The sequence below is a fragment of the Pimelobacter simplex genome (assembly GCF_900114845.1).
GTDB classification, from domain to species: Bacteria; Actinomycetota; Actinomycetes; order Propionibacteriales; family Nocardioidaceae; genus Nocardioides; species Nocardioides simplex.
The window spans coordinates 1113770-1170224 of record NZ_FOUK01000001.1 but is presented as its reverse complement, the minus strand read 5'-3'; the positions used below and the strand labels follow the sequence as shown (position 1 = coordinate 1170224).

Genomic DNA, 56455 nt, shown 5'->3' with positions numbered 1-56455 from the left:
GCCGGGTGGTGAGCGCGGCGACGTCGGGGCGGCCCGGATCGGCGGCCGCCTGCACCCCCTCGGCGACGGTGTCGACGCCGCGCAGCGCCGCCACCAGGTCGGCCTCGGCGGCGTCGCGGTCGCGGACCCAGGTGTCGATGCGCGCGACGAGACCGTCGGCCCGTGTGGTCAGCCGGGCCGCGCGGCGCTCGAACTCCGGCACCCGGCTCTCGTCGGTCGCCGCGGCGATCTCGGTGCTCAGCGTGTCGATGTCGGCATTGACCTCGGCGCGCTCGGCGGTGAGGGTCGTGCGCCTCTCGAAGAGGGCGGCGAGCCGCTCCTCGAACAGGTCGGCCGCGGTGACCGCCCGGTCGAGCGCGGCCTCGGCGCCGTCGAGGCGGACGGCGAACCGGGTCGCCGCGTGGTCGTGGGCGTCGGCGGTGTCGCCCTCCCACTCGGGCGCGGAGATCGAGCTCGCCCACCCCTGGACGTTCTTGACCGCGACCGCGACGGCGCGCAGGTCGGTGCCGAGCCGCTGGGCGCCGACCGGCGTGGAGACCATGATCGGGCAGGCCGGGACGTGCGCCGGGACGTGGATGATCGTCATCGCACCCTCACCCGCCCGTGACCGCGGCGTCGTGCTGGGCCCACGGCAGCAGCGAGCGGAGCCGCTCGGCCTGCTCCTGGTCGGCGACGACGACCAACCCGCGGAAGTAGACGATCTCGGCCGCATAGCCCGACGCCTGCTCGGCCGCCGCCTTGAGCTCGTCGGCCCACGGCTCGCGGAAGCCCTCGACGGCAGCGACGACGTCGGTGTCGAGCTCGGCGGTGGAGGTCGTGGCCAGGCGCCGCCAGGCACCGTCGAGCTCGTCGCCGGCGACGTCCCAGCGCTGCCGGGCCTGCTGGACGACGGCGAACGGGACGTCGAGCCGGGCGGTCACGACGCACCCCCGGCCACGAGCGCGACCAGGCCGTCGCGCACCTCGCGCCGGACGTCGTCGGGCAGGCGCACGGCGGGCGCAGCCAGGCTGAGCGTGGTCGCGGCGGCCCCGGAGCGGCCGGTCAGCTCGAGGTGGCCGTCGGTGGCGTCGAGCCGGGCCGCCCCGCCCCGGGAGCCGGGCCGCAGCCGCCAGCCGCGCTCGCCCAGCCGGAGCGCGGTCGCGGCGAGCAGCTCGGGGCCGGCTCCTGGCAGCGCCTTGTCGAGCACGAGCGCCTCGCCGTCGTCACGGACCGCCCAGCGCACGCTCGGCGGGGTGACCGTCACCCCGGGGACGCCGGTCGCGGCCAGGACCGGCGCGAGCGCAGCCCAGGCCTGCGCCAGCCGTGTCGCGCGGGCCCGCGCCTCGTCGGGTGGGGTGGGTGGGCGGTCGTCCGGAGGCTCCTCGGGGAGCAGGACGACGGTCAGGTCGGGGTGGCGGCGGCGGACGACCGACCAGAAGGGGTCGTCGGCGACGACGTCGTCGTCGGCGCGGTGCAGGTCCATGGAGCACCGCTGCCCGGGGCCCTCCGCGGCGAAACCGGAAGGCCCCGTTCTGTTCGCGAATCCGCGATTCCCGCGGGTCCGCGACCAGCCGCGTCAGCCAGGTCAGCCCACCCAGAAGCCCCGCGAGCCGAACCAGTCCCCATAGGTGCCGGGGCCGTCCGGACCGCCGGAGCGGCCGCGTCCGCCCCGGCGCGAGCCGAGGTACGAGCCCACCACGGCGGCACCGAGGTCGTCGGCCTCGGGAGCGATCACGGCACCGTCGACCCGGCGCGCCATCGACTCGATGAACCGGGCCAGACCGGGGTCCTCCCCCAACCGGAAGAAGGTCGTCTGCGCCCCGAGCCGGCGCGCGTTGTCGAGCTCGCGGACGGCGAGCGCGATGGTCGTCGGGTGCGGCGGGTAGGAGAAGAAGACGTCGCCGCTCGACTCGAGGTGCGAGGTCGGCTCGCCGTCGGTGACGATGAGGAGCACCGGCTGGGCGTTCGGGTGCTTGCGGAAGTGCCGGTTGGCCAGCAGCAGCGCGTGGTGCAGGTTGGTGCCCTTGGCCCACCGTGCGTCGAGCGCGGTCAGCTCCTCGATCCGCATCGTCTGGGCGTGCCGGCCGAAGCCGATCAGCTCGAGGTCGTCGCCGCGGAAGCGGGTGCCGATCAGCGTGTGCAGCGCGAGGGCGGTCTGCTTCATCGGCACCCAGCGGCCGTCCATCGCCATCGAGAAGCTGGTGTCGACGCAGAGCGCGACCGCGGCCTGCGTGCGCGCCTCGGTCTCGGCGACCTCGACGTCGTCGATCGCGAGCAGCCGTCCGCCGGGGTCGCCGGCCCGGCGCAGGACGCCGTTGAGCATGGTCCGCGGCAGGTCCCAGGGCTCGGTGTCGCCGAACTCCCACGAGCGGGTGGCGCCGGAGAGATCGCCGGCGGCGCCGGCCTGGCGCAGGTCGCGCTGGCCCTGGCGCCCCGACATCCGCTGCGCGACGTCGCGCAGCAGCGCCTTGCCGAGCTGGCGCATGGCCTTGGGCGTGAGCCGCAGCTCGCCGTCGTAGCCGCGCTCCATGGCGCCGGAGCGGCGCAGCGCCTGCTCGAGCTCCTGCAGCTTGCGGGCGTCGACCGCGGCCTCGTTGCCGAGCTGACGGGCGAGCTTGTCGAGGTCGACGTCGTCGAGCCGGGCGCCGCCGTACGACTGGGCGAGCTGGTCGGCCAGTGCGTCGAGGTCGGCGAGGTCCTGGAGGACGCCGGTGCCGTCGCCCAGGCCGAGGCCCTCACCGCCGCCGAACTGCTCGGAGCCGCCCCAGTCCTCGCCGGGACGCAGGGACATGAGGTTCTGGTCGAGCCGGTCGAGCTGCTGCATCAGCGCCGGGGAGCCGAAGGCCTGGGCCGAGAGCTGCATCAGCTCGGCGCGCTGCTCGGCGGTCATCGAGTTGAGCATCCGCTGGGCCGCCGCGGAGCGCTGGGCGAGCGCGTCGAGCAGCTCGTCGATGTCCTGGGGGTTCTCGGGGAAGTGCTGGCCGTGCTTGGCCATGAAGTCGGAGAAGTCCTCGGGGGTGTCCTCTCCCCGTGCGTGCTTCTCGAGGAGGTCGTTGAGGTCGCCGAGCATCTCGTCGATCGCCTGCCGGTCGGCGTCGGTGGCGTTCTCGAGCGCCTCCTTCATGCCGGCGAAGCGCTGGTCGAGGAGCTCGCGGCCGAGCAGGTCCTTGATCTGCTCGTAGGCCTCACGGGCCTCGCGCGACTGCCAGTCGTAGTCGGCGAGCTCGGTGACCGCGGCGGCCGGGGAGGCCGGCAGGTTCTCCATGCGCATCTCGCGGAAGGCGCGGTCGCCGTCGTCCATCATCGCGTCGCGGGCCAGCTGCTTGCGCTCCTCGAGGACCGCCTGCTCGAGGAGCTCGCGGACCTCGTCGAGCGTGCCGTCGAGGTGGTGCTGCTGGAGCAGCTCGCGGCGCCGCTCCGCGACCCGGCGCGCGAGGTCGTCGAGCCCGGTCTGGTCCTGCCCGCCACGGCGCAGGAACTCCTGCATCGCGCGCTCGGGGCTGTAGCCGGCCATCACGTCCTCGCCGATCGCGTCGAGCGCCTCGGCGAGGTCGATCGGCGGGGCGAGCGGATCGCCGCCGTCGTAGCGGCGGTAGCGGCTCATGTCGCGCTCCTTCGTACGTCGGCGCCGGCGCGCAGCGCCCGCGGGATCTCGGCCACCTCGTCGACGATCGCGTGCAGCCGGGTGAGCCGGTCGGGATCGCCGGCGCTGTCGACCTCGACGGCGTAGTGGATGCCGGTCGAGCTCCACGCCTCGTCGAAGCCGCCGTCGGCGGTCACCGCCACCCCCGCGAGCGGCACGCCGAGCCGCTCGGCCTCGCGGTAGGTGTCGTTGAGCACGCACAGCGCGACGGAGAGGTGGAGCACCTGGGCCCCGTTGGCGGCCGGCGCGGCGAGGACGCCGTCGTCGGTCCACGCGTGCGGCAGCACGACGCCCTCGCCGCGGCGGAGGGTGCCGGCCGCGGCGCGCACGCCGAACGGGGAGAGGTCAGCCATAGACCGTCTCGGATCCGTCGGAGTCCTTGCCGATCTTGCGGGCCAGGAAGAGCCCCTCGAGCGCGAGCTCGATGGCCGCGGCGCGCTCGCCGTCGGTCGTCCCGCCGCCGGTGCCGTTGACCCGCTCGCAGACCTGGTCGTAGAGGTCGGACTCGCCCAGCACGGGCAGGCCGGTGAGGACGTCGCGAGCGGTCACCGCACCGCCGGTCGTGACGGTGGCGCCCTCCTCGATCGCGCCGACGAGCAGCGCGAAGTCGAGCCCGCGGAAGCGCTCGCGGACGGTCTCGGCGGTCGCCGTGCGGAGCAGGTGCGTGAGGATCTCGTTCTCGCGCCCCTCCTCGCCCGACTCGAACTCGATCTTGCCGCCGAGGACGTCGACCGCGGTCTCGAGGTCGACGACCCGGGCCACCGCGCGGTCCTCGCCGTGGATGGTCGCGCGGCGCAGGGCCGCGGCGGCGACGGTCTCGGCACCCGCGATCGCGAAGCGCGCCGAGACGCCGGAGCGCTGGTCGACCGCGCTGGACTCGCGCAGGTTGCGGGTGAAGCGCGCCAGGATCTCGACCAGGAAGTCGGGGACGTCGACCTGCTCGGTGAGCAGGTCCGCCTCCTGGCGGATGACGGCGATCTCGGCCGAGAGCGCGTTGGGGTAGTGGGTGCGGATCTCGGCGCCGAAGCGGTCCTTGAGCGGGGTGATGATCCGGCCGCGGTTGGTGTAGTCCTCGGGGTTGGCCGAGGCGACGACGAAGACGTCGAGCGGCAGCCGCAGCACGTAGCCGCGGATCTGGATGTCGCGCTCCTCCATCACGTTGAGCATCGCGACCTGGATGCGCTCGGCGAGGTCGGGCAGCTCGTTGATCGCGACGATGCCCCGGTGGGAGCGGGGGATCAGGCCGAAGTGGATCGTCTCGGGGTCGCCCAGCGAGCGGCCCTCGGCGACCTTCATCGGGTCGACGTCGCCGATCAGGTCGGCGACGCTCGTGTCGGGCGTGGCCAGCTTCTCGGCGTACCGCTCGGAGCGGTGCCGCCAGGCGACCGGCAGCTCGTCGCCGAGCTCGGCGGCCCGGCGCCGGGAGGCGACGGTGATCGGCTCGTAGGGGTGCTCCCCCAGCTCGGAGCCGTCGATGACCGGCGTCCACTCGTCGAGGAGCCCGATCAGCGTGCGCAGCAGCCGGGTCTTGCCCTGCCCCCGCTCGCCCAGCAGGACGACGTCGTGGCCGGCGATGATCGCCCGCTCGAGCTGCGGGATGACGGTGTCCTCGAGCCCGTGCAGGCCGGGCCACGGATTCTCGCCGCGGGCGAGCCGGTCGAGGAGGTTGGTGCGCAGCTCGGCGCGGAGCGTCTGCTGCTGGTGGCCGGAGGCGCGGAGGGCGCCGAGAGTGGTGATCGCGGGGGCCGAAGTGGTCACCGTCTCACGCTACTGCGGACACACAACGGCTGTCGCCGCTCTACGCTTCGAGCGTGGCGATCCTCCTCGGCGTCGTGTGCGTCCTGCTGGCCGGCGTGGTGGTGGCGTTCGCCCGCGACCGCGCCCGGCTCCAGCGGGTGCTGGCCGACACCCGGGCGCGGATGACGCAGCTCGAGGCCGACCTCGACGCCGCCCTGCGCCCGCCCCCGCCGTCCAACTCGGCGGAGCGGGCGATGCGGCGGGTCATCCGGACCGCCTCGAAGGTCCGCTCGCACGGCATCACCGGGCTGATCCAGAGCACCGTCGAGGACCTGCAGACCTGGGCCAGCGACGACGAGCGCGCCGACATCCTCAACATGGCCGCCTCCGACGGCACGGTCACCCTGTTCTTCTCCGACATCGAGGACTCCACGCCGCTCAACGACCGGCTCGGCGACAGCACCTGGATCAAGGTCCTCGCCGCCCACGACCGGGTGCTGCGCACCCGGATCGAGCAGTACCGCGGCCAGGTGGTCAAGACCGCCGGCGACGGCTTCATGGTCGCCTTCCGCGATGCCGAGGCGGCCTGCCGGGCCGCGCTCGGCATCCAGCGCGACCTCCCCCGCGACCTGACGCTGCGCCGGCACGGCCCGGTCCAGGTCCGGATCGGCATCCACACCGGACAGGTCGTCGCGCGCGACGGCGACTACTTCGGCCGCAACGTCGCCATGGCCGCCCGGGTCGCCGATCTCGCGCTGGGCGGCGAGATCCTCGCCAGCGACGCCGTCCGCGACGCCCTGGACGACGACGCGGCCGTCGAGCTGGTCGAGCGCGAGGCGGTCGAGCTCAAGGGGCTCACCGGCGAGCACGTGGTCTGGGAGATCCGGCCGCCGGCCGCCTGAGCCGTCCCCCTCAGGAGCGCATCGCGGCCAGCGGCGACGTCGACGCCGCGCGGACGGCCGGGAGCAGCCCGCCGGCCAGGCTGGCCAGGACCGCGCCGCCGACCACCAGCAGCGGCAGCTCGCGCGCCATCACCAGCTCCCAGTCGTGCAGCCGGCACCAGAGGGCGGCCGCGGCCACGCCGAGCGCGCTGCCGAGGACGCCGGCCACGGCGCCCGCCAGCCCGGACTCGGTGAGCACGAGGAGCCCGATCCGGCGCCGGCTCCACCCCATGGCCGAGCGCAGGCCGAGCTCGCGGCGGCGCTGGTAGACCGACAGGGACAGGGTGTTGGCGACGGTGATCATCCCGACCAGGCCGATGAAGCCGCCGAGCGCGGCGCCGACCCGGCGCAGGTCGCCGCCGACGTTGCCGAGCAGGATCTCGCCGTCGGGCGGGGTGACGTTCTCGAGCGTGAGCCGGCGGGTCGGGTCGACCGCGGCCAGCATGTAGTCGGCGACCACGGCGGCCGAGCCGGGCCGGACCTTCGCCATCACCCGGACGTTGCTCCCGGTCGTCCTCAGGCCGGCGACCGCGCTCGGCCGGGACAGCAGCACGGCGCCGGAGACGTAGCCGAAGCTGCCGCCGTTGCGGACCGTGCCGACGACGGTGAAGGGGACGCCGTCGACCACGACCGTCGCCGTGCCCGCGGCAGGATCGGTGAACCCGAGCCGGGCGGCGAGGCGCTCGCCGAGCCAGGCGGTGCCGGTGGCGGCCGGGTCGTCGAGGGCGGCGGCCGGGGCGCCCGCGACGACCGTGGTGCCCGTGGCGTCGAGGCCGCCCCGATCGCCGACCAGGACGGGCGCGAGCAGGCCGTCCTCGGCCGCGGGCTGTGCCACGGTCGCCCGGTCGTTCCAGCGGGAGAGCTCACCCACGGCGGCGACCGGGTCGAGCGCGGCGACCCGCGCGATCCCGTCGGCCGGGAAGCCCGCTTTCGTGGGCGTCGTCGCCTCGAGCGCGACGATCCCCGAGCGCTGGAGGTCGAAGCGCAGGTCGATCTGCGCCTGCTGGGTATCGGCGATCGTGACCGCCCCGACCGCGCTCGCGACGCCGAGGAGGATGCCGGAGATCATCCCCAGCGTGTGCCCGGGCCGCAGCAGAAGGGACGCCGCCGCGTCGGCCAGCAGCCGCGCGGTCTCGGTCGCGCGGTGGCCGTGGCTCACGTGCGGCGGCCGTCGACGAGGGTGACCACCTGGTCGGCCATCGCGGCCGCGCGCTCGTCGTGGGTGACGACGACGACCGTCGCGCCGCGCTCGGTCGCCCGGGCCAGCAGTGCCAGGATCGCCTGCCCGGTGGGCTGGTCGAGCGCCGCGGTCGGCTCGTCGGCGATCACCACCTGCGGCTCCTTGACCAGCGCCCGCGCGATCGCCACCCGGTGCCGCTCGCCGCCGGACAGGTCGCCCGCCCGGCGCCGCGCGACGTCGTCGCCCAGCCCGACCCAGCTCAGTGCCTCGGCGCTGGTGGCCTCGCGCTGCGGACGTCCTACGCCGGGGGTGGTGATGCCGAGCTCGACGTTCGCGAGCGTCGTCCGCTCGTCGATCAGGTGGGAGCCCTGGAACACGAAACCGAGCCGTTGCGCCCGGAACCGCGCCAGCGCCGCGAGACCGCGGCCGGTGAGCTCGTCGCCGTCGTACCGGTAGGAGCCCTCGGACGGCCGCTGCAGGGCCCCGACGATCGACGCCAGGGTCGTCTTCCCGGCACCCGACGGGCCGACCACCGCGACGAACGTCCCTGCGGCGACGTCGAGGGCGAGGGGGTGCAGGATCCGGGTCGGCACCGGCGCCGCGACCTCGAGCCCGATGCCCCGCAGCTCGATCAGCGCCGCCACCTCAGGGCCCTCCGCCCCGGACCGGTGCCGCGTGGAGCCGCACCGCGTCGCCCTCGCCGAGCCCGGCACCGGCGACCTCGACCAGTCCGTCCGCGGTGCGGCCGATCGTGACCGGGACCGCCCGCCGCCGGTCGCCGTCGACCACCTCGACCCGGCTCGTGCCGTCCCCCGCCGTCTCGACCGCGCCGGCCGGCGCCGCGAGCGCCGGGCCCGCCGGGGCACCTCCGCGCGCGGGGAAGTCGACGACGCGCAGCGCCGCGACCGGGACCGGCAGCCGCGGCGCCGCCCGCCGCTCCCGCGCCTCCCCCGGCGTCGTCGTGGTCGCTGCCGTCACACCCAGCCACACCACCGACACCACCAGGGCTCCGGCCACGCCGGTCGCGAACCGCCGCGCGGGGTCAGGGGACATAGCCGAGCTCCACCAGCTCGGCGGCGAACTTCTCCAGGACCTCGCGGTGCCGCTCGATGAGGGCGGGGCGCTTCTTCTCGAGGAGCCGGCGCAGGCCGGCGTAGTAGTCCTCGCCGCAGTCGGCGAAGGCGACGGAGTAGTCCATCATCTTCGCCACGCTGTCGGACAGGAGGAACGAGCGGTCGACGGACCCCATGAAGGAGCCAGCAGGGTCGTCGTCGGACACCTCGAGCCCGGTCCGGTCCCGCAGGCAGGTCGCCATCGCGTCCTTGACCGGCACGAGCGATGCGTCCTGGACCACCGTCTGGGTGACCTCGTCCCACGGGATCGCGAGCTTGGCCCAGTCCCAGAAGGAGGGCATCCGCTTGCCGATCTGGTCACCGACCTGGCAGTCCTCGCGACCGTAGTCGATCTTCTCGACGGACTCGTTGATCCCCTTGCGGCGGATCAGGTCGAGGTCCGGGTAGAGGGCCTGCTCGAACCGGTCGGCGGTCCCGTCCAACGGCGGCGCCTTGCCGCCGCAGCGCTCGATGCCCCAGCCCCGAGCGAACCGCTCCACCCTCATCCGGCGCAGCTGGGAGCGCCCCGGCAGCGTGAAGGACGCGTCGACCACGTCCTGCAGCACCTGCGGGTCACCCGCCAGGGCACTGTCTCGCCCGCGGGAGGGCCCCTCCCCCGGCGCCTCAGTGCCGCTCGGCGAGCAGCCCGCCGCGAGCAGCAAGCCGCAGCACAGCGCGGCGATCCGAGCGCGCGTCTCCATCAGAACCGGTACCGGATGTCCTGACGGTTCCAGTACGTCTCACCGCGCAGCCGGCGGCCGTCGACCGTGTTGCCGATGAGCTTCGCCTCGGAGTCGCTCGACGAGAACGTCCGCCAGCTGTACGTGGCGCTGTAGCGCCACTCACCGTCGACGTAGTACTGCCCGCGAACCCGCTCGACCTCCGTCGTCGACTGGATGCCCCAGAGGCCGTCGCACCCGATACTCGCGTTGAACGTCTCCGAGTTCGCCGGGTTGAGCGCCGTGTTCTTCCACTGCCGCACGCAGTCGGCCTGCGCCGGCGCCGCCGCCGAGACGCCGACCAGCACGCTGAGCACTGCCGCCGCCAGCGCGCCGGCGGCGGCTCGTCCGATCCGTCTGTCCATGACCTTCTCCTGTCGCCCCGATCCGAGAGGATCAGGGTGAGACAGGATCAGGCGGACGGCGAGGGATCCGGCCGAGACGTGCGCAGAACGCCGATTTCTCGCCCGCCGAGCGAGCGGGTGGGGCTCAGACCGAGAGCAGCACCGACGAGCCGTGCCCGAACAGGCCCTGGTTGGCGGTGATGCCGACCTTGGCGCCCTCGACCTGACGCCCGGTGGCCTGGCCGCGCAGCTGCCAGGTGAGCTCGCAGACCTGGGCGATCGCCTGGGCCGGGACGGCCTCGCCGAAGCACGCCAGGCCACCCGACGGGTTGACCGGGATCCGGCCGCCGATCGTGGTGTCGCCGGCCCGGAGCAGGGCCTCGGCCTCGCCGCGCCGGCAGAGCTGGAGGTCCTCGATCCAGTCGAGCTCGAGGGCGGTGGAGAGGTCGTAGACCTCGGCCACGTCGACGTCGGAGGGGTCGATCCCCGCCTCCTCGTACGCCGCGCGCGCGATCGACTCCTTGAACGTGTGGTCCGGCACGCCGGTCACGGCGGACGAGTCCGTGGCGAGCAGGGGCATGTCGATGACCGTGTTCGGGAAGGTCGGGGTGACCGTCGAGACGGCGGCGACCTTCACCGGCTGGGCGATGCCGTGCTTCTTGGCGTACTCGGCGCTCACCAGGACGACGGCCGCGGCGCCGTCGGAGGTCGCGCAGATGTCGAGCAGGTGCAGGGGGTCCGAGACGACGGGCGAGGCGAGGACGTCGGCGACGGTCGACTCCTTGCGGAAGCGCGCATAGGGGTTCTCGAGGCCGTGCCGGGCGTTCTTGACCTTCACCTGCGCGAAGTCCTCGCTGGTGGCGCCGTAGAGGTCCATCCGGCGGCGCGCGTAGAGCGCGAAGTACGCCGGGTTGGTCATGCCGAGCAGCCGGAAGCGCAGCCAGTCGGGGTCGTTCCAGCGCTCGCCCGCGTTGGGGGCGAGGAAGCCCTTGGGCGTGGTGTCGGCACCGACGACGAGGGCGACCTCGGAGAGACCCGCCATGATCCGGGCGCGGGCGGTGTCGATCGCCTGGGCGCCCGTCGCGCAGGCCGCGTACGACGTCGCGATCCGCGCGCCGTTCCAGCCGAGCGCCTGGGCGAAGGTGGAGCCGGCGACGTAGCCGGCGTACCCGTTGCGGACGGTCTCGCCGCCGACGACCAGGTCGACGTCGCTCCAGGCGATGCCGGCGTCCTTGAGCGCGGCGCGGGCGGCGTGCACGCCGTACTCGGTGAAGTTGCGGCCCCACTTGCCCCAGGGGTGCATGCCCGCACCCGCGATCACGATGCTCATGCGCGCTCCCCCGTCGGCTTCCAGCGGTAGATGGTGCGCTCACCCGTCTCGTCGACGTTGAGCGTCTCGACGACGAGCTCGACGGGCGCGCCGACCTTGAGGTCCTCGACGCCGTAGCCGGCCGCCACCTGGCCGAGCACGACGATGCCCTCGGGGAGCTCGACGGCGGCGAGCGCGAACGGCTCGAAGGGGTCGGTGGGCGCGATGTAGGGGGCCGGCGGCTGGTACTGCGCGTCGGTGTACGACCACACCCGTCCGGTGCGCCCGAGCTCGACGGCGTCGTGCTCCTGGCCGTCGCAGGCGGGGTTGCGGCAGTAGAAAGCCGCGGCACCGGCGTCGGAGGAGACCGGCGGGAACACGACGTTGCTGCAGGTGGTGCAGCGCGACGCGAGCAGCCGCGGCTCGTCGCCGGTGGTGAACCAGCCTTCGATCACGGGGGTCATGCCGGCACCCTACCAAGCAAGTGCTTGTGCGTGCGGGGCTCTCAGCAGCGGGGCTGGTACGACGGGTCGGCCGGCCCCGCGTGGGCCAGGGCGTCGAGCGTCATCCCGATGGCGGCGTTGTCCATCGGGATGAGGACGTGCTCGGCGATCGTGAAGCGGCACTTGTCCTGGATGGTCACGTTGGTGGTGCGCGGGCCGGGTGCGAGGTAGCCCGACGTGTGGGGGACAACGACCTCGTCGTACCGGCTGGTGATCTGGGTGTAGCTGACGTCGCCCGGCGTCTCGTCGCCCGCGTTGAGCTCGCGCAGGAACGCCGAGCCCCACGCCTGCTGGTTGCAGGACACGCAGATCAGGCCCGGCACCAGCGCCGCGACCGGGTTCGCCGACGGGATCAGCCGGGTGCCGTGGTTGGAGGGCGCGATGCCGACCAGGTCGTCGACGTGGGCCGCGCCGCCGAGGTTCTTGATGTAGTAGCGCGGCATCATCCCGCCCTGCGAGTGCCCGACGAGCGACACCTTCGCCGCCCCGGTCGCCGCCCGCACCTTGTCGACGAACGTCTTGAGCTGGCCCGCGGCCCGCACGACGTCGTCGGTGCCGCGGTTGCCGTAGTCGAGCGAGAACAGGCACGAGCCGGTCGCCAGGATCGCCTTGGACAGCCGCTCCAGCAGGTGCCGGCGGTCGCCGAACGTGCCGTGCACGAGCACCACCGGGACCGGCCGGGCCGCCGTCGGCCGGCAGCCCCAGTCGTTGACGCCCGGGACGTCGCCCTCGGGCGCCGTCGGCAGCGGCGGCAGGACCGTGTCCGCCTGGGCTGCCGGCACCGCGGCGAGCGTGCCGCCGAGGCCGACCAGGAGGGTCGCGAGCAGGGACGACGTCCAGAGCCGAGAGGTGCGCACGCCCTGCTCAACGGCGACTGGTGGCGGAGGTCACACCAGGGCGAGCAGGTCGACGTCGACGTGCCCGTGACCGACGACCTCGACCGTGCCGCGCGGGCGCTCGGCGTCGAGCTCGAGCACGACCTCCCACTCGTCGTCGCGTGCGGTGAGGGCGGTCAGCGCGGGCGTGGTCCGGTCGAGGATCCAGTAGTGGGCGATGCCGCCGCGCAGGTACTCGCGGGGCTTGCGGATCAGGTCCTCGCTGCGGGTGGTGCGGGAGAGCACCTCGACCACGAGGACGGGCGGCACCCGTCCCCAGACCTCGTCGCCGTCGTCGTCATCGGTCGTCGCGTACGCCGCGACGTCCGCGACGCGGAGCGAGTGACCGAGGTCGATCCCCATCTCGGTACCGACCCGGAGCCGGGGCAGGGCGTCGCCGATCAGACGGGCGATGCGCATCTCGGCGTACTGGTGGGCGTGAGGCGCCGGCGGACTCATCAGCGCGACTCCGCCGACGTACTCGGCGCGGACCTCCCGCGGCAGCGCGTCGAACGCCGCGCGCGACATGCGGCGCCGTTCGAGGCGCGGCTCGTTGGACATGACCGCCATCCGCGACTCCGATCCGATGGACACATTCCTGCTCCTCCGAGAATCGCACGCCCGAGCATGCGATGCGAGGAACCAGGATCAATCGACCGCGAATCGTCGGCAACCGGTCATCCACAGGCCCGGAGCCGGGCCGCGGAGATCAGTCGTCGCCGGGGTCCGCGCCCGCGGGCGGCGGGCCGGGCTTCTTGCAGACCACGGTGTCCGACGGCGTGTAGACCGTGTGGAACTTCTCGGTGTGGTCGACCGCCGACTCCTTGTGCTTGCGGAAGATCCGGGTGACGTCGACCTGGAAGCCCGACCAGCCGGTGTGCGCCTCGCAGTCCGGGGTGGTCAGGGTGCGGGTGGCCGGGGAGACGTAGCCGTAGCGGGCGGAGGTCTTGGAGTCGATGTCCCAGACCTTCGTCGACCACATCTGGACGGTCACCTTGCCCTGGCGGGAGTAGTTGCTCGGCACCACCCAGGCGCGGATGAGGATGCCGTAGGGGGTGTCGTTCTCGAAGCGCAGGTCGACGGTCGGCCAGGCGACGGTGGCCTCGCGGCCGACCGGGTAGCGGTCGATGTAGAACGAGTGCGGCTTGTGCTGGATGTCCTTGAGGCCGGCGAAGAACATCGCGTTGAACGTCGTCGTCGCCATCTGGGAGACGCCACCGCCGAGGTCCTTCTTGAGGATGCCGTTGCTGATGATGTAGCCGTCGGTGAAGCCGTTCTCGGCCGTGCGCTCGCCGACGATGCCGTTGAGCGAGAACTCCTCGCCGGGCTTGAGGATGGTGCCGTCGACGAGCTCGGCGGCGCGGCCGATGTTGACGTTGCGGTAGTCGGCGTGGGGGTAGTAGGTCGAGAACTCCGAGACCTTCTCGACGATCTTGAGCGCCTTGGCGTCCTTGGTCGTGAAGTCGGCGTCCACGACCTCGGCGTCGACCTTGCCGCTGCGGGCGTCCTCGGGCGCGGTGAGCAGGCCCTGGAAGACGGTGGCGACCTGGGCCGGGTCGAAGCTGACGCCGGGCTTGGCGGGGACGACCTTCGGCTTCCCCTTGACGAGCTTGACCGTGGCGTCGACCGGCTTGCCGTCGGCGGTGGCGTCCTTGACGAGCTCGGTGAGCGCCGCCTGGTCGACGGCGGGGACGAGCTTGCCGTTCTCGGGCTTCATCGAGAGGACGGCGGCGAACTTGCGCGGCGCGAGGCGGATCTCGTTCTCGCCGAACACCAGCGTGACGGCGTGCGCCATCGCCGGGTTGGCGAAGCTGTCGACGGCCTCCTCGACATCGGCCGAGTCGATGTCGGGCTGCGCGGCAGCGACCTCGAGGACGACGGACTTCTCGTCGCCGAGGTAGGCGTCGACGATGGCCGTCCACGCGTCGTCGCGGTCGACCTCCTCGCCGGCCTCCGGCTGCGTGGTCTTGACGCCGTCGGCGGTGAAGAGGACCTGGCCGTCCTTGGGGGGCTTGCCGAGACCCTCGGAGAGCGCGGTGAGCTTGGCGTCGAGGCGGGCCTCGTCGATGTGGACGACGGCGTCGACGTCCTTGCCGCCGGTGAAGTAGTCCCACTGGCGACGCGGGTTCCAGCTGGCGCCGGCGCCGGCCGCGTCGACGGACGCGGCGTAGTCGATGTCGAGGCCGATCTCGCCGGGCTCGACGGACTCCTTCGCGTCGGCGGACGCGGACTGCGCGACGGTGACCTCGATCGGCTCCTTGGCCCGCGTGCCGAAGGCCTTCTCGAGCTTGGCGATCGCCGCGTCGCGGGACAGCCCGCCGACGTCGACGCCGGAGATGCTGGTGCCGCGCGGGACCTTATCGCCGGCGAGGCCGTACGCCGCGGCGTACCCACCGCCGGCGAGCAGTGCCAGCAGCACGATGACCACGACGACGATCCGGCCTCCGGGGCGCTCGGACTTCGTCGTGTCGGTGTCGGACTCCCACAGCGTCACGCGCGCCATCCTAAGGACGAGTAGGTTGCCGCTCCGCATCCGGAGCCGTCGCGCGGCGTGGGAGGAGGCCCACGAAGCCCGCGCCGAGCACGACCGCACCGCCCGCCAGGAGGACGTAGCCGCTGCCGTCGCCGGCCACCAGGTAGTCGCCCTCGGAGCGCTCCAGGGTCAGCACGCCGAGCGCCGCGACCCATCCCGCCGCGAACGGCAGCCGCGCCCACCAGCCGCCCGGGAGGGCGACGAGGGACGCCGCGGTCGCGGCCAGGCCGAGCACGAGGCCCCACGCGTAGCCGTGGAGCAGCACCGTGCACACCGCGACGCCGGCGCCCAGCACGAGGCAGGGGACGACGAGGAGGGCGCGCACGAGCAACGCCCCGGCCTCAGCCCGGGATCCCGGCGAAGAGGTCGGTCTCCCAACCGTTCTCGCCCGCCCCCGGACCGGCCGTGCCCTTGACCAGGCGGAACTGCTCGCGGCCGAACGCCTGGGCGCCCACGTTGTTGGACAGCGCGAAGAACGGCCCGTCGGTGGTGATCTGCGTGGCGTGCGCGCGCAGGGCGTCGAGCTTCTTCTCGACGTAGTCGCCGGCGTCGACCTCGGCCGAGATGTCCTCGTCGGGGCGGAACATCGCCGGCAGGTCGCCGTCGGGGTCCATGCCCTCGAAGGTCGTGGTGTCGCCCGCCGCCCGCAGCCTGCGCAGGCCCTCGCGAATGCGGCTCTCGGAGATCGCCCCCCAGTAGATCTTCGCGATGTCCCAGGGCTCCCCCAGGTCGCGCCGGTACGACGGCGCGGCGGCGAGCTGCGACGCGTACATCGCGACCCGGTGGGCCTGGATGTGGTCGGGGTGGCCGTAGCCGCCGAACTCGTCGTACGTCACGAGGACCTGGGGCCGCACCTCGCGGATGACCGCGACGAGGTGGTTGGCCGCCTCGGTCAGGTCGGCGTGCCAGAAGGCGTTGTCGTGGATGTCGTCGGCCGCGATCGCGTGGCCGTCCTCGTGCCACTTCATCCCGGAGTCGCGGTAGGTGCCGAAGCCGCCGAGGAAGCGGTGGTCGGTGACGCCGAGCGCGGCCATCGCCGCGGCCAGCTCGCCCTGGCGGTGCTCACCGAGGCGATCGTCCTTGTCGGCGGCCAGGTGCTCCAGCTCGGGGACCAGGATCTCGCCCATCTCGCCCGCCGTGCAGGTGACGAGGGTGACGCCGCGACCCTCCGCGACGTACTTGGCCATGGTGGCGCCCTGGCCGATCGACTCGTCGTCAGGGTGGGCGTGCACGAGCAGCAGACGGTGTGCCGCGGTTTCGGTCATGCTGACGAGCGTAATGATGTGCCCCATGAGCTTCTCGCCCGGGCGCATCGCGGTCACCGCCGCCACCGTCGGCCTCCTCGGCAGCACGTTGTCCGGCTGCGGACTGCTCGACGGCAGCTCGCGGCTCGAGAAGGCCCTCGAGTACCTCCCGGCCGGCACCCGGAGCGTGCAGTTCGTCGACCGCGCGAAGATCGCCGACCGCCTCGACCTCGACGACCTCGCGACCGGCGCGTCCGAGGACGACGTCCGCCGCTGGGCCGAGGCGAGCAAGGACGAGGCCTACGGCACCGAGCTCTCACGGTGGCTGGCGCCCATGCAGGAGGCGGCGTTCAGCGACTTCGACGTCGAGTGGGAGGTGGTCGGCACCGGCGACGGCGGCCTCACCCGGATCTGGCGGATGTCCGACGACCTCGACTTCGACAAGGTCGCCGCCGATCTCGAGGACGCCGGCTACGAGCGCTCCGGCAGCAAGGACCGCCCGGTCTTCCACGCCGACATCGCCGACGCCGAGGACGGCCTCGTCGGCGGCCGCTACCCGATCCCCCCGCTCGACCTCGCGCTCGTGCCCGGCGAGGAGCTCATCGTCACCGGCACCGCCGTCGACGAGGTGCTCGACGCGGTGGACGACGACGCCGACTCGCTCGCCGACGAGGGCAGCTTCGGCGACCTGCTCGACCAGGCCGACGACCAGGGCGACCTCGAGTACGCCGCGCTCGGGCTGGACGGCCCGTGCGCGCCGGCCGACGAGCCCGACGCGAAGGGCGAGGGGATCGGCCTGTTCGTGCCCGCGGACGACGACGTCCGGGTGGTGCGCCTGTTCGACACCGACGGGGGCGCGGAGGCCGACGCCGCCGCGCTGGAGGACGGCCTCGCGTCGTTCGGCGAGCGCACCGGCACCGACCTCGACGCCGAGATCACCACCGACGGTCGCGCCGTCAGGCTCGAGACGGGCTTCGACGGGCGCAGGGTGCTCACCCAGGCCTACCTGCGCCAGGAAGGCCCGTTCGGCTGCCCCGGACTCACTCCGGGCGCTTGATCCGCTTCGGCGCGTCGGGCAGCGGCAGCATCGTGCCGGTCGGGCCGCCGACGGGACCGGGGGCGTCGTCCTCGGTGTCGAGCCAGCCCTCGTAGGTCTCGACCAGCATCTCGAGCTGGATCTCCGGGGCGTCGGTCAGGACCGCCCACGGGTGGTCCTCGTCGTCGTCCTCGCCGGCCAGCCGCTCGCGGACGACCTCGGCGGTGAAGCCACCGCGCACCAGCACGAGCGCGGCGGCGCGCGCGTCGTCCTCGTCGAAGAAGATGCCTCTCACGGGTCCATCATCCCCCAGGCGCGACGTCCTAGGGTGAACCCCGTGCCCGGCTTGCATCTGACGCGTACGGCGGAGAACGGCGACGAGATCGACGCCCTGGCCGCGGCGCTGCGCTCCGACGGCGGCGGCCGCGTGGGGGTGACCGGGATGGTCCGGGACCTGCCGGGACGGCTCCGGCGCACGTTCGCGCCGTCGCCGCGTCTGCTCGGGCTCAAGGTCAGCCAGGCGTACACCTGGGAGGGGCCGGACCGGCGCGACCGCGGGTGGTGGCCGCAGGGCATCACGACGTCGGCCGAGACCGGCTTCCGCGAGGCGCACGGCCACGACGTGCTGATGACGTCGTGGTACTCCCGGAAGGGGCAGGGCGCGCGGGTCAGCCTGGCCGACCTGCACCACCGCCGCTACGGGCACATCCTCCTCGTCACGCCGACGGTCGTGGACGGCGTGCCGGGCATCAAGCCGCTCAAGGTGCATGCGGGCGGCATCGTCTGGCACGGCGACTACCTCCACGTCGCGGCCACCGGGAAGGGGTTCTCCAGCTGCCACCTGGGCGACGTGCTGCGGGTGCCGGCCGGGTCGCCGTACGAGACGTTCGGGCACCGCTACGTGCTGCCGGTCCGGTTCGCGCACAAGGGGGTGGCCGACGAGGGGGTCGGCCGGCTGCGGTTCTCGTTCTTCAGCGTCGACCGCTCGGGCGACGAGCCGACACTGCTGGTCGGCGAGTACGGGTCGAGCAAGCAGAGCCGCAGGATCGCCCGGCTCGCGCTCGACCCGGCGACGAGCCTGCCCCGCCCGGACACCGACGGACGCATCCTGCCCGAGCTCGACGACCGCGGCGCGCTGCGGATGCAGGGCATCGCCGCGGTCGACGGGACCTACTACATGACGCGCTCGCGGACGCCGTACCTGCCCGGCTCGGTGTACGTCGGCCGCCCGGGCGCCTTCGGCGAGCACCGGGCCGCGACCCCCTTCGGCCCCGAGGACCTGGTGTGGTGGCCCGAGACCGACTCGTTCTGGTCGGTGAGCGAGCACCCGATGCGGCGCTGGATCTTCGCGATGCGCCGCAGCGACCTCAGCCCGCGGGCGTAGCGACCGCCCGCGCGACGGCGAACGCCTCGACGCACCGGCGGACCTGGTCCTCGGTGTGCGCGGCGGAGAGCTGCACGCGGATGCGCGCCTCGCCCCGCGGGACCACGGGGAAGCTGAACGCCGTCACGTAGACGCCGTGCTTCTGCATCTCGTCGGCGATCCGCGCGGTGAGCGCGGCGTCGCCGAACATCACCGGGACGATGGGGTGCTCGCCAGGCAGCAGGTCGAAGCCCTCGGCCTCCATCAGCGAGCGGAAGAGGGCGGCGTTGGCCCGCAGCCGCTCGCGCAGGTCGCCCGAGCCCTCGACCAGGTCGAGCGCCCGCAGCGTGCCCGCCACGATGGAGGGGGCGAGCGTGTTGGAGAACAGGTACGGCCGGGAGCGCTGGCGCAGCAGCGCGACGATCTCGCGGTGCGAGGAGACATAGCCTCCGGACGCGCCGCCCAGGGCCTTGCCGAACGTGCCGGTGTAGATGTCGACCCGGTCGGCGACCCCGCACAGCTCGGGCGTGCCGCGGCCGCCGTCCCCGATGAAGCCGACCGCGTGGGAGTCGTCGACGAGGACGAGGGCGTCGTACTTGTCGGCGAGGTCGCAGATCTCCCGCAGGGGTGCGATGTAGCCGTCCATCGAGAACACGCCGTCGGTCACGACGACCCGGAACCGGGCGTCGGCGGCGGCCGTCAGCTGCTCCTCGAGGTCGGCCATGTCGCGGTTGGCGTAGCGCAGGCGGCGGGCCTTCGAGAGCCGGATGCCGTCGATGATCGAGGCGTGGTTGAGCGCGTCGGAGATGATCGCGTCGTCGGCACCGAAGAGCGTCTCGAAGACGCCGCCGTTGGCGTCGAAGCACGACGAGTACAGGATCGTGTCGTCGGTGCCGAGGAAGCCGGAGAGTCGGCGCTCGAGCTCGAGGTGCTGCTCCTGGGTGCCGCAGATGAAGCGCACGCTGGCCAGGCCGTAGCCCCACTCGTCGAGCGCGCCGCGCGCGGCCTCGAGCAGCCGCGCGTCGTCGGCGAGGCCGAGGTAGTTGTTGGCGCAGAAATTGAGCACCTCGGCGCCGTCGGCGACGATCTCGGCCTTCTGGGGGCCGCGGATGCCGCGCTCGCGCTTGGTGAGCCCGGCCTGCTCGATGCCGTCGAGCTCGGCGGTGAGGTGGTCCCTGAAGTTCCCGTACATCACAGCTCCGTCCAGTCCAGAACAACCTTGCCGACCCCGGCGGACGCCGCGATCTCGAAGCCCCGCTCCCACTCGCGGGCGGGGAGGCGGTCGGAGATCACCGAGGAGATCGCCTCCCGCAGGGTGCTGCTCGACTGCAGCATCGCGCCCATCGCGTTCCAGGTCTCGAACATCTCGCGCCCGTAGATGCCCTTGAGGGTCAGCATGTGCGTGACGACCTTGCCCCAGTCGATCGCGAACGGCGCACTGGGCAGGCCCAGCATGGCGATCCTGCCGCCGTGGTTCATGTTGTCGATCATCTGCGGCAGCGCCGACGGGGCGCCGCTCATCTCGAAGCCGATATCGAAGCCCTCGCGCATGCCCAGCGCCCGCTGGACGTCGAGCACGGTCTCCTGCGACACGTCGACGACGGCGTCCGCGCCCATGCCCTTGGCCAGCTCGAGGCGGGCCGGGCTGACGTCGGTGCCGACGACGTAGCGGGCGCCGACGTGGCGCGCGATCGCTATCGCCATCAGCCCGATCGGGCCGCAGCCGGTGACGAGGACGTCCTCGCCGACGAGGGGGAACGCGAGCGCGGTGTGGACGGCGTTGCCGAGCGGGTCGAAGATCGCGCCCAGGCCGGGCTCGACGTCGGGGTGGTGGACCCAGACGTTGCTCGCCGGGAGGCTCAGGTACTCGGCGAACGCGCCGTCGCGCTGGACGCCCAGACCCACGGTCCGGATGCACATCTGGCGCCGGCCCGCGCGGCAGTTGCGGCAGGTGCCGCAGACGATGTGGCCCTCGCCGGAGACCCGGTCGCCGACGGTGACGTCGTCGACGAGCGGGCCGACCTCGACCACCTCGCCGTAGAACTCGTGGCCCGGGGTGAGCGGCGCCTGCACCGCACCGGCCGCCCACTCGTCCCAGCGGAGGATGTGCAGGTCGGTGCCGCAGATCCCGGTGCGGAGCACGCGGATCACCACGTCGGCCGGACCGCACACCGGGTCCGGGCGGTCGACGAGCGCGAGCCCGGGACCGGCCTCGGCCTTGAAGAGCGCCTTCATGGCTCCATTGGAGCGCCGGACGACCGTGCAGAGCAACGGGCACTTCCTGCAAGGTCACTTAAGTGATCGCTTCACGGTAGGTTGCCCGGGTGGAGATCCACCAGCTCACGATCCTGCGCGAGCTCGGCGCCCTCGGCAGCGTCACCGCCGTCGCCGAGGCGCTCCACGTCTCGCCGTCGGCCGTCTCGCAGCACCTGGCCGCGCTGCAGCGGCAGTTCGCGACGCCGCTGACCCGGCGCGAGGGCCGGGTGCTCACCCTCACCGATGCCGGCGTGGAGCTCGCCCGGGCCGGCGCCGGCGTCATCGACGCGATGGCCGCCGCGCAGAGCGCCGTCGAGGAGTTCGAGGACCGCGCCGGCGGGACCGTCACGCTGAGCAGCTTCCACAGCGCCGGGCAGGCTGTCTTCGGCCCCCTGCTGCGCGAGCTCGGCACCGGCCGCCCCGACAGCCCTGACCTCCGGCTCGCCGACGAGGACGTCGCGCAGAGCGACTTCCCCGCACTGACGGCGCAGTACGACCTCGTGCTCGCGCACCGCATGGAGCACAGCCCGCCCTGGCCGGGCGCCGACCTGCACGTCGTCCACCTGGCCCGGGAGCCGCTCGACGTCGCGCTCCCGGCCGCGCACCCGCTGGCCCGCAGGCGGACGCTGCGCCCTCGCGACGTCATCGGCGAGCGCTGGGTGACCAGCCGCGTGGGCTACTCCCCCGACGACGTCCTCACCGCCGTCGCCGCGCTCGCCAGCCGGCCGGCCGAGGTCGTGCACCGGGTCAACGACTACGGCGCCGTCGCGGCGCTCGTCGCCGCCGGCTCGGGGATCGGGCTGCTGCCCCGCTACACCTCCCCCCACCCGTACGACGACGTGGTGCTGCGCCCCCTCCACGGGCTCAGCACGAGCCGCACCATCGACGTCCTCGCGCGTCCCGAGACGCTCCGGCGGCGGTCGGTGCAGGTGGTCGTCCGCGCGCTTCGTGTCGTCATGGAGCGGCTCGTGGCGTCAACGGGTTGAATGGCGCCATGAGCGACGAGACCTGGCTGGCCCAGGCGATCGAGCTGGCGACGGCCAACGTGTCCGACGGCGGCGGACCCTTCGGCGCGGTGATCGTGCGCGACGGCGCCGTCGTGGCGACCGGCCAGAACCGGGTCACCCGCGACCTCGACCCGACCGCGCACGCCGAGGTGATGGCGATCCGCGGCGCGTGCGCGGCGCTCTCGACGTTCGAGCTCGCGGGCTGCGTGCTCTACACCTCGTGCGAGCCGTGCCCCCTCTGCCTGTCGGCCGCGCTGTGGGCCCGGCTCGACCGGGTGGTCTTCGCCGCCGACCGCGACGACGCCGCCCGCGGCGGCTTCGACGACCGGGCGTTCTACGAGCTGTTCGAGCGGCCCCGCTCGGAGTGGACGCTCGCCCTGGAGCAGGTCCGCCCGGACGACGCCGCCCGGCCGTTCGACACCTGGCTCGCCCACGAGCAGCGCACGGCCTACTAGGTGATGGCCGCCACGGTCACGACCGTGACGACCAGCACGACGAGCAGGCCGACCGCGAAGCCGATCGCCAGGAGCGGGCCGTAGCCGATCCGGCGCACCGGCGCTCCGGACTGCCGGAGGGCCGCGAGCAGCGCCGGGCCGCCCTGGCGCGAGAACGCCGAGGCGTCGGCGGCGAGGTTGCCTGCCCGGGCCACCGTGGCCCGGCCGTGGGCGAGCTCGGCACCGGCGAGCCCGGCCGCGGCGCCGGCGGCGCCCAGTGCCGCGCCGACGACCGGCCCGATCGGCCGGGCGAGCACCGGGTAGGACGTCCCGCCGACGGTGACGGTGATGCGCTGCGCGGCCGAGGAGACCCGTGCCTGGTAGACGGGCACGCGGAAGACGTCGACGTAGCCCGACAGGCCCTGGCCCGGCGCCAGCAGCGCGAGCCGGCCGTCCTCGACCAGCAGCCAGACCGGGACCGACCCGCCGGGCGCTGCCCAGTAGCCCTGGAACGCGGCGCGGGCCTGGCCCCCGTAGGCGTACGGACTGCTCACGTCGTCCTCGATCCTGCGGTCAGCGGGTGGCGTAGTCGCGGAGGTAGGCGTCGGACATCCAGTCCTCGTCCTCGGAGCGCAGTGCGTTGCCGGTGAACTGCGCGTCGCGGATCATCAGGTACCGGTCGCCGCGCGGCGAGGTCCAGCGGCCCTCGGGGTCGTTCCACGTCACGTCCACCGCGCGCCAGCTGTTGCCGATCCGCACCTTGTTCCACGCGTGCGCACCGCCGTCGGCCAGGTCCCCGGTGACGACCACCGACTCGATGCCGGCCTCCTCGGCGAGCACGTCGAAGGCGTAGGCGTAGCTCATGCAGACCCCCGTGCCGGAGAGCAGGATGCCGTCCGGCTCCCAGGCGTAGCGGAGCTGGGCCGGGATGTCGGACCGGTACTTCCCCGGCGACCCGGAGATCGCGGCGTCGTCGTACTCGCCCTGGTTCACCAGGTAGCGGTTGAGGGCGCTCACCTTCTCCGCCACGCTCATCCCGGCCGTGATCTCGCTCTTCACGATCGCCTTGGCCCGGTCCGCGATCTTCTGCTGCCGGCGCTGCTTCTCGGCCGCCGTGTAGGCCGCCTGGACGTGAAGGACGCTGCCGTCGAACGAGTACCCGTCGAAGTACGCCAGGGCGTAGGGGTTCTGGTAGACCGCCTCGCGCCACGCGTCCTGGAGGTCGGGCAGGCCGGGCTGGTCGTCGAACTCCGAGAGGTCGATGTCGGTGGCACCCGCGATGAGCTGGCCCGCGATGAACTTCGACAGCTCGTTGCTGCCGAAGACGGGATAGCTCGGCACGGGCAGCTCCGGGCTGGGCTGCTTCGGGTCGTCGACGTCGATCACGACGCTCGACCGCAGCAGTCCCGCCTTCGGGTAGTCCCGCTGGGCCCGGGCGTTGAACGCCGCGACCTCGGCGTCGATGTCCTTGACGGCGTCGGCGGGGATCCGGACGTTCTCGACGAGCCGGGTGCCCTCGCCCTGCAGCGGGACCTCCCAGTAGCGGCCCTTGCGGCGCACCTGGGTGCGGTCGATGGAGGCGCCGGTGGCCCGGGTCGAGCCGTCGACCGAGGCGAACAGGAAGCGGCTCGGCAGGGACTCCAGGCCGCGGTTCCAGATGTCGGCGCCGCCGTCCCACTTCCGGTCGGAGCGGACGGGGAGCGTCTCGAGGCCGGTGAGGTCGACCGGGGCCAGCGCCGACGGCTTGCGGTCCACGACCGCGATGACGCCCAGCCGCGCGTCGATCTTCTCCCCCACGAGGGTCGGGTTCGAGGCCATGGTGGACGCGTCGACCGTGGTGAGCCGCAGCGCCTCGTTCTGCGTGCAGGAGACCGTGCGGCAGACCGCCGTCTCCTCCGACGACCACGTCGTCTCGGTCGTGCGCCCGATCACCCGCACCGTGCCGTCGAGGTTGCTGCCCCGCCGCTGCTGCAGGACCACCGCGTACTCGGTCGCTCCCTCGACCGGCGACCACTCGAGGAGCGCGTCGCCCTGCGCGGAGACGGTCGCGGCGACCTGCGCCGGCGACGGCGTCTCGGCGACGAAGCTCACCTCGGTGACCAGCGGGCGTGCCCGCTTGCTGCCGTCGGGATTGAGCTGCTGGACGACGTACACCTCGGGGTTGAGGTTCCAGTAGGTGCCGAGGTCGGCCACCGTGGCGCTCGCCTGGCCGTTCTGGCGCGTGATGTGCCCGCGCCGCACCTCGACCGGCTTGATGGCCAGGCGCGGCTCCGAGGAGGACGCGGTCGGGTCCGGCAGGACGAGCGCCGGCACCGGCTTGGTGAGCGCCGCGTCGGCGTAGACCTGGATCGTGTCCGGGTCGTCATAGCTGGCGGAGAGCGTCAGGTCGGCCTCGGTGCCGACGCCGGTCAGGGCCTCGGTGTAGTCGTAGCCCGGGACGGCGTTCTCGACCTTCGCGGTGGTGGGGAGCTCCGCGCGCCCCTCGTTGAGCAGGCGGTCGCGCAGCGCGCCGGTCTCGCTCCGGCGGTCGTCGTCCGGGGCGTCGTCCCCACCCTGGGTCAGCACGACGACCAGGCCGACGACGAGGATCACGACCAGGGCGAGCGAACCGAGGACGGCCAGCCAGGGGAATCTGCGCTGCGTCACTGGCACGCCTCGACGACGGCGCCCTGCGTCCGGGTGATCTCGCCGCGCTGGGCGGTGATCTCGTCCGGGATGTTCGAGTCGGGGTACTCGCCCCGGCTGATCGCGTCCTCGGTCTCCTGCTTCCAGTCGGCGAGCGCCCGGTAGTAGGACACGACGACGGTGGCTTCCTCCGTCACCAGCGCCTCGATCTCGTCGTCGCCGGCGCTCGCGATGTCGGCCAGGACGGCGTCGTACATCTCCTGCAGGCGGTCCGGGTCGGCGTCGGCCGCCGCCCACAGCTCGGAGCTCTGGACGACGTCCCGGTAGGCCGCGCAGGACGTCTCGCGGGCGCTGTCGCCGGGCTCGTCGTCGGAGGCGGCGGAGTCACCGGAGTCACCGCGGACGACCAGCGCGACGACGGCGATCACACCCAGGACGAGCACGAGGCCGATCGCCAGCCAGGCGAGCGTGCGCCCCGGACCACGCCGGCCCGGCGGCGGCCCGACCGGCGGCGACCCGGGCGGCGGGGGCCATCCCTGCGGGGGTCCGTACGGAGGCGTGCCGGGGTGAGGTTGGTTCAAGAGACCCGAGTCCTTACAGGAGGCCAGGCGTGCTGGAGCGTCAGTGCGGCCGGGCACGTCGGCCCGTGGACCCTACAAAGTAGAGGCGTCAGGAACGGCGCTCAACCGCGGAATCCGCGCAGCTGCCGACGAGCTCGACCGCGACCGCGAGCGCGATGACCGCGGGCTCCTTGCCGGGCACGCCCGGCGCCCCGATCGGCGTCCGCACCCGGTCGATCGCGCCGGCGTCGTGGCCCAGGTCGGCGAGCTTGCCGCGGAAGCGCGCCCACTTGGCGCTCGACCCGATGAGCCCGACCGAACCGGGGAGGTCCGAGCGCAGCAGCGCGTCGAGAAGGGCGAGGTCCTCGGCGTGGTCGTGGGTGAGGACGAGGACGTCGCTCCCCCGCGGCAGCTCCGCGACGACCAGCTCGGGCAGCACCGGCACCCGGTGCACCCGGACGTCAGCCGGCCCGGTGAGCAGCGGGGCGAGCCGCTCGTCGGTCAGCTCGTCCGCGCGGGAGTCGACGACGTGCAGCTCGACCTCGTGCCGGCTGAGCAGCAGCGCCAGCTCGAACCCGACGTGGCCCATGCCGAACACGGCGATCGAGCGCCGGACCGGGATCGGCTCGTAGAGCAGCGCCACCACGCCCCCGCAGCACTGGACGCCGTGCTCGACGGGCGCCCGGTCAGTCAGGTCGTGCCGCTCCGTGAGCACCTCCCTCTGGCCGCTGCTCAGCAGTGCCCGGGCCCGGCGCACGGCGACCTCCTCGAGGTTGCCGCCGCCGATGCTGCCCCAGGCCGCGTCGGGCGCGACGACGAGCTTGGCACCCGCGGCCCGTGGCGCGTGGCCGCGCACCTCGCTGATCGTCACGACGACCGCCGGCACGCGGTTCTCGCGCAGGTGCTGGAGGGCGCGCAGCCAGTCCACGACTCAGCCCCGCACCTTCTCGATCGCCCACCAGACCGCCTCGGGGGTGGCCGGTGAGGCGAGCTCGACGCTCACCCCGCTGGTCGAGCCGGTCGAGGCGCCGAACGCGCCGACGGCGTCGCGCAGGGCCTCGCGCACCGAGAACGCCAGCATCAGCGGCGGCTCGCCGACGGCCTTGGAGCCGTGCACCACGCCGTCCTCGGTCGCGTGCGGGAGCAGCGCGACGCGCAGGTCGGCCGGGAGCTCGGACAGGCTCGGCAGCTTGTACGTCGACGCCGCCTGCGTCGCGAGCCGACCGCGGTGCGGGCCGTCGGAGGTGTCCCAGCGCAGGTCCTCGAGCGTCAGCCAGCCCAGCCCCTGCAGGAACCCGCCCTCGATCTGCCCGATGTCGACGAGCGGCGAGAGGCTGTCGCCGACGTCGTGGACGATGTCGACCCGGCGCACGTCGTAGGCGCCGGTGAAGCCGTCGACCTCGACCTCGGCGGCGGCGACGCCGTAGGCGAAGTACTTGAACGGCGAGCCGCTCATCGTGGCGGCGTCCCAGGAGAGCCCCTCGGTGCGGTAGAAGCCCGCCGCCCAGAGCTGCACCCGGTCGAGGTAGGCGGCGCGGACGACGTCCTCCCAGGCGGCACCGGCGCCGAGCCGCTCGCGCACGGGCTCCAGCCGGCCGAGGACCTGCCGGCAGGCGTCTCTCACGGCGGCGCCGTTGAGGTCGGCTCCCGAGCTCGCCGCCGTCGCCGAGGTGTTGGGCACCTTGTCGGTGCGAGTCGGCGCCAGCCGGACCCGTTCGACCGGCAGCCCGAACGCGGTGGCGGCGACCTGGAGCATCTTGGTGTGCAGGCCCTGGCCCATCTCGGTGCCGCCGTGGTTGATGAGCACCGAGCCGTCCTTGTAGACGTGCACGAGCGCGCCGGCCTGGTTGAACGACGTGAAGTTGAACGAGATCCCGAACTTGACCGGTGTGATCGCCAGACCCCTCTTGGAATGGGGGCTCTGGCTGTTGTGCCGGTCGATCTCCTTGCGGCGTACGGCGAACTCGCTCGTGTCGAGCACCTGCTGCCACGCGCGGTCGATGCGCTCCGCGTGCCGCACCTCCTGCCCGTAGGGCGTGGTCTGGCCCGCGACGTAGAAGTTGCGGCGGCGCAGCTCCTCGGGGGCGATCCCGAGCACCGGCGCACAACGGCCCAGCACGTCCTCGATGACGAGCATCCCCTGCGGGCCGCCGAACCCGCGGAACGCGGTCTGCGAGGTGGTGTGGGTGCGAGCGATCCGCCCCTGCACGCGAACGTTCGGGATCCAGTACGCGTTGTCGATATGGCACAGCGCGCGCGAGAGCACCGGCTCGGACAGGTCGAGGCTCCACCCGCCGCCGCTCGTCAGCGTCGCGTCGAGCGCCTGCAGCCGGCCGTCGTCGTCGAAGCCCACCCGCCAGGTCGCGTGGAGGCCGTGCCGCTTCCCGCTCATCGTCATGTCCTGCTGCCGGGTGAGCCGCACCCGCACCGGGCGACCGGTCAGGGTCGCACCCAGCGCGGCGATCGCGGCGTACCCGTGGGGCTGCATCTCCTTGCCGCCGAACCCGCCGCCCATCCGCAGGCACTGCACGGTCACCTGGTGGCTGGCCAGACCCAGCACGTGGGCGACGATCTCCTGGGTCTCGGTGGGGTGCTGGGTGCTCGACTGGACGAACACCTGGCCGTCGTCGTCGACCTGGGCCAGCGAGGCGTGGGTCTCGAGGTAGAAGTGCTCCTGCCCGGCGAGCTCGGTGACGCCCTCGATCACCCGCGCGCTGGCGGCGAGTCCGGCATCGACGTCGCCGCGCGCGAGCACCGGCTGGGCACCCTGGAAGCTGTCTGCGGCGATCGCGTCGGCGATCGTGACGAGCGAGGGCAGCGGGTCGTAGTCGACCGCGACCGCCGCGGCCCCGAGCCGGGCGGCCTCGAGCGTCTCACCCAGCACCCAGGCGACGGCATGGCCGTGGAACATCACCTCGCCGGGGAACAGCGGCTCGTCGTGCTTGGTCCCCGCGTCGTTGACGCCCGGGACGTCCGCGGCGGTCAGGACCCGCACCACACCGGGGATCGCGTACGCCGGCCCGGGGTCGAGCCGGGTCATCCGGGCGTGCGCGTGCGGCGCCGGGACCGGGTGCGCGTGCAGCACGTGCGGCATCCGGACGACGAGGTCGTCGGTGTAGAGGGCGTGCCCGGTGACGTGCAGCGCCGCCGCCTCGTGCGGACGGGCCTCGCCGACGCTCATGACCGCACCCCCTCGGCGGCCGTCGTCGCGAGCAGCCGTGGGAGCGCCTGGCCCAGCATCGCCCGCCGGTACGCCGCACTGGCGCGGTGGTCGTCGAGCGGCGTGCCCGCGGCGGCCAGGAGCGCAGCAGCGGGTGCGATGCCCTCGGCGTTCCAAGGTACGCCGACCAGCGCCTGCTCGGCCACGGTCGCCCGGATCGGCGTCGCCGCCACGCCGCCCAGCCCGATGGCGGCCCGGCGCACGGTGCCCGTGCCGGCGTCGAGGTCGAGCGCGAAGGCGACCGCCACCGACGAGATGTCGTCGAACCGCCGCTTGGCGATCTTCTGGAAGGCCGTCGTGGTGGCGAGCGGTAGCGGGACCCGGACGCGGGCGACGAGCTCACCCGCCGCCAGGACGCTCTGCCGGTAGCCGGTGAAGTACGCCGTGAGCGGGACGACCCGCTCGCCGGCGGGCGAGACGAGGACGAGCTCGGCATCGAGCGCGAGCAGTGCGGGCGGCAGGTCGCCGATCGGCGATCCGGTGCCGAGGTTGCCGCCGATCGTCGCGCCGTTGCGGATGGGGCGCGAGGCGAACTGCGGGAAGACCGCGTCGAGCAGGGGGATCTGCCCCGACAGCCGGCGCTCGACCTCGCTCAGCGTGAGCGCGGCGCCGATCTCGACGACGTCGTCGGCGACGGTCAGCCCGCGCAGCTCGTCGAGCCGGTCGACGGCCACGAGCAGGCCCGGCCGGGAGCCGCGCAGGTTCGCCTCGACCCCGAGGTCGGTCGAGCCCGCGATCGCGACCGCACCCGGCTCACCCAGCAGGGCCAGCGCGTCGGCGAGGGACGCCGGCCGCACCCACCCGCCCTCGTGGTGCGGGAGCGTGGGCGGCGGGGCGCTCGTCGTGCGGGCGGCCAGGGGGTCGCCGGCGTCCGGTGCCCCGAGCGCCTCGGCGGCGTCGACGATCGGGCGGTAGCCGGTGCAGCGGCACAGGTTGCCCGAGAGCGCGTGGTGGTCGAAGCCATCGCGCCCGGGCCGGTAGTACTCGGCGGCCATGCTGCACACGAAGCCCGGCGTGCAGTAGCCGCACTGCGAGCCGCCGCGCACCGCCATCTCGTGCTGCACCGGGTGCAGCGCGGCCGGCGTCCCCAGGCCCTCGGCGGTGACGACCTCCTGGCCGGCGAGCGAGGCGGCCGGGAGCAGGCAGGCGTTGACGGCGGTCCACTCGGTGGGTGCGTCGATGCCGGGCCGCGCGACGAGGACGGCGCACGCGCCGCACTCCCCCTCGGCACAGCCCTCCTTGGCGCCGGTGAGCCCGAGGCCGCGCAGCCAGTCGAGCGCGGTGACCGGCGGCCGGGCGCCGACGAGCGCCCGGGCGGCTCCGTTGACCGTGACGGCGGCGCCCGGCCCTGCGGCCGGCTCCGTGCTCATCACCGCCAGGTTAGGGCATGTCCGGCGGCGGAACGACCGCTTCGCCGCGGATCCTCAGGTCCGGCACGCGGCTGCCGATGGGACCGAGATGGAGAGGGACGACAACCGGCCGGACTGCCCGCCCTGGTGCATCACCAGCGCGTCCGAGCACGCCGAGGAGGACCCCGGCACCTGGCTGCACGAGGGGCCCCGGTTCGGCCTCCTCCGCACCTGGTGGCAGGAGGGTCCCGGCGACCACAGCGCGTTCACCGCGACCGTCACCGAGCCCGAGCTGGGCGCCGAGCTCGCCTCGGACGACCTGCGCCGGCTCGCCTCCGACGCCCTCGACGCCGCGCTCTGGCTCGACCGCCAGGCGCGGACGACCACCACCGGGCACGGCGAGTCGGTCGTCGACCTGGTCAAGCGGGCGCACGCGGCGTCGTCGTCGCGGTCCGCCTGAGCCCGGCCCGCGCCGACCGTCGTACGTCGTCGGTGAGGGCGGCGAGCGCCGGGCTGTCGAGCCGCCACCGCTGCCAGTAGAGCGGGACGACGACCGGCCGGGCGCCCGGCAGCCGGACGGCGTCCCCGGCAGCGAGGCTCTCGTCGAGCTGCGGGTCGAGCAGCATCCCCCAGCCCAGGCCGGCGCGCAGAGCGGCGTGGAAGTCGGCGGTGCTCGGCACCCGGTGCACGACCGGTGGCCGGCCGGCACCGTGGGCGGCGAGAAGGGCGTCCTGCAGGTGGTCCTTCTCGTTGTAGACGACGAGGGGCATGGCCGCCCAGTCGATCCCGCGGCCGCGGCGGTGGCGCTCGACGAGCCAGGGGGCGGCCGCCGGGGTGTACCTGATCCCGCCGAGCCGCTCGACCACGCAGCCCTGCACCGGGACGGGCTCGTCGGTGACGGCGGCGAGCACCTCTCCCCCACGCAGCAGGTCGTGCGAGTAGGCCTGGTCCTCGACGTGCAGGCGCAGCGCCGTACCCGGCCGTCCGGCGACGTCGGCCAGCACCGGACGGAACCAGGTCGCGAGCGAGTCGGCGTTGACCGCGACGGCGAGGTCGACGACGTCGCCCGTGCCCAGCGTGGCCGCCGCCTCCGTGGCGAGCAGCCGCAGCTGGCGGCCGAGCCGGACGAGCGGCGCCCCGGCCTCAGTCGCGGTCGCCGGCGTCGTCCGGCGGACGAGGACCTGGCCGGCCGCCTGCTCCAGCGCCCGCACCCGCTGGCTGACCGCGCTCGGCGTGACGTGCAGGCGCCGGGCCGCGGCCTCGAAGGTTCCCTCCTCGGTGATGGCGACGAGGGTCTCCAGCTGGGCGGGGTCGAAGCGCATGGCTCATGTTAAGCGCCGCTAATGTTCGTGTAGGAACATTCGCTGGTCTTCACCCCCGGACCGACCCTAGGTTCGAGTGGTGCTCGCCCCTGCCCTCGCCGGACTCGTCACCACGATGACGCTCATCGTCGCCATCGGCGCGCAGAACGCCTACGTCCTGCGCCAGGGACTGCTCCGCTCCCACGTCGGCGTGGTCGTCCTCATCTGCGCGGTGTCCGACGCCCTCCTCATCGCGGCGGGCGTCGCCGGCGTCGGCGCCCTCGTCGACCGCACCGGCTGGGCACTCGCCCTCGTCCGCTGGCTGGGCGTCGCCTTCCTGCTCTGGTACGCCGCCGGATCGGTCCGCCGCGCCTTCCGCCCCGAGTCGCTGACCGCCGCCGACGGCACCGGCGCCCCTGCCGAGACGCGTCGCGGCGTGGTCGGCCGCACCCTCCTGCTCACCTGGCTCAACCCGCACGTCTACCTCGACACGCTGCTCCTCATCGGTTCCATCGCCTCCGCCCACGACGGCGGCCACGTCGTCGGCCGCTGGTGGTTCGGCGTCGGCGCCGCGCTCGGCAGCGTGCTGTGGTTCGGCGGGCTCGGCTTCGGCGCCCGGTTCCTCGCTCCGCTGCTCGCCCGGCCGCGGGCCTGGCAGGTCGTCGAGCTCGCCATCGCGGCGACCATGGTGGTCGTCGCGGTCAACCTCGCGACCGGCTGAGGTCAGCCGCGGATCCACTTCTCCAGGACCGCGGCGAGCGGCCCGGGCGTGCCGTCCGGCTCGACCAGCAGCGCATAGCCGTGCCCGGCCTCCGCGGACTCGAACCGGCTCCCCTCCGGCGCCGCGGCGGCGATCGCCCGCGCGCCGCTCACCTGGTCCTCGCCCTCGTCGTCGGCCATGGCGACCAGTGCGGGCGCCCGCAGCGCCCGGCCGCCGGCGACGACCTCCATGCCGTCCCAGTCGACCGGACCGGACAGGTCGGCCACCCGGTCGACGCGGTGGTCACGGACCGCCGTCATCAAGGCGACGCTGCCGCCCATCGACGCGCCGACCACCACGACCGTGCGGGCGCCGAGCGAGCGCCGGGCGACGTCGATCGCGAGACTCACGGCGTCGGTCTGCCGGGCGCCCCGGTGCGTACCCGTGCAGCGCGCGGCGCCGTACCCGCACAGGTCGATCGCCAGCACCTGCACGCCGGGCTGCGCGACCAGCCGGGCGGCGTAGGGCAGCCAGCCGCAGAGACCGTTGCCGTTCGTCTGGTGCAGCAGGACGGCGACCGTCGGGCCGCTGCCGGCGGTCACGGCGCTCACCCGGCCTACCGAGGCACTGCGCAGCGTGCGCGGCCGGAGCTGCGCCGCGGCGACCGCCGGGTCCTGCGGGCCGCAGCGGCCGAGCGCACCGGGCAACGACTCGTACGGCGCGGCCGTCGTCGGGGTGGGCCGGGCGCTCGCGCCACTCGTGCCGCTCGTTCCCCTGCTGTCGTCGGTGCCGCCCGAGCAGCCCGCGAGCACCACCATCACCGCCACGGCCACGGACCCGATCCGCGTTCTCATCGCCCCATGGTCACGTCGCGAGCCGTTCATGTCACGCACACCGCCCGGCCAACTCGTGGCGGCGAGCGGTACCCGCGCGCTGCCTAGCGTCGGCCCGTCGCGCCGAAGGGCGGCGCGGAGGAAGGGACAACCGATCATCATGCGATCTCGCTTCATGGCCACGGCCACCGCAGCGGTGGTGCTGGCCGGCGTGGCCGGCGTCGGCGGCAGCGTGGCGGCCCAGGCCAGCGCGGCGGAAGCCGCGGCCCCCACCAAGGCCAAGAACGTCATCTACCTGCTCGGCGACGGCATGGGCCGGACCCACGTCACCGCCGCCCGTGAGCGCTTCTACGGCGCGCACGGCAAGCTCAACATGGAGACGATGCCCGCCGTCGGCCAGGTGGCGACGTACGCCGTCGACAAGAACTCGGGTCAGCCCGGCGAGGCCGACTTCCACCCCAACTACGTCACCGACTCCGCCTCCGCCGCCACCGCGTGGTCCTCGGGCGTGAAGACCTACAACGCAGCCCTCGGCGTCGACGCCAAGGGCGCCGTCGTGCCGACCGTCATGGAGCAGGCGCACGCCGCCGGCCTCGCGACCGGCAACGTGTCGACCGCCGAGATCACCGACGCCACCCCGGCCGGCCAGATGTCCCACGCGCTCGCGCGCGGCTGCCAGGGTCCGTCGTACTCGGCCGGCAGCTGCCAGGACCTCGCGATCACCGGCTCGGCGCTGCCGACCGACGACGTGCGGGTCACCCCGATCGCCGACCAGATCGCCCGCAACCAGACCGCGGACGTCATCCTCGGCGGCGGTCTCTCCCGGTTCGACGCCGCGGACCAGACCGCGCTCGAGAACAACGGCTACGCCGTCCTCGGCTCGCCCGCCTCGCAGACCGTCGCGACCAAGACCGACCTCGCGAACGCGACCGGCCAGAAGGTCTTCGGCCTGTTCAACAAGGGCAACCTGACGGTCGAGAAGTTCAAGAAGGCCAACCCCGGTGCCCCCGAGGCGCAGGAGCCGACCGTCGCCGACATGACGACGAAGGCGATCAGCCTGCTCAAGGCCAAGAGCGCCGCGAGCGGCAACAAGGGCTTCTACCTCCAGGTCGAGGGCGCGCTCATCGACAAGCGCTCGCACGCCAACGACGCGAGCCAGACCCTCGAGGAGATGAAGGCGTTCGACGACGCGGTCAAGGTCGCGCTCGACTTCGCCAAGCAGGACGGCAACACGCTGGTCATCGTCACCGCCGACCACGAGTGCGCCGGCTTCAACATCATCGAGAAGGGCAGCTTCACCAACGCCGAGGCCGGCACCCCGCCGGTCAACGTCGACGGTGGCAACCCGTCGAACAGCTCGACGCCGCCGCGCTCCTCGAACCAGGCCAAGGACCCCGCGCGCAGCGACTTCGCGCCGGCCACCTTCCGCACGGCCGACGACCCGGCCGGCGTCGTGGACGGCACGCCGCAGGCCAGCCTCTGGCTGACCTACCTGTCGGGCAACCACACCGGTGCCGACGTCCCGGTCTTCGCCTACGGCCCGGGCTCCTCGGCGCTGGAGGGCTCGATCGAGAACACCGCGCTCTTCCGGATCGTCCGCGGCGCGCTGTCGCTCGACGGCTCCGGTGACCCGGACCCGGTCACGACCGCGACCAAGACCTCGCTGAGCGGCCCGGCCAAGGCGCGGACCGGCAAGAAGGCCACGGCCAAGGTCACCGTCAAGGTCGCCGTGAGCCCGTCGGCCGCGACCGGCACCGTCCGGATCACCGACAAGGGCAAGGTCGTCAAGACCGTCGCCCTGTCCGGCGGCAAGGCGACCGTGAAGCTGACGCTCAAGAAGGGCAAGCACAAGCTGGTCGCGAGCTACGCCGGCAGCACGTCGTACAAGCCCTCGGCGTCGGCGACGATCACGATCCGCGTCGTCCGCTGAACCACCGCACCGCACCGGACTGTCCCGGGTTCCGGCCGCCTCGGCGGCCGGGGCCCGGGGCGTCCGGCTCTCCAGGAGAACCCCGCATGCACCGCACCACCCTCACCGCCACCCTCGCCGGCCTGGCCGCCACCGCGGCCCTCGCCCTGACCGGCTGCTCGTCGTCGACGCCGGAGCCGGCGGGCTCGTCCGCCCCGGCCACCGCCTCGGAGACCCCGAGCCCGGTGGTGATGACGAGCTTCCCCGACCTCCCCGCCCCGACCGGCGAGCCCGACCTGCCCGGCCTCGCGGACGCCGCGCCGACCGGGACCGGCACCGTCGGCCACGTCCCCGGGCCCTTCGACGACCGCTTCCGGCTCGGCAAGGTCACCTTCGACGGCGAGCGCGTCACCGGCTCCCTCGACATCACCAGCGACGTCTCGGACCTCCTCGAGCTGCAGGTGCTCGCCGGCTTCTACGACGCCGGGGGCCGGCTCCTCGGCACCGCCCGGTTCACGCACCACCTCGACGAGAGCACCCACCACGACGACGGGCCGCCCTCGGAGCACGAGACGTTCACGATCAAGGTGCCCCGAAAGCTCGCGGGCAAGGCGGTCAGCGCGGCGGTCGGCGTACCGGTGCTCGTCAACGAGTAGCGCGCACGTAGGGCGAGATGAGCGCCGTCCGGACGGACAGGCCGAGATCGCGGTGGCGCACCGTGGTGATCCGGCGGCCCGGCTGGACGGCGTCCTTCACCGGCCCGGCGCGCTCGCCCAGCAGTGCCGCCGCCGCATCGATGTCGGCCACCGCGAACGTCACGCCCCACAGGCTCGCCGGCCCCTCGCCGTGGCCGTCCGGCGCCCCCACGACCTCGACCACCACCTCGCCCCACCGGTAGAACACCTGGCGCACCGCCGCCCCACCCATCGCGCCGTCGCGGACCCGCCGCTCGTCGGCGCCGATCGCGGCGAGGGCGGCGCGGGTGCGGGCGAGATCGGGCGTGAGCAGCACGACGTGGTCGATCACCGTGGCGCCGTTGGGGTGCTCCGGCGGCCGACCGGCCGGCACGTCGGCCGGGGTCGTACCCGGGGCCGTCGGGACGCCGTCCAGGTCGCCCGCGGCCCAGCCCTCGGGCAGCCCGCGCAGCGACCACCCGACGATCCCGGTGCCGCGCTCGCGCTCGCGGCCGGTGAACCGCAGCCGGACGTCGCCGACGCGGCACGTGCCGTCGTCCGCGAGGGTGAAGCCGGCATCGGCCCACGGCCCCGGCGGATCGGCGATCTCGAGCTCCTCGACAGCCAGCACCGGCCCCACGCTAGTGGCTCACGGGCCCACCGGCCCGAGCCGCTCGGCCGGCACCCAGTCGGTGATGATCACCTCGGGGTCGGCCGTCACCCAGGTCACCAGCGCCTCCCAGCCGTCGGTGCCCTGGCGCCACGTCAGCAGCAGGCCCGGGAGCTTGCGCGGGCCGAACTTCTCCTTGACCCAGACATGACGTTGCCCCACTGACGAAGAATAGAACATGTGTTCGAATAAGAACCAGGGTGGGCACCCTCGGGCGTGATGTCTCAGGACACGGGTGACAGAAGACGTGTCAGGACTTCGGTGACACTTTCCGCACGGTGGTGCCAGCCTGCAGCTCTTCGGGCAGTAGAGGTCGTAGGCGTCGGGCGACGATCTCGACGAAGAAGAGCCCCTCAACCTGGGGCGAGGGGCTTCGGCCTACTGGGTGGCCTGCCATGCGGCCTGGGGTCTGACCCCGCCAGGGAGTGCTTGGTGGGGGCGTTCGGTGTTGTCGATGTGGTCGAACTCGTCGACCTGGCCTGGAGCTCGGCGAGCGTGGCGGCGAGGGGTTGCCGGCGATCGCCTCGACGCCCGGGGACGTGATGTGCTGGACGAGCTTCCCGAGGTGGCGGCCGCTGTCTCGCTGACCGCGACGTGGGATGGCACCGCGCAGCAGGAGTGGTCGTCGATGAGTTGGAAGATCACGCAGTCCTGGCCGCCGGTCAGGACGTACTCGGTGGCGTCGAGCTGCTGGCAGGCGTTCGGGGCGGGATAGTCGAACCGCCGCCAGGCTGAGCGCGGCTTCTTCCTGGGCGCGGCCCGCGATCCAGCCCGGACGCCTCGAGCGCTGCGCGGACCTGGATCGCCTGGGCCTTGACCTCCTCGCTCAATCTGGCCGGGCTTGAGCGCGGCCGCCGAGTCCTGGGTTCGAGGATCGCAGCTGGTCCCTCGACTTGGGCGCGTCGCCGCAGCTCGTAGAACGACTTACGGGAGATGCCGCGCTCGGCACAGAACGTCGAGACCGCGCCGCGCGGGGCGTCATCGGGCCACTGCGCGATCGCGAGACGGGCACGGGGGTCAACGGGTTCATGAGCAGCCACCGGCCGAGCCTGGCCGCAGGGGAGAGGGCCGGGCCAAGAAGGCCGCCTGATGCAGGACGGCGCCTATCCGCGCTCTCGGCTCAAGCGACCGATCACGGTGCGTGCGTCTTCGAGGGACAGAGACTTCACCCATTTCGGATTGGCCGGTTCAGCGTTGCTGGGCCAGATAAACGAGCCGCCGGAGTCCACTAGGTGAAGCAGCGTTCCCCCGTCCTCCGTCAACGCCACGAGCACGCGGTCGCCGACCTCAGGTGCGCCCTGCGAATGTGCCTGGTAGTCAACCCACGAGTCCAACTCATCCTCCGAGAATGGCCCCTGGCCGGCCTTCCCCTCGAAGTCGCTGCGAACTTCTCGGAGCTTCACCGTTCCGCCGGTGGAGCCGAAGGTAACTGTCTTCACTCCCGGCTTGAGGGAATCTTCCACCTCAACATCGGAGAGCGTGAAGACATCGTGGCTGTCATCAACCTTCGAGACCTTCACCGTGTTGGACGTGACTGTGCCGATAACGATGTTGGCGACAGCGGGGTCGGCCAGAAATGCCTCCAGGGTAGGCAGGCCGAACGGTGCGATCTGGGCACCCTGGCTGTCGATCTCGACAGTCCTGGTCGCGCCGGGCTCCGGTACTGCTGATGAGTTGGCCGCGCTGGGCCGCGCCTCTGCCTCGTCCGGGTCGGACGCAGCCGAGCAAGCAGTGAGAATAGCCGCCATGGCTACGGCGGCCACGCCGAGCGAGATGTCAGTAGAGCGCATTGATCCCATTCCTGTCGTCTTGGGTCGGAGCGGTCGCAGGTGAAGTCGGAGAGGAGATAGTGCGCGCCATCAGGGTGGTGCCACCAGCGTGGGCTAGCCCCATCACGTGCCCCATCTCGTGGGCGATGATCGGGGCGCGTCGACTCGCGTTCCCGCAGAGCGGCGTTTTGAAGGTGTGTTGATTGATGTAGACGCGGCCGAACTCCCAGTTTCTGCTGGGTGCTCCATTTGGCTCCGTGTTGACGTCGGTCGTGCCAACGATGTGCCACGTGATGGCGCAGTAGTCTCGACGAGGGTTGTCGTCCGCCGTGCGATAGAAATCCATCTCGCTAGCGGGCTTGTTCATGGTGCGGGAGAATGAAACCGGAACTGAAGGTGCTTGGTTCCAACGACCGACACCTTGGTTCGTCGCGTCGAAGTAGTTGGCCTCAACTCCTGCGGCCATCCAATACTGCTTGTTCGTCACGCCACCGATCAGGACTCGATTACTCCACGTCTCGAATGACTGCGCTGGAGGAGTCGGGGCGAGCAGGCTCGCGGCCGCCAATGCGGCAACGGCGGCAGGGAGAGCCGGGCGAGTGACCTTCACCATGCCGGCAGCGTAGGGCCACCCAGCATGCCCTGTCACGTGTTGCCGACCTAATGTTGCCGAGCGCCGACCCATCTAGACCCCTCCAAGCAAATCGATACACCCGCTACTCGCAACTACGACGACCACAGCCGTTCCGGGGTTCCACGGGCCGGCAAGATTCGGTCGCCCCCGTGAAAGTCCGAGAACGCGGGCGCGGGTCCGACTTCTCAGCCGGCTGGCCAAGGCGAGACCGGGTGACGAAGTGTCGCCGCCAGAACCACCCGAACTGTCACCGATGTCCTGATGCAGAACTGTCACCTATGTCTTGAGACATGGCACCGGGCACCTTCAGGCCTGCCGCTCGCGTCGCAGCAGCCCGTACACCCACGAGTCCGACACCACCCCGTCGACGACGCAGTCCTCGCGCAGCGTCCCCTCCCGCACGAACCCGAGCTTCTCCAGCACCCGCGCCGACGCCGGGCTCCGGGTGTCGACCCCGGCCTGCACCCGGTTGAGGTCGAGGGTCGCGAACGCCCAGTCCAGCAGGGCCCGCGCCGCCTCCGTGGCGTAGCCGCGCCCCCACGCCGCCCGCGGCAGGCAGTAGCCCGTGCGGGCACTGCGGAAGTCGGGGTTCCACCCGCTGACGGTGCACCAGCCGACGAACGCACGGTCGTCGCGGCGCTCGAGGACCACCCGCACCCCGCTCCCCTCCTCGGCCATCTCCGCGCACCGCGCCAGGAACTGCGTCGCCGCGGAGCGGTCGGTCCACGGCGGGTAGTCCCAGTAGCGCAGCACGTAAGCGTCGCTCTGCAGCGCGAAGAGGTCGTCGGTGTCCGCCTCGGTGAACGGGCGCAGGCGGAGGCGCTCGGTCTCGAGGGTGGGGGTCCGGAACGGGGTCGGCACGACCCCACGGTCGCATGCGGGAGTCGTCAGCGCACGACGTCCATCCACCGGTTGTAGAGGTGGCCCAGCTCGTCGTCGAGCTGCGCGACGACCTCACGCACCCGATCGTCCGCGGCCACCCGGAGGTAGCGCTCGTCCGCGACGATCGCGACGATGGAGTGCTCGACCTCGCGGTACGCCGCAGGGTCGTTGCGCATCGCGCGCAGCTGCTCGACGTACCCCTGGAGGACGGCGAGGTAGGCACCCCCGGCGAGCCGGCCCTCGGCCTTGGCCTGCGCCCGCCGGAACACCACGCGCAGCTCGCGGGCGAGCCCGGGCCCGACGACCCCCTCCCCCATCGGTACGGCGAGCCCGCGCGCGTAGTCGCGACTCAGGTCCCCCTGCACGCGGATCAGGCTCGGGCCGGCGAACCGCCGCTTCCGCGGTACGAGCCCCTCGTCACCCTGCCAGGCGGCGAGGATGCGCGCGTTGGACTCGGTGTCGGCGACCTCGCTCTCGCCCGTGGCCAGGACCGTGTACCAGTCGGCGAGCAGCTCGAGGAGCACTGTGCCGTCGTACCGGAAGGTGGCGAGGACGAACATGCGCGCGGCTCCTAGAGGGTCGGTCGATGAAGCGTGGCACAGCCGTGACCCCACGGCGCACACCGAACGCCGCGCGGTTCTTCGTGCCCGGCCACGAACCGGCTGCCTCGCGACGCCCCTAGCGTCGGGTTCGTTGCAGTCCGACGACGAGGAGAAGCCCCATGCCGAGCGGTGCCCTGCCGGACGCGTCGTACCGACGGGCGGAGGCCCTGCTCCCCCACCGCCGGCACCGACTGGCGCTGCGTACCCAGGTCCGGCCGCAGTGGATCGGGGACGGCGGCCGGTTCTGGTACCGCGTCGACACCGAGCGCGGCAGCGAGCTCGTCGTCGTCGACCCCGAGGCGGGCACCCGCCACCCGGTCGTCGACCAGGAGCGGCTCGCGACGGCGCTCGCGGCCGCCGCCGGCGAGCCGGTCGAGCCGTACGACCTGCCGTTCGCCTCGATCACCTTCACCGGCGAGGACGACGGCGCGAGCATCGCGTTCGACGCCTTCGGCAGCCGCTGGACCTGTCGGCTCGCCGAGCACACCGTCACCCGCGACGACGACGTCCCCGCCCCACGCACGCCCCTCGAGACGCCCTCCCCCGACGGCCGCTGGGTGGCCTTCGTCCGCAACCACGACGTGTGGGTCCGCGCGACCGCGACCGGCGAGGAGGTGCGGCTGACTGTCGACGGCAGCGCGGACCAGGCCTACGCGCGCCAACCCGACTACGCGCAGCCGACCCAGCTGCTGCGGCTCATCGACGCCCCGGGGACGCCGCCGGCTCTGCTCTGGTCGCCGGACTCCGCGCGGATCCTCACGCACCGGGTCGACCAGCGCGGGATCCCGCTCATGCACCTGGTCGAGGCCGCGCCACCGGACGAGGGACGCCCGCGGCTGCACAGCTACCGCTACCCCGTGCCCGGCGAGCCGATGGCGCGAGGCACCTGGGTCGTCCTGGACGTCGCCGCGCGCAAGGTCATCGAGGCCGGGATCGAGCCCTTCCAGGTCGAGTACCTCACGCCGCTCGCCTACGGCTGGGCCTGGTGGGCCGACGACGGGTCGGAGATCTACGTCATCGACCGCTCTGCCGACCTCCGCACCCTCCGGCTGTGCCAGGTCGACCCAGCGACGGGGGCGGCCCACGACCTCGTCGTGGAGTCGTCGCGCACCCGGATCGAGCCGAACCAGTACGACGGCGCCCCGCCGCTCGTCCGCGTCCTGACCGGCGGCCGCGAGGTGCTCTGGTACTCCCAGCGCGACGGCTGGGGGCACCTCTACCTGTACGTCGACGGCGTCCTCGTCCGCCAGCTCACCACGGGCACGTGTGCCGTACGGGAGATCGCCCACGTCGACGAGACCGCGCGGACGGCGTACGTCGTGGTGGCGGGGCTCGTCGCCGACGACCCGTACCGCCGCTCGCTGCTCCGCGTCGGCCTCGACGGCGGCGAGCCGGTGCGGCTGACCGACGACGACCTCGACCACGCGCTCACCGTGGCCCCGCACGGCCGCTGGTTCGTCGACACCGCGTCGACGGTCGAGACCCCACCGGTCACCACCGTGCGCGGGACCGACGGCACCCTGCTCGTCGAGCTCGAGCAGGCCGACCTCGGGCCACTCCAGGCGCTCGGCTGGACGCCGCCTGAGCGGATCCGCGCCCTCGCCGCCGACGGCCGGACCCCCGTCTACGGGCTGCTCCACAAGCCCTTCGGCTTCGACCCCGCACAGCGCTACCCGGTCGTCGACCACGACTACCCGGGCCCACAGGTCAACGTCGTCCAGGGCGGCTTCGACCAGGGCGCCTTCGGCGCCGACTCGGAGGCGGTGGCCGCGCTGGGCATGGCCGTCCTCGTTGTCGACGGGCGCGGCACACCGGGACGCGACAAGGCCTTCCACGACCACGCCGACCGCAACCTGCACGGAGCCGGAGCCCTCGAGGACCACGTCGCCGTCCTGCACCAGCTCGCCGCCACCCGTCCCTGGCTCGACCTCGACCGGGTCGGCATCTTCGGCCGCTCCGGCGGTGGCTACGCGGCCGCCCGCGCCCTGCTCGCCCACCCCGACGTCTACTCGGTCGGCGTCGCCGAGGCCGGCAACCACGACAACCGGATGTACCACGCCAGCTGGACCGCGATGTACGACGGCCCCTACGACCCCGGCGACAGCGCCCGGCTCTCGAACACCGAGCTCGCCGGGAACCTGACCGGCCACCTGATGCTCGTGCACGGCGACATGGACGACAACGTGACGCCGCACCTCACGATGCGCCTGGTGGACGCGCTCATCGCCGCCGACAAGGACGTCGACCTGCTCATCGTGCCCGGCGCCGAGCACGCCTTCACCGGGCGCCAGCACTACGTCGTACGGCGGCGCTGGGACTACCTGGTGCGGCACCTGCTCGGACTGGAGCCGCCTCGCTACCGGCTGGCGCCCATCCCGCCGGACCCGGCCTTGGTGTCGTTCTTCCTGGGGTGAGTGAGGGTGGGCTTCGGCGCTTCTTGGGCTGGGGTCTTCTTTACTGATGGCGTGGTGGCGCGCCGCAGTGGTCGAGGTACCTGGTTGCGGTTGGTCAGTGGGTGTGGGGTTCGTGCCGGTGCACCCCTGGCTCGGGGTCGTCGTCGGAGTCTGAGTGCTCTTGGGGATGTGTGCCGCGGTGGCTCACCTCGAAGCGGAAGCCGGACGGGCTTCGCCACACGTAGGTGCCGACCTTGGTGACCTGGTAGCGCCACTGGCTGTGGGTCTTCGCGCGGTGGTGGCGCCGGCACAAGGGGACGAGGTTGCAGGGGCAGGTCGGTCCGCCCCGGTTGTGGGGTGTGGCGTGGTCGAGGTCGCAACGCATCGCAGGCCGGGTGCAGTAGGGGAAGCGGCAGGTGTGGTCGCGGAGCTCGACCTGCTGGCGGTGCCGGTCCGGGATCTCGTAGGCCGTCACCGGGATGTGCCCGGCCACATCGATCACCGGGCGGACTGTCACCGACATGCCCGGCTGGGTCAGCCATTCGCGGATCTGCTCCGCGCTGACCGGCTGCTGGTCCCACCGCCCGACCGGGTTGGCGCCAACCAGCGTCGCATCAGTGATGTGGACGTTGAGCACGGCCTTGCGGCCGGGTGAGCCGTCGAGGTCCAGGGTGAGGTCGTTGCGGGCGAGATCGCCCAGTGCCTGGGAGCGGCGCACGTCCAGGCTCGCCTCATTGCCCAGCCGGCCCAGCAACGTGGCCCGGCGGCTGATCGCGTCATCCAGATCACGGCCATCGGCGGCGTCGAGAAGCCCGTCGATCGACACCAGCCCATTGCCGTCCGGCGCCCCGACCTCGACATAGCGGTGGTCGGCCGCCGCCACACGCTCAGCCTCGTAGCGCTCCGGGTCGAACCGGATGACCGCCTCCGCGATCAACCGCTCCAACTGGGCCCAGCCCACGCCGGTGGCGTTGAACAGCTGCCGGTCCACGAACGCCGCCGCCTCACGACACAACGACCGCGTGGCCTCAGCGATCCGCTCAGCCCGCCAGGGCGCGAGACGGCCGGCGACCACTGAGGCGTAGACCTGCGGGAGGCGCCACGCACATTCGAGTACCCGGCCGACATAGACCCGGCCGCCGTCGGGCGAGCGGCCGAGGACCGCGATCAGCTCCATGAGCGCGAACTCCGAGACCAGCGGGGCACCCTCACCGGCGATCGGGAGGCCGGTGTCGACGAACCCGTCCCGGATGGTTGCCGCACCCACCGCCTCAGCCCCGGCCGAGCCGGCGACCACGTTGCCCGCGGCCCACTCCACGATCCCCGCCCACTCGGCAACCACCGACTCCTCACGCACCCGCACCCCAGCCCGAAGGCCGGCGAGAAGCGCACTCGAAGTCATACCCGTATTAGATCAGCAGGGTCCGACACAACCCTAGGGATCGAGCAGCCGCAGCTGGACCATGGCCGCGAACCGCTCCCGCGGGTCCTTCAGGTCGAGCCCGCTCACCTCGGCGACCCGGCGGATCCGGTAGCGGTAGGTGTTCGGGTGCACGTACATCTGGGCGGCGGCCGCGGGGAGGTCGCCGAAGGTGTCGAGCCAGGCGCGCAGGGTCTCGACCAACTGGGCCTGGTGCTCGGCGTCGTAGGCCAGGAGCCGGGCGATCGGGGGCATCACGCCCTCGCGCCGGGCGGAGGCCAGGTCGGCCAGGTCGAGCAGGAGGGAGTCGATCAGGACGTCCTCGGAGGTCGCGACGCGACGGGCACCCGGCTCGTGGCGGAGGACGCGCAGGGCACGGTCGGCGCCCTGGCGTGCGGTGGCGAGAGTGGCGGCGTCGGGGGCGAGGGGGCCGATGCCGATGACGGCGGGCACGTTGGGGCCGATCCGGTCGAGGAAGGCCTGGGCGATACGGCGGCCGCGGGCGGCGGGATCGCCGTCGGCGGCGACCGGGACCGTGCCGTACGCCCGGTCCCCGAGGACGGCGACCGCCGAGCCCTGCTGCAGCGCGGTCAGGTGGACGCCGAAGGCGTCGGCCACGCGCTGCAAGGTCGTCGCGTACGCCGCACTGTCGGCCCCCGCATCGTCGCCGTCGGGCTGCCCGAGGGCGAGCGCGAAGACGAGTACCGAGCGGCCGATGATGCCGAGGCGGCCGGCCGCCTCGGCGGCCGAGGGACCGCCCTCGAGGGCGGTGCTGACCAGGTCGGCGCGGAGCCGGCGCTCGACGTCGGAGCCGGCCCGGACCCGCAGCAGGTGCAGGGCGACGAGCTTGGCGGCGTCGGCGAGCGCGTCGCTGCGCTCGCGGTCGAGCGGCTCCGCGACGGCGACCCAGATCGAGCCGAGGACCTCCTGGCCGGCGCGCACCGCGACGGCCATCCGGGCGATCGCGTCCTCGCCCTCCTCCAGGGCGAGCGAGGGCAGGAAGACCGGACCGTCGGCGCGGTAGACCTGGTCGAACTCGCCGCGCGACTCCTGCTCCTGGACGTAGCGCTCGGGTACCCGGCGACCGAGGATCGTCTCGATCCGCTGCGCGTCGGCCTCGTCCTGGCGGCCGGAGAACGCGAGGACGTTGGAGTGCGGGTCCTCGATGGTGATCGGGGCGTCGAGCAGCGCGGCGATGGCGTTGGCGAGCGAGAACAGGTCGCCCGAGGCGATCCCGCCGATGAGGTCGGACGTCGCACCGGTGTCGTCCTCGGTGAGCAGGGTGCGCAGCATCGCCGCGACCTGCGTCCAGGCGGCACCGGCGGTCAGGCCCAGCAGCGCGACGCCGGTGCGCTCGGAGGTACGCCGCATCTCGCCGGTCACCGTCACCGGGGTCCGGACGACGAGCGCGGCCGCGTCGTGCGTCCCGAGGTCGCGCAGCAGCTCGCAGATCTCGTCGTGCTCGTGGACGCCGACCCCGAGCACGATCGCGCGCCGGGTCATCGCCAGGTCGTCGGCCGCGTCGTAGATCGTGACGCCGCCGATCGCGTGCGCGTGCGCGGTGCTGCCGGCCAGGCGCTCCAGCAGGGCGTTGCCGAGATGGTCGAGGACCCTCGCGAGGCTGCGGTGCGGTGTCGTCGTCACGGACCTGAGCACTCCCCGACCATAGGTCGAAGGATAGGGCCGCTCGCTCGTCGCCGCTCCCGAACCGGGCGGCTCCGGTTGGTCGCCCGCTACGAGACGTCGGCCGGCCGGCGCTCGACCAGGTAGCCGCGGCGCTGGTCGAAGCCGGCGATCCGGGCGCCCGCCTCGAGCTCGGCCGAGAGCAGCTCACGGACGGCGATCCGCCAGTCCCGGCCCGCGTCGGGGTCGACCTCACGCAGCCGCTCGACGTCACCGGGCAGGCCGACCGTGACCCGGCGGGCGTGCGACGCGGACGACCGGAGTGGGCGGTCGTCCGGATCGGCGACCAGCACCGCGGTGGCGTCCGTGAAGTCGCCCGGCGGCACCGGCGGCACGGTCAGCTCCCATTGCAGGTAGAGACGGTCCGTCGCGTCCTCGCGGTTGATGCCGTCGTCCAGCGCGCCGTAGAAGTTCACGTGGTAGCGCAGCGCGCGGGCACCGAGCTTGGTCAGGTTGAAGTGCGCATTGCGCCGGATCAGCGGGTCGAAGGTCCAGGCGATGGTCTCCATCCCGTGCTCCAGCGCCCAGGCCCGCTGGTGCAGCTTGATCGCGTAGCCGACCCCGCGCTGCTGGGCGCCGGGCGCGACGCCTGCGATGTGGCTGTGCAGCAGCCGGCTCTCGGGCGGCCCCGCGAAGCCGACGCACGCACCGAGGAGCACCGGGCCGTCGTAGGCGCCGACGACGTAGCTGTCCGCGGCCGAGAGCGCCCGCAGCATCTCCACCGAGACGGGCGCGGTGTCGGGAGTGCCCTTCCAGACGTCGATGTAGAGCTGCGCCACCTCCTCGAGCTCGGTCAGCTCACGCAGCTCGCGCAGCTCGACGTCCGCCTCGGCGGCTGCTGCGGAGGCCGCCACGTCACACTCGCGGCGCAGCGCCACGAGAGAGGCCGCAGGGGCCGAGCCGGCGGGCGGGGGCAGGGGAATGTCGGACACGACGACGATCGTCCAGCGCCGTCCGGCGCCGGTCGTGGTCTGCCGGTACGACGTCCTCGGCGACAAATCGTGGCGGCCCACGAAGTCGCCGCGGCGGCGCGGCGGCACCGTGGTGCGACACGGGCTACCCGCCGCGGGCGGGCCCACTAGCCTCGACGCAGAACAGGAGTCCTCGATGAGCGCGATCACCTCTCGTCGGTCGGCCCGCGCACTGATCGCCGCCACGTCGATCATGCTGCTCGCGACCGCGTGCACGACGGCCAAGGAGCCGCCCACCCGCAAGGACGGCGCGCTCGGCTCGCTGCCGACCGAGAGCGGGAAGCCCAAGGACGGCGGCACGATCAGTGTCGCGCTCCCGGTCGGGCTCTCCCCCAGCACCATGTTCCCGATCCCGTCGAGCACGGACATCCCGCTCGGCAACCAGCTGCTCGTGCGCAACCTCTACGCCGAGGCCGACATCGGCACCACCGACCAGGTCAACGCCGACCTGAGCCTCGCCGAGCTGCCGGAGTTCGGCGCCGACGGCAAGACGGTGTCGATCACGCTCAAGGACGGCAACAGCTGGTCCGACGGCGCCCCGGTGGTCGCCGACGACCTGATCTTCACGATCGACCTGATCAAGGCCGCCGTCGCGCTGAGCCCGGTCAACTACGCCAGCTACACGCCGGGCGGCTTCCCCGACAACGTCGTCAGCGCGACCGCGAAGGACGAGCACACCGTCGAGCTGAAGCTGACCGAGCCGATCAACCCCGGCTACTTCCTGCACACCGTCGCCATCAGCCTCAAGCCGCTGCCGTCGTCAGCCTGGAACATCGCGGCGAAGGACGGCCCCCACCTCGACCCGACCGTCCCGGCGAATGCGAAGAAGATCTACTCCTTCCTCGCCGCCCAGGGCCGCGAGCTGACGGACTTCACGACGAATCCCCTCTGGAAGACGGTCAACGGCCCGTTCCGCCTGACGGAGTGGGACTCCTCGACCGGCGGCTACACGCTGGAGCCGAACCCGGAGTACACCGGCTCCGACACCTCGCGCGTCGACGCCGTGCAGTTCCGCTCGTTCACCTCGACCCAGGCGATGCTCAACCAGCTGCTCGCCGGCGAGCTGACCGTCGGCACGCTCGACGCCAGCTTCGTCACTCAGGCCGATGCACTGGAGAAGAAGGGCTACCACGTCTACGGCCGGCCCGGTCCGGCCGCAGTGAACCCGCTCGTCATCAACTTCGCCAACGAGACGAACAACTTCGACAAGGTGATCGCGCAGCTCTACGTGCGCCAGGCCCTGCAGCACCTCGTCGACCAGCCCGGCTACATCAAGAGCCGCGGCGTCTACAACGGTGCGGCGACGCCCAACTACAGCACCGCCCAGGCCGGCAGCCGCTACGCGCCCACCTTCGGCGACGAGCCGCCGTACCCGTACGACCCGGAGGCGGCGAAGAAGCTGCTCACCGACCACGGCTGGAAGGTCGTGCCGGACGGCAGGACCACGTGCGTCAGCCCGGGCACCGGACCGTCCGACTGCGGCGCCGGCATCCCCGAGGGCCAGGACCTGAGCTTCAACCTCCTCTACGCCAACTCGCCCGCAGCCAACGTCAACCGCGACCTGGCGTTCATCTCGGAGGCACGCAAGCTCGGCATCACCATCACCGGCGAGGCCAAGGCGCTCAACTTCCTCTACAAGAACGTCGACAACAACGGCAGCCCCGCCTACAAGGACAAGTGGGCGATGGTCGACGAGGGCGCCTTCACGATGGGCGCCTACCCCGCCGCGTCGTTCTTCCTCGGCAGCAAGGCGTTCTTCAACCTGGGCAGCTACGACGACCCGAAGGCGGACGCGCTGTTCGAGGCCTCGGTGCACTCGACCGACCCGGAGGCGCTCGTCGCGGAGACGACGTACCTCGGTGAGAACCTGCCGTGGCTGTTCATGCCGAACGTCGACAACATCGCCGTCTGGAGCGACAAGATCTCCGGCCCGGCCGAGTCCTTCGCCAACCTGACGGCGTACGGACTGGTCGGCGCGAACCCCCAGGCCTGGTACTTCACCTCCTGAGCACCGACCCGAGCACCGGCCCGAGCCGGCTCCCCCTCACCGCAGGATCGTGAGGTGGAGCCGGCTCGGGTGCGTCGGGCCGTGGTGGATCCGCTGCACGGCAGGCACCGGCTCCCCCGACTCGCCGCCGAGGTTGGTGTTCCGCTCGAACCGCGGGAAGTCCGACGAGCAGACGTCGATCCGCACGGCGTGACCGGCACGGAACCGGTTGGCGGTGGCCCAGAGGTCGATGTCGTAGGCGTGGACGACGCCCGGCTCGATCGCCGACGGACCGCTTGCCAGGTCGCGGTAGCGGGCGCGGACCATGCCGGACTGCAGCAGGATCGCCCGTCCGTCGGGGAAGACGTCGCTGAGCCGCACCACGAAGTCGGTGTCCCGCGCGCTCGACGCGGCGTGGAGCGTCACCCGCAGCGGGCCGACGACGTCGAGGTCGGCGTCGAGCAGCGCCGAGGTGTAGACGAGGACGTCGGGCCGCGCCTGCACCGCGGAGAGGTCGACGCTGCCCGGCCGGTACACGTCGGACACGATGCTGCCGCCGACGGTGGGCGTCGGGTCGTGCGGGTCGTAGACGTACTCGTCGGGCGGCGAGTCCGCGGGCGCCGGCTCGGCGAGCAGCGTGCCGCCGGGCCCGAGGTGCAGCGTCATCGGCTCGACGCCGGGCGGCGGCCAGGTCTCGGCGGTGCGCCACTCGTGGGCACCCATCAGGTAGTAGGTGACGCGCGGGATCCGCGCGACCGCGTCGGCGCGCACGGCGTCGTACCAGTGCACGAGGACGTCGACGATGCTCGCCGTCCGGTAGTGCCGGTCGAGCTCGGGGTGCTCCTCGACGCCCTCGAGGTAGCCGGGCATGTTGTGCGCGGCGGGCGTGATGACGAGCCGGCTGCGCTGCCGGACGCCGTCACGGGCATGGGCCTGCAGCAGCTCCCAGCTCTCCAGCGAGGGCCCCAGGCCCCAGTCGTACCAGCCGGTGACGATCATCGGCGGCGCGTGGACCTCCTGGTACAGCTCGGCCGCGTCGACGCGCGGCAGCAGGTAGGCCTCGCCCGACATCTCGGGCGGGAAGACGCCGTTGAGCGCGAACGTGTCGGCATAGCTGACGCCGACGTCGCCGTCGACGGCCTTGCCGAGCGCCGTGCGGAGCAGGTCCGCCCGGCCGACGGCGTCGAGCGCGCAGAGCTGGCGCCACAGCCAGCGGCGTGCCGCGAGCGGGGCGAGCGTCCGCAGGTGCGGGTACCGCTCGAGCAGGCCCGGCCCGATCGCGCCGTCCAGCGGGTCGTTGAAGTACCCGCCTGCCGCGGTCTCCTCCCGCATCTGCCGCTCGCGCTCGGTGAAGTCGACGCCGACCTTGTCGGCGCCGTGCCCGACGCTGGTCGAGTACGCGTCGACGAACAGGTGCGGGCGGACGCCGTTGGAGCGCTGCCGCCCGGGATCGCCCACCTCGGGCGCGATCGCGCTCATCAACGGGTGCCGGGCCAGGCACCACTGGGTGCCGCCGAGGTAGGACCCGCCGAGCCCGCCGACGAAGCCGTCGTACCAGGGCTGGCGCCCGATCCACTCGACAAGATCGATGCTGTCGTCGGACTCGTAGACCGTGAAGTCCCAGGAATCGGGCTCGCTGTCGCCGGTTCCGCGCACGTCCTGGGCGACGACGGCGAAGCCGCGGCGGGCCAGCTCGACGGAGGTGTCCGCCGTCGACGTCCGCCCGTACGGCGTCCGCAGCACCAGCGCCGGGACCGGACCCGTCGCGGCGGCCGGCGGGAGGTAGACCTCCGTGGCCAGCCAGACGCCGTCGCGGGTCGTCATCCACGCCGTGCTGCTGGTGATCTCGTCGGCCGCGTGGACGGGCGGACGAGCCCGGTCCGCGCCGAGGACGGCGTCCAGGCTCGTCATCCGGCCGGTCACCGGCCGGCGTCCCAGGTGGCCCCGAGGACGCGCAGCAGGTTCTCACCGAGGATCCCGGTGACCTCGTCGTCCGCGAAGCCGCGCCCGCGCAGGGCCGGCCCGACGTTGCGGACCTCGTCCCACCAGGCCAGGCCGGTCGGCCAGGACCACGGCGGGCGCGGGTAGTAGCGCTCGTCGTAGCCGAAGTACTCGTAGTCGTCCTCGTCCTCGTCGATGAAGTCGGTGCCGAGGCTGAGGTGCTGCGGGCCGACCCGCTCCGCGACGTGGACGGCGTGGTCGAGCAGCTGGTCGAGCGTGGGCACCGGGTCGGCCGAGACGAAGCTCGGGAACGCGCACAGCCCGATCACACCACCGGTCGCGGCGATCTTGTCGATGACGTCGTCGCTCAGGTTGCGCGGCGACGCGCACACCGCGCGGGCGTTGGCGTGCGTGGCGATCACGGGCGCCTGAGCCTGGTCGAGCACGTCGTGGCAGACCCGCTCTCCCGCGTGCGAGAGGTCGACGGCGATGCCGACCTCCTGCATCCGCCGGACGACGTCGCGCCCTAACCCGGTCAGCCCGGCGTCGCGCTCCTCCAGGCAGCCGTCGCCGACGAGACCCGCGTGGTTGTACGTCGGCTGCATGACCCGCACGCCCATCCGGTGGAAGGCGTCGACCATCCCGATGTCGTTGCCCAGCGGCATGGTGCCCTGGAAGTGCAGGATCGCGGCGAGGTCGCCCCCGGCGACGATCGAGCGCACCTGCGCGACCGACGTCGCGACGCGGGCGCCCGTCTCCGGGCGCGCGTCCGCGCGCCACCACGCATTCACCGCGCTGACCGCGACCTCCGTCGTCTCGAGCGCAGCGACGGTGACGAGCGCGGCGCGGACGCCGCCGGCGCGCAGCCGCGGCAGCTCGCCCTTGAGGGTGCGCGGGGAGATGCCGGCGGCACAGCCGTCGACGCACAGGGCGTCGGTCGGGTCGGTCATCGATCGGTGTCCTTTCACTGCGAGAGGTTCAGGTGCTGCCCGGCGCCGCGTTCACGGGCGGTGGCGATCACGGCCGCGGCAGCGGCCGCGTCCTGCAGCCCGATGCCGGTGCTGTTGTAGAAGACGAGGTCACTCGGGAACCGCCGTCCCGGAGCGGCTCCCACGAGCACGTCGCCGAGAGCGACCACGTCGTCGTCGGTGAGCAGACCGCTCGCGAGCGCCGCGACGACCGGTCCGGCCTGGACCCGCGCGCTCGTCCGGTCGTCGACGACGACGCGGGCCGCCCGGGCGATCAGGTCCTGGCCCACCTCGCAGCGGGTCGGCGAGATCGAGCCGAGCGAGACGACGAGCGCGCCGTCGGCGATCCAGTCGGCCTCGACGACGGGCGTGTGCGCGGTGGTGCCCAGCACGACCACCTGCGCGTCGGCGACCGCCGTGCGCACGTCGGGTGCCGACCGGACGACGAGCCCGGTGTCGGCCACCAGCTCCGCCGCGACGGCCGCCGAGCGCGACGCCGAGCGGCCCGCGAGCCGGACCTCGCCGGTCCGTCCGCGCGCGGCGAGCGCCCGCACGTGCGCGGCGGCCTGCACGCCCGTCCCGATCATCGCGACCTGCAGCGGGCCCGCGACCGCGAGCGCCTCGACGGCGACCATCGTGGCGGCCGCGGTCCGCCGGGTCGTGATCTCGGTGCCCTCGATGATCGCGGCGAGCCGGCCGGTCTCGGCGTCGAGCGCCAGCACGGTCGCGCTGACCGTCGGCATGCCGTGCTCGGCGTTGGCCGGGTTGACGCTGCCGAACTTGCAGACCGCGCCGAACGGCAGCATCCGCGAGGCGTAGGTGAAGCAGAGGTCGTCGAGCCCGTCGAACTCCAGCATGATCTTCGACGACGGCCTCGGCGCTCCTTCCCCGATGGCCGTGAATGCCCGTACCTGCGAGGCATACGCCGTGTCGGCGTCGAGCAGCTCAGCGACGTCGCTGCGGCTCAGGACCAGGATCTCGTCGGTCATCCCACCGCTCCCTTCGTGCGCCGGCCGCTGCCGGACGCGATCAGCTCGGAGACGATCTCGCCCGTGACCGGCGCGAGCGTCATGCCCAGCGTGCCGTGCCCCGTGGCCAGGACCAGGTTGGCGACGCGCCGGTCGCGGCCGAGCAGCGGGAGCCCGCCGGTGGTCATCGGGCGCGCGCCGTGCCAGGCGGTGCCGTCGGCCAGGGCGGCGAGCGCCGGCACGAGGCCGGTCGCGGCATCGCGCAGGCCGGCGACGGTGGCGGCCGATCGGGACCCGTCGGGGCGGCCACCGAGCTGCATGCCGCCGGTGATCCGGACCGCTCCCGGCAACGGGCTCACCACGACGTGCGCGTCGGCGTCCATCAGCGCGCGGCGCAGCGGCGGCCCGGACGTGGGGATCGTCAGGCTCCAGCCGTGCCCGGCCTCGACCGGCACCCGGGCGCCGAGCAGGGCGCCGACGGCCCGGCTGGACGCACCGGCCGCGAGCACCACCCAGCGCGCGGTGACGACCTGCGTCGTCGTCCGCAGCGACCGGATCCACGCACCGTCCCGCTCCGCGGCGACCACGGGCTCGCGCAGCAGACGCACCCCGCGCTCCGCGCCGTCGCGGAGCAGCACCTCGGTGGCCCGGGCCGGGTCGAGCACGCCCTCGTCGGGGAACCAGACGCCGGCGGTGACGTCGGGCGTGAGCGCCGGTTCGAGCGCCCGGGCCTCGTCCGGGCCGACCATCCGGCCGTTGGAGCCGGCGCGCTCGAGGTCGCGCACCACCGCGGCGGCCGCGCGCGGACCGGACGCCGTCCGGAACGCCCACAGCCAGCCGGTCGGGCGCAGACCCAGGTCCAGCCCGGCGTCCGCGAGCTCGTCGTACAGGCGGCGACTGCGGTCGGCCAGCTCGAACGTGGCGCGCGCGGTCGAGCGCACCCGGCCCGGGCGGGCGCTGAGCGCGAACCGGGCCAGCCAGCCCGTCGTCGTCGGGGAGAGCGGACGGCCGACGCTGACGGCGGCGTCGTGGCCCAGCGCACCGCGCAGGCCGGCCCGGAGGTTCGCGGGCGTGGCCATCGGGAGGCAGTAGCCCGGGACGACGAGCCCGGCGTTGCCCCGCGAGGCACCCGCGCCGGGCTCCGGGTCGATCACGACGACGTCCAGCCCACGCAGCCGGGCCGCCCGGGCGACGGACGCACCGATCACGCCACCCCCGATCACCGCGACGTCGACCGGCCCGGGGGCCTGCTGTTCTCCCATGCCACCAGGTGTACCTATCGGGCGGCCCCGGCGGCTTCGTGCGGCCGTGCGAACCGCCGCACGGCGCGTCGTGACGGGTCACGAACGGCCGTCCGGTGCGGCTGCGTAGCGTGCGGGACGATGACCGCCTCCCCCGCGCGCGTGCCGGCGTACGTGTCCCAGTTCGAGAGCCCCGACCTGATCGCAGGCATCATCGACGGCACCGTGTCGGCCGAGGACGACCCGCACTGGGCGCGCTCCGGCGCGCGCGATCCTCAGGAGTACGCGTTCTGGGCCTGGCGGTCCTGCGGCGTCGCCTGCCTGCGCAGCCTCCTGATCGAGCGCACCGGGCACAGCCCGGCACCGGTCGTGCTCGCCCGCGAGCTGCTGGCCGCGGGCGGCTACGTGCCGCACGCCGGCGGGCTGCGCGGCCTGGTCTACCGGCCGTTCGTCAACTACCTCCGCACCCGCTGGGACATCGCCGCCGAGGTCCGCACCGACTACACCGTCACCGCCCTGGCCGACGACCTGCGCCGGGGCGCCTGGGTGATCGCGTCGGTGCACTCGACGATCCGGAACGCACCGGCCCCGCCGCCGGAGCGCGGCGGTCACCTCGTCCTCGCGTACGCCGCCACCGACACGCACCTGGAGTTCCACGACCCCGGCGCCCCCACGGCGCGCACCCGCGAGGCGGTCCGGCTGCCGATCGACGTCTTCGACGGCTACTTCGCGCGGCGCGGTGTCGTCGTCCCGCCGGCCGCTTCGTCGCCCGGCGCGAAGAACCGGCCCGGCGCCTCGTGAGCGCGCACGAACCCGCCGTCGCCGGGCGTGGGTAGCGTGCGGTCCGATGACCACGAACCGGATCTCTCCCAGCGCCCCTGACGAGCTCGCGAGCCGGGTCGACGCGGCCTTCCGGCAGGCCGCCGCGGCCACCGCCGCGCCCGGCGTCCAGGCGGCCGTGATGCGCCAGGGCGAGGTCGTCTGGACGGGTGCGCACGGGCTCGCCGACGTCGCGGCGGGAACGCCGGTCACCGACGAGACGATGTTCTGCCTCGCCAGCTTCGGCAAGCTCGTCATCGCGGCCGCCGCGCTCCGCCAGGCCGAGCGCGGGCTGCTCGACCTCGACGCCCCGCTGAGGACGTACCTCGGCGACGAGGTGCCGGGCTCGTCGGTCGTCACCACCCGGATGCTGCTCACCCAGACCGCCGGCTACCCCGACATCTACACGACGCCACAGGTGGCCCCGCTCCTCCCCTACGTCGCTCCCGGCAGCACGACGCCGAGCCGCTACGACCCCGACCGGCCGTTCACCTGGTCGATGCTCGCGCCCGCGTACCGCGAGCCGGTCGAGCCGGGCCGGCACTGGGCCTACTCCAACGCGGGCTACATCCTGCTGGCCCAGGTCCTGGTCGCCGCGCTGGGCGGCGAGGAGGCGATGCAGGACGCCTGCAGCGCGTTCATCCACACGCCGGTCGGCATCCCCACGATCCCTGACCGCGCGTTCACCCTGCGCCGCTCGCCGGACGCCGCCGCGCTCCTGGCCCGCGGCTACGACCCGCTCGCCGACGGCTCCGTCCGCGACGCCTACGACGGACACCGGCCCCGCGGCATCCCGACCGACCTGTTCGGGCTGCCGTTCGGCGACGGGATGTTCGCCGGCACCGCCCTCGGCGCCGCGCGCTTCCTCGACGGCCTCTTCGTGGGCACCGCCTTCCTGCACCCCGAGAGCATCGACGAGATGACGACGCCGACCCCGCAGTCGCTCGCCGACGCCGACCTCACCAAGAAGGCCCACGGCTACGGTGCCGGCACGATGATCGAGGACGTCGCCCGCCGGCGCTGGCACGGTCATCCCGGCATGTATGGCGGCTTCTCGTCCAACGGCGCGACCGACCTGGCGCGCGGCGTCACCGTCGTGGTGCTCGCCAACGGCACCTGGCTGCCCGACGAGGAGCACCCCGAGCGCATCGAGACCGCCTCCGAGTCGGTCTGGCGGGCACTCGCCGCGGCCTGCGCCGAGGCCGGCGCGTGACCTATCCGGCGACCCGGCGCGGTGACGTCGTCGACGTGCTGCACGGGCAGCCGATCGCCGACCCCTACCGCTGGCTCGAGGATCCCGACTCCCCCGAGACGGTCGCCTGGGTGGACCGGCAGAACGCCTACACCGAGGGACTCCTGGCCGCGCTGCCCGAGCGCGCGTGGTTCCGGGCCCGACTCGCCGAGGCGCTCGGTCAGCCCCGCGCGGGCTGCCCGGTCAAGGCCGGCGGCCGGTACCTCGTCACCCGCAACGACGGCAGTCAGAAGCAGGATTCCTGGTGGCTCGCCGACAGCCTCGACGAGCTGCGCTCCGGCGGGCGGCTCGTGCTCGACCCGGACTCGTGGTCCGCCGACGGCACCACGTCGGTGCAGGCCGTCAGCGTGAGCCGCGACGGGCGACTGCTGGCCGCGGTCGTCAGCGAGGGCGGCAGCGACTGGGGCGAGATCCGGCTCCACGACCTCGACCGCGACGAGCCGCTGCCCGACGCACCCATCCAGACCAAGCACTTCGCGCCCGTGTGGCTGCCCGACCACGCGTCGTACGTCTACGCGGCGCCGCAGCGCGAGCGCACCATGACCGGCACCGACGCCGAGGAGTCGGGTCCGATGCGGGTGCTGCGGCACGTGCTCGGCACGCCCGAGTCGGCCGACGAGGTCCTGGTCGACCTGCCCTCGCTGCCGCGCGTGCTCTTCGAGTCGGTCCAGGTCTCGCACGACGAGCGCTGGCTGCTGGTGACGTTCGCCGACGGCACCGAGCAGCGCACCCGGGTCTGGGCCCATCCGCTCACCACCGCGGCGGGCCGCACCGCCATCGCGGCGCCGAGGAAGGTCGTCGACGACGCGGTCGCCCGCTTCGAGGTGGTCCGGGTCGACGGGGACGTGCTGATCTGCACCACCGACCTC

At 73.3% G+C, this 56455-nt stretch carries 56 protein-coding genes and 1 pseudogene (2 of these 57 cut by a window edge); 14 read left to right on the top strand and 43 right to left on the bottom strand.

Annotated elements, in window-relative coordinates; translation table 11 throughout:
• The 6 genes from BM223_RS05645 to BM223_RS05620 form a co-directional block, all read right to left on the bottom strand.
• Window positions 1-586: the 5' portion of an alpha/beta hydrolase gene (locus tag BM223_RS05645; protein WP_038680940.1), read on the bottom strand. 1211 nt of this gene lie to the left of the window's left edge; only the first 586 of its 1797 coding nucleotides appear in the window; it begins with the start codon at window positions 584-586; the stop codon falls past the left edge of the window.
• A gap of 7 nt (window positions 587-593) precedes the next feature.
• Window positions 594-920, bottom strand: coding sequence for a hypothetical protein (locus BM223_RS28275; protein WP_038680942.1), 327 nt, complete (start codon window positions 918-920; stop codon window positions 594-596).
• Window positions 917-1462, bottom strand: a complete 546-nt coding sequence (locus BM223_RS05635; protein ID WP_038680944.1) for a hypothetical protein — start codon at window positions 1460-1462, stop codon at window positions 917-919. Before BM223_RS05635 ends, BM223_RS28275 begins: the two co-directional genes overlap by 4 nt.
• 102 nt (window positions 1463-1564) lie before the next feature.
• Complete coding sequence (locus BM223_RS05630) at window positions 1565-3583, bottom strand: vWA domain-containing protein (RefSeq protein WP_038680952.1); 2019 nt, start codon at window positions 3581-3583, stop codon at window positions 1565-1567.
• A complete protein-coding gene (locus tag BM223_RS05625) occupies window positions 3580-3975 on the bottom strand; it encodes an OsmC family protein (RefSeq protein ID WP_038680954.1) in 396 nt (131 codons plus the stop codon). The genes BM223_RS05630 and BM223_RS05625 overlap by 4 nt, the downstream gene beginning before the upstream one ends.
• Window positions 3968-5380 carry a MoxR family ATPase gene (locus BM223_RS05620; RefSeq protein WP_038680956.1) on the bottom strand — a complete coding sequence of 471 codons (1413 nt, stop codon included), beginning with the start codon at window positions 5378-5380 and terminating at the stop codon, window positions 3968-3970. Before BM223_RS05620 ends, BM223_RS05625 begins: the two co-directional genes overlap by 8 nt.
• Window positions 5381-5433: 53 nt before the next feature.
• On the opposite strand from BM223_RS05620, the gene BM223_RS05615 reads away from it, so the two are divergent.
• The gene (locus BM223_RS05615; protein WP_052138934.1) at window positions 5434-6261 is read left to right on the top strand and encodes an adenylate/guanylate cyclase domain-containing protein; all 828 of its coding nucleotides are present in this window, start codon (window positions 5434-5436) and stop codon (window positions 6259-6261) included.
• Between the two features lie 10 nt (window positions 6262-6271).
• On the opposite strand, the gene BM223_RS05610 is transcribed toward BM223_RS05615, so the two are convergent.
• The 12 genes from BM223_RS05610 to mshB form a co-directional block, all read right to left on the bottom strand.
• The gene (locus BM223_RS05610) at window positions 6272-7459 is read right to left on the bottom strand and encodes an ABC transporter permease (protein ID WP_038680960.1); all 1188 of its coding nucleotides are present in this window, start codon (window positions 7457-7459) and stop codon (window positions 6272-6274) included.
• Entirely contained in the window at window positions 7456-8124 is a 669-nt protein-coding gene (locus tag BM223_RS05605; RefSeq protein WP_038680962.1) for an ABC transporter ATP-binding protein, read from the bottom strand. Before BM223_RS05605 ends, BM223_RS05610 begins: the two co-directional genes overlap by 4 nt.
• A 1-nt stretch (window position 8125) precedes the next feature.
• On the bottom strand, window positions 8126-8533 hold the full coding sequence (locus tag BM223_RS28270) for a hypothetical protein (protein ID WP_038680964.1): 408 nt from the start codon (window positions 8531-8533) through the stop codon (window positions 8126-8128).
• The gene (locus tag BM223_RS05595; protein ID WP_038680967.1) at window positions 8523-9293 is read right to left on the bottom strand and encodes a hypothetical protein; all 771 of its coding nucleotides are present in this window, start codon (window positions 9291-9293) and stop codon (window positions 8523-8525) included. Before BM223_RS05595 ends, BM223_RS28270 begins: the two co-directional genes overlap by 11 nt.
• Window positions 9293-9676 carry a hypothetical protein gene (locus BM223_RS05590; RefSeq protein WP_038680970.1) on the bottom strand — a complete coding sequence of 128 codons (384 nt, stop codon included), beginning with the start codon at window positions 9674-9676 and terminating at the stop codon, window positions 9293-9295. The genes BM223_RS05595 and BM223_RS05590 overlap by 1 nt, the downstream gene beginning before the upstream one ends.
• 124 nt (window positions 9677-9800) lie before the next feature.
• Window positions 9801-10985, bottom strand: a complete 1185-nt coding sequence (locus BM223_RS05585; RefSeq protein WP_038680972.1) for a lipid-transfer protein — start codon at window positions 10983-10985, stop codon at window positions 9801-9803.
• On the bottom strand, window positions 10982-11428 hold the full coding sequence (locus BM223_RS05580; RefSeq protein ID WP_038680974.1) for a Zn-ribbon domain-containing OB-fold protein: 447 nt from the start codon (window positions 11426-11428) through the stop codon (window positions 10982-10984). The genes BM223_RS05585 and BM223_RS05580 overlap by 4 nt, the downstream gene beginning before the upstream one ends.
• 41 nt (window positions 11429-11469) lie before the next feature.
• Window positions 11470-12324, bottom strand: coding sequence for an esterase/lipase family protein (locus BM223_RS05575; RefSeq protein WP_075018474.1), 855 nt, complete (start codon window positions 12322-12324; stop codon window positions 11470-11472).
• Between the two features lie 30 nt (window positions 12325-12354).
• Entirely contained in the window at window positions 12355-12936 is a 582-nt protein-coding gene (locus tag BM223_RS05570; protein WP_038680976.1) for a Uma2 family endonuclease, read from the bottom strand.
• 115 nt (window positions 12937-13051) lie between these two features.
• Window positions 13052-14836, bottom strand: a complete 1785-nt coding sequence (locus BM223_RS05565) for a VanW family protein (protein ID WP_143128550.1) — start codon at window positions 14834-14836, stop codon at window positions 13052-13054.
• A 10-nt stretch (window positions 14837-14846) separates the two neighbouring features.
• A complete protein-coding gene (locus BM223_RS05560) occupies window positions 14847-15200 on the bottom strand; it encodes a hypothetical protein (protein ID WP_052138936.1) in 354 nt (117 codons plus the stop codon).
• 16 nt (window positions 15201-15216) lie between these two features.
• Window positions 15217-16140, bottom strand: coding sequence for an N-acetyl-1-D-myo-inositol-2-amino-2-deoxy-alpha-D-glucopyranoside deacetylase (gene mshB / locus BM223_RS05555; protein ID WP_038685123.1), 924 nt, complete (start codon window positions 16138-16140; stop codon window positions 15217-15219).
• A gap of 25 nt (window positions 16141-16165) precedes the next feature.
• Between mshB and BM223_RS05550 the strand changes: the two genes are divergently transcribed.
• On the top strand, window positions 16166-17176 hold the full coding sequence (locus BM223_RS05550) for a hypothetical protein (RefSeq protein WP_038680978.1): 1011 nt from the start codon (window positions 16166-16168) through the stop codon (window positions 17174-17176).
• On the opposite strand, the gene BM223_RS05545 is transcribed toward BM223_RS05550, so the two are convergent.
• Entirely contained in the window at window positions 17160-17450 is a 291-nt protein-coding gene (locus BM223_RS05545) for a hypothetical protein (protein WP_052138937.1), read from the bottom strand. The genes BM223_RS05550 and BM223_RS05545 overlap by 17 nt on opposite strands.
• Before the next feature lie 42 nt (window positions 17451-17492).
• Between BM223_RS05545 and BM223_RS05540 the strand changes: the two genes are divergently transcribed.
• Window positions 17493-18539 (top strand): hypothetical protein, encoded by a 1047-nt coding sequence (locus BM223_RS05540; RefSeq protein WP_141267332.1) that lies wholly within the window; start codon window positions 17493-17495, stop codon window positions 18537-18539.
• Here BM223_RS05540 and BM223_RS05535 read toward each other — a convergent pair.
• Together BM223_RS05535 and tdh are read right to left on the bottom strand one after the other, a co-directional pair.
• A complete protein-coding gene (locus BM223_RS05535) occupies window positions 18523-19710 on the bottom strand; it encodes a glycine C-acetyltransferase (protein ID WP_038680984.1) in 1188 nt (395 codons plus the stop codon). The two genes, BM223_RS05540 and BM223_RS05535, sit on opposite strands and share 17 nt — an antisense overlap.
• Window positions 19710-20753, bottom strand: coding sequence for an L-threonine 3-dehydrogenase (tdh, locus tag BM223_RS05530; RefSeq protein ID WP_038680985.1), 1044 nt, complete (start codon window positions 20751-20753; stop codon window positions 19710-19712). Before tdh ends, BM223_RS05535 begins: the two co-directional genes overlap by 1 nt.
• An 89-nt stretch (window positions 20754-20842) precedes the next feature.
• Between tdh and BM223_RS05525 the strand changes: the two genes are divergently transcribed.
• Both BM223_RS05525 and BM223_RS05520 read left to right on the top strand, forming a co-directional pair.
• Window positions 20843-21760 carry a LysR family transcriptional regulator gene (locus BM223_RS05525; protein ID WP_038680987.1) on the top strand — a complete coding sequence of 306 codons (918 nt, stop codon included), beginning with the start codon at window positions 20843-20845 and terminating at the stop codon, window positions 21758-21760.
• 8 nt (window positions 21761-21768) lie between these two features.
• Window positions 21769-22236 (top strand): nucleoside deaminase, encoded by a 468-nt coding sequence (locus tag BM223_RS05520; protein WP_038680990.1) that lies wholly within the window; start codon window positions 21769-21771, stop codon window positions 22234-22236.
• Here BM223_RS05520 and BM223_RS05515 read toward each other — a convergent pair.
• The 6 genes from BM223_RS05515 to BM223_RS05490 form a co-directional block, all read right to left on the bottom strand.
• Window positions 22233-22769 (bottom strand): hypothetical protein, encoded by a 537-nt coding sequence (locus tag BM223_RS05515; protein WP_038680992.1) that lies wholly within the window; start codon window positions 22767-22769, stop codon window positions 22233-22235. The two genes, BM223_RS05520 and BM223_RS05515, sit on opposite strands and share 4 nt — an antisense overlap.
• 19 nt (window positions 22770-22788) lie before the next feature.
• Entirely contained in the window at window positions 22789-24861 is a 2073-nt protein-coding gene (locus BM223_RS05510; protein ID WP_038680995.1) for a transglutaminase domain-containing protein, read from the bottom strand.
• The gene (locus tag BM223_RS05505) at window positions 24858-25283 is read right to left on the bottom strand and encodes a hypothetical protein (protein WP_052138938.1); all 426 of its coding nucleotides are present in this window, start codon (window positions 25281-25283) and stop codon (window positions 24858-24860) included. Before BM223_RS05505 ends, BM223_RS05510 begins: the two co-directional genes overlap by 4 nt.
• Window positions 25284-25509: 226 nt before the next feature.
• On the bottom strand, window positions 25510-26328 hold the full coding sequence (xdhC, locus tag BM223_RS05500; protein WP_038681002.1) for a xanthine dehydrogenase accessory protein XdhC: 819 nt from the start codon (window positions 26326-26328) through the stop codon (window positions 25510-25512).
• A 3-nt stretch (window positions 26329-26331) separates the two neighbouring features.
• Entirely contained in the window at window positions 26332-28581 is a 2250-nt protein-coding gene (locus BM223_RS05495) for a xanthine dehydrogenase molybdopterin binding subunit (RefSeq protein WP_038681004.1), read from the bottom strand.
• Entirely contained in the window at window positions 28578-29990 is a 1413-nt protein-coding gene (locus BM223_RS05490) for a xanthine dehydrogenase small subunit (protein WP_038681006.1), read from the bottom strand. Before BM223_RS05490 ends, BM223_RS05495 begins: the two co-directional genes overlap by 4 nt.
• A gap of 88 nt (window positions 29991-30078) precedes the next feature.
• Here BM223_RS05490 and BM223_RS05485 point away from each other — a divergent pair, with 88 nt between their 5' ends.
• Window positions 30079-30429 (top strand): hypothetical protein, encoded by a 351-nt coding sequence (locus BM223_RS05485; RefSeq protein ID WP_038681008.1) that lies wholly within the window; start codon window positions 30079-30081, stop codon window positions 30427-30429.
• On the opposite strand, the gene BM223_RS05480 is transcribed toward BM223_RS05485, so the two are convergent.
• The gene (locus tag BM223_RS05480; protein ID WP_038681010.1) at window positions 30389-31291 is read right to left on the bottom strand and encodes a LysR family transcriptional regulator ArgP; all 903 of its coding nucleotides are present in this window, start codon (window positions 31289-31291) and stop codon (window positions 30389-30391) included. The genes BM223_RS05485 and BM223_RS05480 overlap by 41 nt on opposite strands.
• 79 nt (window positions 31292-31370) lie before the next feature.
• On the opposite strand from BM223_RS05480, the gene BM223_RS05475 reads away from it, so the two are divergent.
• Window positions 31371-31991, top strand: a complete 621-nt coding sequence (locus BM223_RS05475; RefSeq protein WP_038685126.1) for a LysE/ArgO family amino acid transporter — start codon at window positions 31371-31373, stop codon at window positions 31989-31991.
• A 2-nt stretch (window positions 31992-31993) separates the two neighbouring features.
• Here BM223_RS05475 and BM223_RS05470 read toward each other — a convergent pair whose 3' ends face one another.
• Window positions 31994-32824, bottom strand: coding sequence for an alpha/beta hydrolase family protein (locus BM223_RS05470; protein WP_158510221.1), 831 nt, complete (start codon window positions 32822-32824; stop codon window positions 31994-31996).
• 154 nt (window positions 32825-32978) lie between these two features.
• Here BM223_RS05470 and BM223_RS05465 point away from each other — a divergent pair, with 154 nt between their 5' ends.
• On the top strand, window positions 32979-34733 hold the full coding sequence (locus BM223_RS05465; protein ID WP_083427845.1) for an alkaline phosphatase: 1755 nt from the start codon (window positions 32979-32981) through the stop codon (window positions 34731-34733).
• 86 nt (window positions 34734-34819) lie between these two features.
• A complete protein-coding gene (locus tag BM223_RS05455; protein ID WP_038681014.1) occupies window positions 34820-35368 on the top strand; it encodes a hypothetical protein in 549 nt (182 codons plus the stop codon).
• On the opposite strand, the gene BM223_RS05450 is transcribed toward BM223_RS05455, so the two are convergent.
• The 7 genes and pseudogenes from BM223_RS05450 to BM223_RS05425 form a co-directional block, all read right to left on the bottom strand.
• The gene (locus BM223_RS05450) at window positions 35358-36017 is read right to left on the bottom strand and encodes a hypothetical protein (RefSeq protein WP_038685130.1); all 660 of its coding nucleotides are present in this window, start codon (window positions 36015-36017) and stop codon (window positions 35358-35360) included. The genes BM223_RS05455 and BM223_RS05450 overlap by 11 nt on opposite strands.
• An 18-nt stretch (window positions 36018-36035) precedes the next feature.
• On the bottom strand, window positions 36036-36218 hold the full coding sequence (locus tag BM223_RS28265) for a hypothetical protein (protein WP_038681016.1): 183 nt from the start codon (window positions 36216-36218) through the stop codon (window positions 36036-36038).
• A 417-nt stretch (window positions 36219-36635) separates the two neighbouring features.
• Window positions 36636-37096 (bottom strand): annotated as a pseudogene (locus BM223_RS29685) (helix-turn-helix domain-containing protein); the annotation flags it as partial.
• 63 nt (window positions 37097-37159) lie between these two features.
• Complete coding sequence (locus BM223_RS05440) at window positions 37160-37846, bottom strand: hypothetical protein (protein WP_038681018.1); 687 nt, start codon at window positions 37844-37846, stop codon at window positions 37160-37162.
• Window positions 37833-38438 carry a matrixin family metalloprotease gene (locus BM223_RS27820; protein ID WP_158510222.1) on the bottom strand — a complete coding sequence of 202 codons (606 nt, stop codon included), beginning with the start codon at window positions 38436-38438 and terminating at the stop codon, window positions 37833-37835. The genes BM223_RS05440 and BM223_RS27820 overlap by 14 nt, the downstream gene beginning before the upstream one ends.
• A gap of 327 nt (window positions 38439-38765) precedes the next feature.
• A complete protein-coding gene (locus BM223_RS05430) occupies window positions 38766-39320 on the bottom strand; it encodes a GNAT family N-acetyltransferase (protein ID WP_038681020.1) in 555 nt (184 codons plus the stop codon).
• A 26-nt stretch (window positions 39321-39346) separates the two neighbouring features.
• Entirely contained in the window at window positions 39347-39901 is a 555-nt protein-coding gene (locus BM223_RS05425) for a hypothetical protein (RefSeq protein WP_038681023.1), read from the bottom strand.
• A gap of 161 nt (window positions 39902-40062) precedes the next feature.
• Between BM223_RS05425 and BM223_RS05420 the strand changes: the two genes are divergently transcribed.
• On the top strand, window positions 40063-42357 hold the full coding sequence (locus BM223_RS05420) for a S9 family peptidase (protein ID WP_038681025.1): 2295 nt from the start codon (window positions 40063-40065) through the stop codon (window positions 42355-42357).
• A 94-nt stretch (window positions 42358-42451) separates the two neighbouring features.
• Here the strand turns inward: BM223_RS05420 and BM223_RS05415 are convergent, their stop codons facing one another.
• The 3 genes from BM223_RS05415 to BM223_RS05405 all read right to left on the bottom strand — a co-directional run bounded on the left by BM223_RS05415 (window position 42452) and on the right by BM223_RS05405 (window position 46371).
• Window positions 42452-43693 carry an HNH endonuclease signature motif containing protein gene (locus tag BM223_RS05415; protein WP_144405066.1) on the bottom strand — a complete coding sequence of 414 codons (1242 nt, stop codon included), beginning with the start codon at window positions 43691-43693 and terminating at the stop codon, window positions 42452-42454.
• A 78-nt stretch (window positions 43694-43771) separates the two neighbouring features.
• Window positions 43772-45412: a PucR family transcriptional regulator gene (locus BM223_RS05410; protein WP_052138939.1), complete on the bottom strand. Its 1641-nt coding sequence runs from the start codon at window positions 45410-45412 to the stop codon at window positions 43772-43774.
• Window positions 45413-45489: 77 nt separating this feature from the next.
• On the bottom strand, window positions 45490-46371 hold the full coding sequence (locus tag BM223_RS05405; protein WP_235318983.1) for a GNAT family N-acetyltransferase: 882 nt from the start codon (window positions 46369-46371) through the stop codon (window positions 45490-45492).
• Window positions 46372-46546: 175 nt separating this feature from the next.
• Between BM223_RS05405 and BM223_RS05400 the strand changes: the two genes are divergently transcribed.
• Complete coding sequence (locus tag BM223_RS05400; RefSeq protein WP_038681031.1) at window positions 46547-48418, top strand: ABC transporter substrate-binding protein; 1872 nt, start codon at window positions 46547-46549, stop codon at window positions 48416-48418.
• 36 nt (window positions 48419-48454) lie between these two features.
• On the opposite strand, the gene BM223_RS05395 is transcribed toward BM223_RS05400, so the two are convergent.
• From BM223_RS05395 to BM223_RS05380, 4 genes are read right to left on the bottom strand one after another with little or no spacing between them, the layout of a single operon-like run.
• The gene (locus BM223_RS05395) at window positions 48455-50308 is read right to left on the bottom strand and encodes a CocE/NonD family hydrolase (RefSeq protein WP_141267337.1); all 1854 of its coding nucleotides are present in this window, start codon (window positions 50306-50308) and stop codon (window positions 48455-48457) included.
• Window positions 50309-50316: 8 nt separating this feature from the next.
• Window positions 50317-51288, bottom strand: coding sequence for a dipeptidase (locus tag BM223_RS05390; RefSeq protein WP_038681035.1), 972 nt, complete (start codon window positions 51286-51288; stop codon window positions 50317-50319).
• A 14-nt stretch (window positions 51289-51302) separates the two neighbouring features.
• On the bottom strand, window positions 51303-52295 hold the full coding sequence (locus BM223_RS05385) for an ornithine cyclodeaminase family protein (protein WP_038681037.1): 993 nt from the start codon (window positions 52293-52295) through the stop codon (window positions 51303-51305).
• Window positions 52292-53536, bottom strand: a complete 1245-nt coding sequence (locus BM223_RS05380) for an NAD(P)/FAD-dependent oxidoreductase (RefSeq protein WP_038681039.1) — start codon at window positions 53534-53536, stop codon at window positions 52292-52294. Before BM223_RS05380 ends, BM223_RS05385 begins: the two co-directional genes overlap by 4 nt.
• A 120-nt stretch (window positions 53537-53656) precedes the next feature.
• Between BM223_RS05380 and BM223_RS05375 the strand changes: the two genes are divergently transcribed.
• The 3 genes in view from BM223_RS05375 to BM223_RS05365 are tightly spaced (at most 46 nt apart) and all read left to right on the top strand, a layout consistent with a single transcriptional unit that may run on beyond the window.
• A complete protein-coding gene (locus BM223_RS05375) occupies window positions 53657-54316 on the top strand; it encodes a hypothetical protein (protein ID WP_052138941.1) in 660 nt (219 codons plus the stop codon).
• A gap of 46 nt (window positions 54317-54362) precedes the next feature.
• Window positions 54363-55547, top strand: a complete 1185-nt coding sequence (locus tag BM223_RS05370) for a serine hydrolase domain-containing protein (protein ID WP_038681041.1) — start codon at window positions 54363-54365, stop codon at window positions 55545-55547.
• On the top strand, window positions 55544-56455 hold the 5' portion of the coding sequence (locus BM223_RS05365) for a prolyl oligopeptidase family serine peptidase (protein WP_052138942.1). 1185 nt of this gene lie beyond the right edge of the window; only the first 912 of its 2097 coding nucleotides appear in the window; it begins with the start codon at window positions 55544-55546; the stop codon falls past the right edge of the window. Before BM223_RS05370 ends, BM223_RS05365 begins: the two co-directional genes overlap by 4 nt.

Coding starts and splice junctions, on each gene's coding strand:
- BM223_RS05630 (WP_038680952.1), bottom strand. CDS start 3,583: ATGAGCCGCTACCGCCGCTACGACGGCGGCGATCCGCTCGCCCCGCCG.
- BM223_RS05535 (WP_038680984.1), bottom strand. CDS start 19,710: ATGTACGGGAACTTCAGGGACCACCTCACCGCCGAGCTCGACGGCATC.
- BM223_RS05550 (WP_038680978.1), top strand. CDS start 16,166: ATGAGCTTCTCGCCCGGGCGCATCGCGGTCACCGCCGCCACCGTCGGC.
- BM223_RS05625 (WP_038680954.1), bottom strand. CDS start 3,975: ATGGCTGACCTCTCCCCGTTCGGCGTGCGCGCCGCGGCCGGCACCCTC.
- BM223_RS05590 (WP_038680970.1), bottom strand. CDS start 9,676: ATGGACAGACGGATCGGACGAGCCGCCGCCGGCGCGCTGGCGGCGGCA.
- BM223_RS05455 (WP_038681014.1), top strand. CDS start 34,820: ATGCACCGCACCACCCTCACCGCCACCCTCGCCGGCCTGGCCGCCACC.
- BM223_RS05585 (WP_038680972.1), bottom strand. CDS start 10,985: ATGAGCATCGTGATCGCGGGTGCGGGCATGCACCCCTGGGGCAAGTGG.
- BM223_RS05395 (WP_141267337.1), bottom strand. CDS start 50,308: ATGACGAGCCTGGACGCCGTCCTCGGCGCGGACCGGGCTCGTCCGCCC.
- BM223_RS27820 (WP_158510222.1), bottom strand. CDS start 38,438: ATGGTGAAGGTCACTCGCCCGGCTCTCCCTGCCGCCGTTGCCGCATTG.
- BM223_RS05490 (WP_038681006.1), bottom strand. CDS start 29,990: ATGAGCACGGAGCCGGCCGCAGGGCCGGGCGCCGCCGTCACGGTCAAC.
- BM223_RS05380 (WP_038681039.1), bottom strand. CDS start 53,536: ATGGGAGAACAGCAGGCCCCCGGGCCGGTCGACGTCGCGGTGATCGGG.
- BM223_RS05370 (WP_038681041.1), top strand. CDS start 54,363: ATGACCACGAACCGGATCTCTCCCAGCGCCCCTGACGAGCTCGCGAGC.
- mshB (WP_038685123.1), bottom strand. CDS start 16,140: ATGACCGAAACCGCGGCACACCGTCTGCTGCTCGTGCACGCCCACCCT.
- BM223_RS05470 (WP_158510221.1), bottom strand. CDS start 32,824: ATGAGAACGCGGATCGGGTCCGTGGCCGTGGCGGTGATGGTGGTGCTC.
- BM223_RS05480 (WP_038681010.1), bottom strand. CDS start 31,291: ATGCGCTTCGACCCCGCCCAGCTGGAGACCCTCGTCGCCATCACCGAG.
- BM223_RS05390 (WP_038681035.1), bottom strand. CDS start 51,288: ATGACCGACCCGACCGACGCCCTGTGCGTCGACGGCTGTGCCGCCGGC.
- BM223_RS05425 (WP_038681023.1), bottom strand. CDS start 39,901: ATGTTCGTCCTCGCCACCTTCCGGTACGACGGCACAGTGCTCCTCGAG.
- BM223_RS28270 (WP_038680964.1), bottom strand. CDS start 8,533: ATGTCCCCTGACCCCGCGCGGCGGTTCGCGACCGGCGTGGCCGGAGCC.
- BM223_RS05400 (WP_038681031.1), top strand. CDS start 46,547: ATGAGCGCGATCACCTCTCGTCGGTCGGCCCGCGCACTGATCGCCGCC.
- BM223_RS05495 (WP_038681004.1), bottom strand. CDS start 28,581: ATGAGCGTCGGCGAGGCCCGTCCGCACGAGGCGGCGGCGCTGCACGTC.
- BM223_RS05375 (WP_052138941.1), top strand. CDS start 53,657: ATGACCGCCTCCCCCGCGCGCGTGCCGGCGTACGTGTCCCAGTTCGAG.
- BM223_RS05485 (WP_038681008.1), top strand. CDS start 30,079: ATGGAGAGGGACGACAACCGGCCGGACTGCCCGCCCTGGTGCATCACC.
- BM223_RS05595 (WP_038680967.1), bottom strand. CDS start 9,293: ATGGAGACGCGCGCTCGGATCGCCGCGCTGTGCTGCGGCTTGCTGCTC.
- BM223_RS05440 (WP_038681018.1), bottom strand. CDS start 37,846: ATGCGCTCTACTGACATCTCGCTCGGCGTGGCCGCCGTAGCCATGGCG.
- BM223_RS05385 (WP_038681037.1), bottom strand. CDS start 52,295: ATGACCGACGAGATCCTGGTCCTGAGCCGCAGCGACGTCGCTGAGCTG.
- BM223_RS05520 (WP_038680990.1), top strand. CDS start 21,769: ATGAGCGACGAGACCTGGCTGGCCCAGGCGATCGAGCTGGCGACGGCC.
- BM223_RS05635 (WP_038680944.1), bottom strand. CDS start 1,462: ATGGACCTGCACCGCGCCGACGACGACGTCGTCGCCGACGACCCCTTC.
- BM223_RS05420 (WP_038681025.1), top strand. CDS start 40,063: ATGCCGAGCGGTGCCCTGCCGGACGCGTCGTACCGACGGGCGGAGGCC.
- BM223_RS05580 (WP_038680974.1), bottom strand. CDS start 11,428: ATGACCCCCGTGATCGAAGGCTGGTTCACCACCGGCGACGAGCCGCGG.
- tdh (WP_038680985.1), bottom strand. CDS start 20,753: ATGAAGGCGCTCTTCAAGGCCGAGGCCGGTCCCGGGCTCGCGCTCGTC.
- BM223_RS05465 (WP_083427845.1), top strand. CDS start 32,979: ATGGCCACGGCCACCGCAGCGGTGGTGCTGGCCGGCGTGGCCGGCGTC.